This is a genomic window from Intestinimonas sp. MSJ-38 (assembly GCF_018917925.1).
Classification (GTDB): Bacteria; Bacillota; Clostridia; order Oscillospirales; family Butyricicoccaceae; genus Pseudobutyricicoccus.
Genome location: NZ_JAHLPO010000008.1, coordinates 57672 through 114605, shown reverse-complemented (window position 1 = coordinate 114605; position 56934 = coordinate 57672). Strand labels below are relative to the sequence as shown.

Sequence of the window (56934 nt, the reverse complement as noted above, 5' to 3'; positions counted from 1 at the left end):
AACTGTCTGGACAATGCTGTGATAGAAAACTTCTTTGGGCTGCTCAAAAGTGAGCTATTGTATCTGCAGGAATTTCAGTCCATGGAGCACTTCAAACAGGAGCTCATTGAGTATCTGGACTACTACAACAACCGCAGGATTAAGGCAAAGCTAAAGGGCTTGCCGCCTGCAATTCACAGACAGCAAGCCCTTTCGGCTGCTTGAACAATTTTTACTTCAGAATATTGTCTAACTTTTTGGGGTCACTTCAATTGGCCGGGGTTTTTGTTATTCTTCTTTTTCATCCAGAGAAATCGGGCCCTTTTCCCGCTCTACCTGCTGTAAATGTTGAATCAGAACAAACTCGATATAATTGGTCATGGAGCGATGCTCCCTTGTAGCCAGATATCCGATTTTATCAAAAACTTCATCGGATAAACGCAAGGTAAATACTCGCTTGTTGGTCATAACGCTCCCCTTCCCACATCTTGATATCACCTCCTTTATGATATAGCAACCTCTGTACTTTTTATACATTCACTTGACATTTAAGTGACATCACTTTATATTAAAATAAAGTGAGATGATGTACTGATGTTGTCAGAAAGCACCTGCTTCTTCTTAGGTAATCACAATTCGCCTGAGAGTGTATTCCCCATCTTGTCTGCCGCCATAGAACAACACATTCGTGAATTCAACATAACCTCTTTTGTGGTGGGACATTATGGACATTTTGACCGGATGGCAGCCCGGGCCGTATCAGAGTTAAAAAAAGCCTATCCGTTCATTACTTTAAGTGTGTTACTTCCTTATCATCCCGCAGAACGACCATTCACTCTTCCTCCCGACTTTGATGACAGCATTTATCCATTTGAACTGGAGCATATCCCTAAAATCTTGGCAATTCCTCGGGCCAATCGATATATGATAAAACATTGTGGTTTTTTCATTACCTATTGCGAAGATACCACCGGAAACACCTTCCGCTTCCTTCAATATGCTTATGGAAGAGCAAAACAAGGACTCCTCCATATTGAAGATTTGACCACCCCCGTACCCAATAAAACAGGCCCAGGACAATAGTTGTCCTGGGCCTAATATATCGAAAAAGTGGCAGAAGCCACTTTTTCGAGTTTTTAAAACTCCTTCTGGTGGAGCACTACGGCGCAGATCAGCCTGGCCCGCTGCGTGAGAGAGGGCACAGAGGCATATTCCCGTTTGGTGTGGTTCCATTCTCCCTGCACGCCAAAGGAGCAGATCACCGGTGTGCCCGCCAGGGAGATATAGGCGGCATCGGAAAATCCGCCCAGCACCTTCCGGCCAGGCACCGGAAAGCCCTCCTGCTCTGCTACCCGGCAGACATAGGAATAGAACTTTTCCACCTTCTCATCGGTTTCATAGATGGGGGCGTCCTTTTCAAAGACCACATGGCCCCGGGTGCCCTCCACCTGGCAGTGTTCCACGATCTGGGGAATGGCTGCTTTGACCCGCTGCCGTCCCACTTCCTGCAAAACCCGGATATCCACATCCATCTGGCAGCTTCCCGCCACAGCATTGGGCACCGTGCCGCCCTGGATGACGCCCACATTCACTGTGGTGCCTTCCTCCAGATCGGTGAGGGCCTGGATAGCCAGCACCTTGTGAGCGGCCTCCTCAATGGCGCTGCGGCCCGACTCAAAGTCGTTGCCCGCATGGGATTCCACCCCTTCCACCGTCACACGGCAGCCCAGATGGCCCTTGCGGCCCACGCACAGACAGCCGTCCATCAGGCCGGTCTCCATATTGAAGGCAAAGAGACAGTCCTTGCCTTCCTGCAAAAAGACTTCGGCCCCGGTGGAACCCTGGTGCCCCTTTTCCTCGTTGCCGGAGAAGATGATCTTGATGGGGCTCTCTTGATAACCCAGGTGCTTCAGAGCTTTGATGGCATAAAGAGAGATCACTGCGCCCCCCTTCATGTCCAGAGCACCCGGCCCAAAGGCCTTGTCCCCCTCGATGCGGAAAGGATTTTCTCCCCAGCTGCCTTTGGGGAACACGGTGTCCAGATGGCCGGAAAACAAAATGGGTTTGCCTCCGTTTTCCTCGCCCCAGATCCCCACCAGGGTACCGGCCCAACCACCGCCCACATCCTGGACGCGGCAGGAAAAGCCTTCTTTTTCAAATTCCTCTTTGAGACGCCAGAGCACCTTTTCCACATTCTCCGGCTCGCCCACATAGCTCTCCATGTTGACAAGCTCTTTCCAAAGCTCCAGCATGGCCGGACGGTGTCCTTCCAAAAATGCGCCGATTTGTTCCATCTGTGTCATGTTTCCCTTCCCCTTTCACTGCTTTATATGGCTTTTGAAGATTTTTCTTCCGGTGAAAATCCCATTTTCTTGATTCTCCGGCGCATCCATCCTCCCTGGAAATAGTAGATCAAAAAGAGGATGGAGGTGAGGATCCAGCTCACCGGATAGCTGAGCACCAGGTTGTGGAAAGTATGGTTCAGGGGCAGAACGGCATAAATCCAGACCACCCGAAGCACACAAACGCCGCTGGTGGTGATGAGCATGGGAATGAGGGAATCTCCAGTGCCCCGGATGGCACCGGAGAAAATTTCGATGCACACAAAAGCGATATACCAAGGGGCCAGAAACCGCATGATGTCCACCCCTTCGGCCAGAACCGCCTGATCGGTGCTGAACAGGCCAATGAGGGGGGATGCGGCAAAATAGAAGAGTACGCTAAACAAAATAGTGGTCAAAGCGGCCATGCCCATGCACACCCAGATGCTTTTGCGCACCCGATGATATTGCTGGGCCCCGAAGTTCTGGCCCACAAAGGTGGTGATGGACACGCCATAAGCGCCCAGCACCATCCAGAAGAAGCTGTCCACCTTGCCCTGGGCCGTCCAGGCGGCAATGGTGTTGGTGCCGAAGGAGTTGACGCTGGCCTGGATGAGAATGTTGGAGATGGAGTACATATCCGACTGAATACCGGCGGGCAGACCGATTTTCACGATATCCCGCAGCAGCCGGGAGGTGAAACGCACCTGTTTCAGATTCAGCTCATATACCGCCCCTTTCTTCCGCAGAGCCGCAAGGATCAGAGTGGCGGCCACTACCTGAGAGGTAACGGTGGCGATGCCCACACCGGCCACGCCCCAGCCCAGCACTACCACAAACAAAAGGTCCAGCACAATGTTGGTCAGGCAGGCGATGATAAGAAAATATAGGGGGCGGCGGGTGTCGCCCATGGCCCGGAGGATACCCGAGCCGATATTATACGCAAAACTGGGGATGGTGCCCACAAAATAGATCCGCAGATAGAGCTGGGCATAGTCCATGATATCCACAGGGGTGCCCATGGCGCTGAGGGCCCAATGGGAAAGCCCCAGTCCCAGCAGCATAATGGCAGCCCCTACCCACAGCACCAAAGCCATGGAGGTGTGCACTGCTTTTTTCACATCGTCAAAGCGGCGTGCGCCATAGGCCTGGGCAATGACCACCGTGGCGCCGGAAGAGATGCCCACAAACAGATTGACGAAGAAATTGATGAGCACACTGGTGGTGCCGCCCACGGCGGCCAAGGCCTCTTTACCCACAAAGTTGCCCACGATCATGGCGTCAGCCGTGTTATAGAGCTGCTGAAAAAAGGTGCCTAACAAAATGGGGAAAAAGAAGGCCAAAAGCTGCTTCCAGATCACGCCGTCAATGATAGGGTTTCCCGTTTTTTCCATGGTCTGTTTCATATTGGTTTCTCCTTTTCCCGGGGCGGATTTTTTCCTTCCCCTCCAACCCAATATAGCATCCCCTCAGCAGGAAAGTCAAGGCGGGAGAGCCCTCTTGCCCCTTTAAAATTTTACTCCTTCCGCTTTACCCTTTTTTGTCCTGTTTGCACAGACGGGGGCCGTCAGTTCCTGCCTCCCCTTTGTCCTCTTTGTCCCTTTCCCTATATTTTTTTGCCTCCCCTCTGCAAAGTGCCGAAAAAAGGCCGGAGAGCCTTTTTTTGCAGCTCTCCGGCAGAATACAACCTTCTTATTTTACCGCCCGGCGGACGCCCAGGAAATGCTGGATGTTCAGGTCTTCCGGAATGTCCAGGCCATGGTTGCCGTGGACATCCTCCTGCTGGTGGACGCCATGGTCCGGACAGAATGCCACAAGGCTGGTCTTGTCCTTCCAGCTTTCGGCGGCCTTACGGCACAGACGCTGGAAAATGCCGATCTGATTGCTCAGGGCCTGCATGGACAGCAGGGAATCCACCCCGGTGCGATGCATCACATCGTCATATTCCTGGGTATAGGCCACGATCACATCGTATTGATCCTTATCGATCAGCTCCAGGGCTTTTTCCTCCACCTCTTTGTCGTAGGGCAGATAGAAATAATCGATGGGCCGATTGTTATAGATTATGGCCATGCTGGAGCCTTCCACCGCCACCAGGGCCACCTTCTTTCCTGCACGAACCAGAGCATCAAACAGGGAATCGATGGCGATCACCGGCTTTTCATAGGCCTGGATGCCATGGACTTCCGGCTGGGCACCGGTGTACATGGTGCCGAAGCACACCGGGGTCACCGAAGGCATCACCGCCCGCAGAGGCAGCACCAGCTGGGTCTGCTCCAGCACTGGCTGGAACATCAGCCGGTTTTTGTGGAAGAGCCACTGGGCCACGGCATCAGGGTTATAGATCAGCGCCCGCTGAATGGGGCCGCCAGCCTGTTCCTTCAGCAGCTGCACTGCCCAATCCAACGGCGGCTCGGCCTTTTCCGGGGCGGGAACATCCAGTACCGCCGCCAGAGTGGAGCAAAGACGGGCAAGAGAAATGCTGTTTTTCGCTTCCATAAAAAGTTCCTCCTTCTGTGATGCTTTATTTCTATATTGATATTTGACAATGGATCATCCCGATTTTGCAATCTCCTGCAAACACCGCTCCATAGGGGTCTCCTCCGGGCCGATCTCAATATCCGGATGGGTGCCCTCTACATTCAAACAGGTGCCGTCCTCATTGATAAAATAGAAGGGGGGCATACCGCATCATCATCCCACGATTGGGCATGGCCGCCGTCATGTTGGCAGGCGGTGTCGGTGTCATCGTGCTGCTGGCTCCTCCCGTCTGGGTGCCCACCAAAGTACACAGCTCATTCCCTTTGGCAAAATGGACCAACCCTGATCTACACAAATTGCTTTGCATCCCCATCCCGCAAGTTGGAAATCATCTGCTGGTATTCCTGCTTGATCTGCTCCAGATCGATCCTTGTGGCCTGCTCAATCAAGCCAAATGCAACGCAGTTTTCCTCCAAAGTGGTCCAGAAAAAGTCATAGTCCTCCAGCATCATCTCCCGGGTGTAGGAAGCCGGGTCGAACACTTCCAACTCCTGCTTCTGCCCTGTTTCTGGCGCGCCCTCCCCTGGAGCCGGGCCGGTTTGTACACAGGCCAACAGAATCACCGCCGTGGCCAAAGCCAGAGCACACAGCCTCTTCGCTATGGCTTTCCCTCCTTTTTCCATCACCTGAATAATAAAAAGGCCCCCGGATGCGGGGGCTTTTTTGCGTTATTGTTATACATTGATTTCGGCTTTACCGGCATGGATATCCGCATGGCGATCCAGCACCGGCTGGACGCATTCACGCAGGAAGTCCTCGGTCTGCATGGCCGCGCAGCCGATGTATTTCTCCGGCTGGAGAATACCCTCCAGCTCCTGCTCGGTCACTCCGAAGATGGGGTCCTGAGCAATGCGGTGCAGCAGGTCGTTGCTCTTGCCTTCCAGCTTCACCTGACGGGCGGCATCCATGGAATGTTCCCGGATGTGCTCGTGCAGCTCCTGCCGGTCGCCGCCCCGGCGGACAGCATCCATCATGATATTCTCGGTGGCCATGAAGGGCAGCTCTTCCCGCAGATGCTTTTCGATCATCTTGGGATAGACCACCAGCCCTGCGGACACATTCTCATACAGGTTGAGCACGGCGTCGCAGCACAGGAAGGCCTCCGCAATGCTCAGGCGTTTGTTGGCGCTGTCGTCCAGAGTGCGCTCAAACCACTGGGTGGCGGCGGTGATGGCCGGGTTGAGAGAGTCGATCATCAGATACCGGGCCAGAGCAGCCATACGCTCGCAGCGCATGGGGTTGCGCTTATAGGCCATGGCAGAAGAGCCGATCTGGTTCTTCTCAAAGGGCTCTTCCATTTCCTTCATATGCTGCAAAAGGCGCATATCGTTGCTGAACTTGGCGGCGCTCTGAGCGATCAAGGACAGTACGCTGAGCACCTTGAAGTCCACTTTCCGGGTATAGGTCTGGCCGGACACCGGCACGCAGCTTTCAAAGCCCATTTTTTTGGCGATCAGCCCATCCAGCTGACGCACCTTGCTGTAATCTCCGTCGAACAGCTCCAGGAAGCTGGCCTGGGTACCGGTGGTGCCCTTGCTGCCCAGCAGCTTCAGCTCGCCCATCAGCTTTTCCACTTCCTCGATGTCCATGAGGATGTCGTTGGCCCACAAAGTGGCCCGCTTGCCCACAGTGGTGGGCTGGGCCGGCTGGTAATGGGTATAAGCCAGAGTGGGCATTCCCTTGTATTCCTCCGCAAAGGCCGAAAGGGAACGAAGCACTTCCAGCAGCTTGGACAGGAGGATCTTCAGGCCCTCCCGCATGATGATCACATCGGTGTTGTCTCCCACATAGCAGGAGGTAGCTCCCAGGTGGATGATTCCCCGGGCCTTGGGGCAGCACTCCCCATAGGTGTGCACATGGGCCATCACATCGTGGCGGAACTTCTTTTCATACTCCGCCGCCTTGTCAAAATCAATATCATCAATATGGGCCCGCATTTCGTTCAGCTGCTCATCGGTGATGGGCAGTCCCAGCTCCTGCTCGCTTTCGGCCAGGGCGATCCACAGCTTCCGCCAGGTGGAAAACTTGTACTGGGAGGAAAAGAGGTATTTCATCTCCTCGCTGGCATAGCGGGAATTGAGAGGTGTTTCATAAGAACGATAGTCCTTCATGGGCACAGCCGCCTTTCATCTATAAAATACTGCTTTCATTTTACACAAAATCCCCTCTTCTGACAAGGGGCGCTATTTCAAAAATCCGGCCACCAGCCGCTCCTCGGCCTCTTCCCGGGTCAGGCCCAGGGTCTGAAGCTTCCACAGCTGTTCCCCAGCGATCTTGCCGATGGCCGCTTCGTGGATGAGAGAGGCATCTTCACACCGGGCTGCCAAACGAGGCGCGGCGTCCACGGTGCCCTGGCCCATGAGCAGCGCATCACAGGCGGTGTGGCCGGTGCAGGGGGCAAAGCCCCGGATGAGAGAGGAAAAGTCCTGATGGGAGTGATCTTTGGCCACCGCCCGGGAGACCAGATCGCAGCCGCTGTTTTCTCCTTCCAGATCCACTTCAAACTGGCTGTCGGCCTGCTGGTCCTTTTCGGTGAGCAAGCGCTCTCGCACCAGCAGCCGGGCATCTTTGCCCACTTTGCCTTTTGTAATACGGCAGGTGCGGTCCACGCCTCCCAGCTGGGTGGTGTCCATCTCCAGAAGGGAGCCTTCTCCCAGTTCAAACCAGGTCTGGGGGTCCAGCACCTTCTTGCCTTCTCCCTGGCCCTCGCCGGCGTGCTTTTCGATATAATGGACTTTGGCTCCTTCGGCCAGGAAGAAGCGATGGATGCCGCTGTGGCGACTGCCCTCTTCCCCTTCCACATGAACACCGCAGCCAGCGTAAATGGTGATATCGGCGTTTTTACCGATGTGGAAATCGTTATAAACCACTTCATCCACGCCGCCGTGGGTGATGCAGGCCGGGATGTACGCCGTCTCTCCCTGGGTCCCCTCATCCACCGTGATGTCCAGGCCGCCCCCATCGGGTTTGGGGGTGATATGGGTGTGCTGGGTGGAGTGAATGGCGGCGCAGCCTCCATCCTCCCGCACGGAATAGGCGGATTTTTCCCACAGCTTCCCTTTGAAATCAGAGACCACTTCCAACAGTTTTTCGGTGACGGCTTTCATCAGTCATTTCCTCCATCCCAGGGGCACTGCCCCGATTTTTCCCCAAAGAGCCGGGGAAGTATCTGCTCTCTTGGCCCGATGTCGGCCAGTCTCCCCTGGCAAACAACGCCGATGGTATCGGCGATCTCCATCAGCCGCCGCTGGTGGGAGATGAGCACCAGGGCTCCCGGCCACCGGTCCCGGTCGCCGAACACCTGGATCAGCTTGTCAAAACTCCACAGGTCGATGCCGGCTTCCGGCTCGTCAAACACCGCCGCCCGGGGCTTGCGGGCCAGCACGGTGGCGATTTCCACCCGCTTGATCTCGCCGCCGGAAAGGCCATTTCCCACTTCTCTTCCCAGATAATCCCGGGCGCACAGCCCCACCTGGGACAGAAGATTGCACAGCTCTTCCCGGGAGCACTGTTCCCCTGCTGCCATCTGCATCAGTTCTTCCACCGTCACGCCTTTGAAGCGCACCGGCTGCTGAAAGGCATAGCCCAGCCCGGCCCGGGCTCTTCCGGTGATGTCCAGGCCGTCAATGCGCTGGCCATCCAGCCAGATCTCCCCCTCTGCCCCTTCCCGCAGCCCGGCAATCACTCGAGCCAGAGTGGTTTTGCCTCCGCCATTGGGACCGGTGAGCACCAGCCGTTCTCCCTTCTGCACCTTCAAATTGATGTCCCGCAGGATCCATTTGTTTTCCTCTTCCAGTTTCCAGGATACATTCTTCAGTTCCAGCAAGTTTTCATCATTCCTTTTTCCAAACTGCAATCTATACTGATTTTATCATCTTTTCTTCTGCCGTCAAGTGCATGGAAGCACAAGCCCCCGGGGATCTTCCCCGGGGGCAGAATATCAGGCGTGTTCCTTTTTATACAGCAGGCGCACAGCGTTGAGTACGCAGAGCATGGCAACACCGGTGTCGGCAAAGACCGCCGCCCACATATTGGCGTAGTGGAAGAGACCCAGAACCATCACCAAAGCCTTGATGGCCAAGGCGAAAATCACATTCTGCCAGGCGATGGAATTGGTCTGGCGGGCGATGGCCAGAGACTGGGGCACCGCTTCCATGGAGGAGGTCATAAAGACCACATCGGCGGCTTCGATGGCAGCATCGGCGCCGCTGCCCATGGCCGCGCCCACATCGGCGCCAGCCAGCACCGGAGCGTCGTTGATGCCGTCGCCTACGAACATCACCGCTCCCCGCTCTTTCCGCACCTGCTGGAGTTTATCCAGCTTCTCTTCGGGAAGCAGACGGGCAAAGACCTGATCCACTCCGGTCTTTTCTGCCACGGCCTGGGCGCTTTCCGGCCCGTCGCCGGTGAGCATCACGGTGGCGATGCCCTGGCTCTTGATCTTGCCGATGGCCGAGGGAGATTCCTCCTTCACGGTGTCGGCGATGAGCAGGCTGCCCAACATTTTTCCATCCAGAGCCACCAGTACCTGGGTGCCTTCCTTGTGGGAAGGCAGATCGGACACCTGCACCCCATGGTTTTCCAGCAGCTTCCGGTTGCCGCAGAGGACCAGACCCTGGGCGGTCTGGGCGGAAATACCCTGACCGGCCTGTTCGGTGACCTGCTGGGGCTTTTCCAGAGCAATGCCCTTTTCCTTGGCTGCGGCCAGGATGCTGACGCCGATGGGATGGGTGGAGTTCTGTTCACAGATGGCGGCCACTTCCAGCACCTTCTGGGAATCCACACCTTCCAGGGGATCGATCTGCTGCAAAACAAAGTTGCCCTTGGTGATGGTACCGGTTTTGTCCATCACCACAGCCTTGACATTTTTCATGGCTTCCAGAGAGACGCCGCCCTTGAAGAGGATGCCCTTTTTGGAACCGGCGCCGATACCGGCAAAGAAGGCCAGAGGCACACTGAGCACCAGGGCACAGGGACAGCTGATAACCAGGAAGGTCAGGGCGGTATAGATCCAGTAGCTCCAGTCGCCGGTGAAGAGGGATGGCAGAATGGCAGTGACCAGAGCCAATCCCACCACCACCGGGGTATAGACCCGGGCAAACCGGGTAATGAACCGGTCAATTTTGGGCTTGCTGGCGGCGGCATTTTCCACCGAATCCAGGATACGGGTAACCATGGACTCTTCCAGCACTTTTTCCGCCCGCACTTCCAGCAGGCCGGAGGTATTGACGCAGCCGGAGGTCACCGGGCTGCCTTCGGTCACCTTCACCGGCACAGGCTCACCGGTAACCGGAGAGGTATCAATGCGGCTTTCGCCCTTTGTGACAACGCCATCCAGAGGAATCCGGTCGCCGGGGCGTACCAGCAGGATGTCTCCCACCTGAGCCTGGGAAGCAGGGATGGTTTCGGTTTTGCCCTCACCCAGCACCCGCTCCACCACTTCGGGGCGCAGGTCCACCGCTTCCATGATCTGGCTGCGGCTCTTTTCCACAGCGCGGTGCTCGAAGTATTCACCGGCCCGATAGAACAGCATGACGCCCACCGCTTCGGGGAAGTTGCCGATGCACAGCGCACCCAGGGTGGCAATGCTCATCAGGAAGTTTTCATCAAACACATGGCCCCGGGGCAGGTTTTTCAAAGCGGTGAGCAGCACTTCGCCACCCAGAATCACATAAGAAACCAGGAAAACGCCCCGCAGCCACAGGGAATCTTCCGCCCCGCCCAGCGCATGGCCCAGCACTTCGCCGGCCACAAACAGGCAGGCGCCCAGCAGGATAAAGAGAAGATCCCGCCGCTCTTCCTTTTTTTCGTCCTTCTTTTCCTTCTCGATCTCCCGGCCATCCCCCCAGGGGGTGATGGCAGCAGTGCCCTCCACGCTGCGGGCGATCTCCACCATCCGGGGCAAAAGGGCATCCGGATCTTTGGCGGTGACTCTCAGCTGTTTTGTGGCGAAAGTCAGCGTAGCCTCCTCCACTTCCTCCAGCTGGTTGATCTTCCCTTCGATCTTGGCAGCGCAGTTGGCGCAGTCCAGACCGTCGATGCGGTAGGTCTTCCGGCGCATTCCCCGGGGTACACCCTCCCCCCGAGGGGTGATGGTGGCGGTGCCCTCCACACTGCGGGCGATCTCCAGCATCTGGGACAAAAGGGCGTCCGGATCTTTGGCGGTGACCCGCAGCTGTTTTGTGGCAAAGGTCAGGGTGGCCTCCTCCACTTCCTCCAGCTGGTTGATCTTCCGCTCGATTTTGGCGGCGCAGTTGGCGCAGTCTAAGCCATCGATGATATACACCTTCCGGCGGCTTCCGACCGACGGTGTGTGATGATGGTGGTGATGATGCTCATGACCATGATCGTGGCCGCAGCCGCAGCTTTCGTGCTCATGGTCATGGCCGTGGCCGTGGCCGTAGCCGCAGCCGCAGCTTTCGTGCTCATGGTCATGGCCGTGGTCGTGACCGCAGCCGCAGCTTTCGTGCTCGTGATCGTGGCCGTGGTCGTGACCGCAGCCGCAGCTTTCGTGCTCGTGATCGTGGCCGTGGTCGTGACCGCAGCCGCAGCTTTCGTGCTCATGGTCATGGCCGTGGTCGTGACCGCAGCCGCAGCTTTCGTGCTCATGGTCATGGCCGTGGTCGTGACCGCAGCCGCAGCTTTCGTGCTCGTGATCGTGGCCGTGGTCGTGACCGCAGCCGCAGCTTTCGTGCTCATGGTCATGGCCGTGGTCGTGGCCGCAGCCGCAGCTTTCGTGCTCGTGATCGTGGCCGTGGTCGTGACCGCAGCCGCAGCTTTCGTGCTCGTGATTGTGCCCGTGGTCGTGACCGCAGCCGCAGCTTTCGTGCTCGTGGTCATGGCCGTGGTCGTGACCGCAGCCGCAGCTTTCGTGCTCGTGGTCATGGCCGTGGTCGTGACCGCAGCCGCAGCTTTCGTGCTCGTGATTGTGCTCATGCGAATGCATGGTGTTCTCCTTGGGGTTGGGCATTGTCCTCTCCTCCTTTGGCCGGCACCTTACAGATATTTGTCCAGCACTTGATTGAACCGCTCCAGCACCTGGGTATCTCCCCGCTGGATGCCTTCCTTTACGCAATTATTCAGGTGATCCTTCAAAATGATCTTCCCCAGTTTCTCCAGGGAACCCTGAATGGCAGACAGCTGCAAAAGAATGTCTTCGCACTCTTTGTCCTCGGTGAGCATTTGGCGCACCGCCCGCACATGGCCCTCGATAGCGGCCAGCCGGTTGTCCAGGGATTTATCATAATGTCTCGACATGGGATTTCTCCTTTCCTATCCCCCACCCCCCTGGGAGGGGGTCTGACTGTATGGTAGCACGCTCATTCTTCTTTGTCAACCGTTTCTCCCCTGTAAATACTGGACTTTTTCTTTTCTGTTTTTCGCTTTTACCGTCATATTATCAGCCACCCCCCGGGGGGGGTATAATGAAGAACAAAAAGGTCCCGAGCCGAAGCCCGGGACCTTTTTGTTCTTTTATAAAAATCAGTCGGCGTTGACTTCCACCTCAATGACCCGGCGCTCATCGGCCTTGGTCACCTTGGCGGTGAGCTTGTCATACTGGAACACTTCCCCTTCCTTGGGGATGCGGCCCAGCACGCCCAGCACCCAGCCGTTGACGGTGCTCACATCCAGCTCCGGATCTTCTTCCATGCCGAACAGTTCCAGCATTTCCTCCAGATCAGCGCTGCCTTCCACACGGTAACGGCGCTCGGCGATCTTCTCGAAATCCTCTTCTTCCACTGCGTCATGTTCATCCCAAATGTCGCCCACCAGTTCTTCGATCACATCTTCCAGTGTGACGATACCGGCGGTGCCGCCGTATTCATCGGTGACCACGGCCATGTGGGCCTTGTTCTGCTGAAGCAGATGGAGCAGACGGGAAATCTTCATGGAGTCGGTGATAAAGAGCACCGAGCTGACCACTTCCTTCACAGGAGCTTTCCAATCTTTCCGGCCGTAGAAATCCTTCTGATTGATAACGCCCAGGATATTGTCAATGGTGTCCTCATAATAGGGCAGACGGGAGAAACCGGTGGAGCGGAACAGCTCCGCCACTTCCTCAGGAGTATCCTTATCAGAAACAGCCACCACATCCACCCGGGGAGTGAGGATATCGGACACATCCAACTCATGGAACTCAATGGCCGAACGCAGCAGCTCGCCCTCCTGCTCGCCGATGCCGCCGTCATTCTGGGCTTCGTCCACAATGGTCAGCAGCTCTTCTTCGGTGATGCCTTTGTCCTCCTGGGCTTTAAACACCATGGAAAGAAGTTTTTTCCACTGCATAAAGATCCAGTTCACCGGAGCAAGCACCCACAAAAGCAGGCGCATGATGGGAGAGGAGAACATGGCAAAACGCTCGGGGGATTCCTTGGCCAGGCTCTTGGGGGAGATTTCACCGAAGATCAGCACCAGAACGGTCATCACCACAGTAGAAAGGGTGATGCCGGCATTGCCGAAATACTTGGTGAAGATGACGGTGGCCAGGGAAGCCGAAGAAATGTTGACGATGTTGTTGCCGATGAGAATGGTGGAAAGTAGCTTATCGTAGTTCTCCGAAAGGTTCAGAGCCAACTGAGCCTTTTTGCTTCCCGCCTGGGCCATGTTCTTCAGCCGGATGCGGTTGAAGGATGTAAAGGCCGTTTCGGTGGCGGAAAAATAAGCCGACATGGCGATCAGAACCACCAGAACTCCGATAAGCAGCATACTGTGACTGTCCATGATTGAATGATCTTCCTCCTAAAAAATAAATATGGGTATTCCGCAAAAAAGCGCCGTTCGGACAAAACCAAAAGCCGCAGCAAACACAGACCCCGCCATCAGGCGGCGCCAAAGCAAGCTGCGGCAAAATCCTTCTTTCGTTTTCGTCCCGGCTCGGTGCCGGTTAAAGGCGGCTCATCCAAGAGTCGTCGCTCCTTCGCTATAAAATAAATTAGCTACATAATACCAAAATTCCCGCTCCATTGCAAGGTTTTTTTTGACTTTTGCCCACCCCTTTTATTTGACAAGGCAGATCGGCTTTTATATAATAAGGTATTGGACTGGGGCTGAATGTTCCCGGCCTGAAACAACCAAACGCGGTGAAGGTCCCCTTGGGGCCAAGAGGGAAGCCGGGTGCAAATCCCGCGCAATCCCGTTGCTGTAAACGCCGAGTGTCCGCCCTGGCCACTGGTTTTCCGGGAAGGCGGCGGTGCGCCATGACGCAAAGCCAGAACACCTGCCTTCACCGTCGCCCTTCATTTTTTGCGCGGATACGGAAAATGAGCGGTCTGATCTCCCTGGGGGAGGTCTGCTCCGGCCTGTTTTCCGCCGGGGCTTTTCTTTTGCCTTTTATCCTCACATGAGACAGGAGATGTGTTTTTTTGAATATTTCCATGGCCGGCATCGACCATTCCATGGCCGGTATCGACATCCGCCAGCGGTTTTCCCTGGCCAAAAGCCGCCAGCAGCAGATCCTCCAGGCCTTGTTCCACATGGAGATGGTGGAGGGAGCGGTGCTGCTTTCCACCTGCAACCGCACCGAGATCTACCTTTCCTGCCGGGAAGGCTTCTCCCCCGATCCCTTTGCCCTGTTCTGCCAGGCGGCCAATCTGCCCTTTGAAGACTGCCAGGGCCTTTACAAAGTGCGCCAGGGCGAAGAGTGCTTTGACCATCTGTGCCTTCTGGGCAGCGGCGCCCTCTCCCAGATCTGGGGAGAGGATCAGATCATCACCCAGGTGAAAAACGCCATCACCCTGGCCCGGGAAGAGCATTGCGCCGACTCCCTGCTGGAGGTGTTTTTCCGCACCGCTGTCACGGCCGCCAAAAAGATCAAAACCACCCTGCGCTTCACCCGCTCGGAAGCATCGGTTGCCACCAAAACGCTGGAGATCCTGCAAAACGCTCCGGATGCTCCCCGCAATGTGCTGGTCATCGGCAACGGGGAGATCGGCCGCCTGGTGTGCTCCCGGCTGCTGGAACAAGGTTTTTCGGTGAGCATGACCCTGCGTCAGTATAAGCACGGCCAGATCCAGGTGCCGGAAGGGGCGGCGAGTTTTGACTACGCCCTGCGCTACCAGGAGATGCCCCGTTTTGACGCTTTGGTCAGCGCCACCTCCAGCCCTCACTATACTGTGGACTGGGCGGAGTTCTCCCGCCTTGCAAAGGCCCCCCGGTATCTCATCGACCTGGCAGTGCCCCGGGATATCGATCCCGCCTGCGGCGAAAAGGCCGCCCTCTATGACATCGACACCCTGGGCCGGGAGGAATTTACCCGGGAGCGGGCAGTGCTGCTTCAACAGGCCCAGCAGATCGTGGAAAAATACCGGCAGGATCTGCACAAATGGGAACGCTATCGGGCCCAGCGGGTCTCCGGGTGCTGAACATGGAGCAGAAAAAACACTTTCCCCTTTTTTGTGATATCCAAGGAAAAAAAGCGGTGGTCATCGGCGGCGGCGCCATTGCCGCCCGCCGGTGCCGCACCCTTTCCCGCTTTGCTTTTGCCCTTCACATTATCGCCCCCACCCTCCACCCGGATATTCTGGAGCTGGAAAAGCAGGGGCTTGCCACCGTCTCCCGCCGCACTTTTGCCCCGGGGGACGAAAAGGGAGCCTTTCTTCTGGTGGCCGCCACCGACGAGCGGCAGGTCAATGCCCTGGCGGGACAACTGGCAAAACAGGCCGGGGCCTTTGTCAGCGTGGCCGACCGGCGGGAGGAATGCACCTTTTATTTTCCCGCCCTCATCGAGGACGGGCCCATCACCATCGGCGTTGCCGGCGACGGCCAGGATCACGCCGCAGTCGCCCAGCGGGCTGGGCAGATCAGGAGGCTGTTGGAACAATGAAAAAACTGCTTGTGGGAAGCCGGGAAAGCCGGCTGGCGGTGCTCCAGACCCAGATCGTCACCGATCTCATCCAAAAGCACCACCCGGACTATCAGGTGGAGCTGGTTACCATGAAAACTACCGGGGACAAGATCCTGGACCGCACTCTGGACAAAATCGGCGGCAAGGGCCTTTTTGTCCGTGAACTGGACCAGGCCCTTCTGGACAGGCGGGCGGACATCACCGTCCACAGCCTGAAGGATATGCCCATGGAAACAGCCCCCCGCCTTCCCATCCTGGCCTATTCCCGGCGGGAAGATCCTCGGGATGCTCTGGTGCTGCCCCAGGGACAAACAGAGCTGGATCTGGCCAAGCCCATCGGCTGCGCCAGCGCCCGGCGACGCATCCAGCTGGAAAAGCTCTTCCCCGGCTGCCGGGTGGAACCGGTGCGGGGCAATGTGCTCACCCGCCTGGAAAAGCTGGACCGGGGGGACTACGGCGCTTTGGTGCTGGCCTCTGCCGGACTGCGCCGCCTGGGGCTGGAAGGGCGGATCAGCCGCCTGTTTTCCCCGGAGGAAATGCTGCCCGCCGCCGGTCAGGGCATCCTGGCTGTCCAGGGCCGGGAGGATTTTGACCGTTCCCTGCTCCGGGAAGTGGAGGACAAGGATGCCACCGCCTGCGCTTTGTGCGAGCGTGCCTTTGTCCGGTTTCTGGACGGGGGCTGCTCCTCTCCGGTGGCGGCCTACGCCCAGGTGGATGGAGAAACCATCCGTCTGCGGGGCCTATACTGGGACGAAACGGGCTGGGAGATCGATGAGATTCGCGGCTCTGTGACCGACGCAGAAGAACTGGGGATTACACTGGCCCGGACAATGGCTGCAAGGAGGGGCAAATGACAAAAGGAAAAGTAACTTTGGTGGGCGCCGGACCGGGAGATGCGGGTCTGCTCACCTGCAAGGGACGGGAAGCCCTGGAAAAAGCCGATGTGGTGGTTTATGACCGTCTGGTGGGCGAAGGGGTCCTGAACCTCATTCCCCCGGGGTGCAAAAAAATCGATGTGGGCAAGCGGTCGGGAGAGCATCCCGTGCCCCAGTGGCGGATCAACCAGATCCTGGCGGAGGAAGCCAAGAAGGGACAGGATGTGGTGCGGCTCAAAGGAGGCGACTGCTTCCTCTTTGGCCGTGGTGGCGAAGAGCTGGAAGAGCTGGTAAAAGAGCAGGTTCCCTTCCAGGTCATCCCCGGCATCACCTCGGCCCTGGCCGCCCCGGCTTACGGCGGCATTCCGGTGACCCACCGGGATTTCTGCTCCTCCCTGCACATCATCACCGGCCACAAAAAGAAGGACGGAGAGCTGACGCTGGATTATCCCGCCCTGGTACGGCTCCAGGGCACTCTGGTTTTCCTCATGTCGGTGTCCACCGCCCCTCAGATCGCCCAGGGCCTGCTGGATGCAGGCATGGAAAAAGAGATGCCGGCAGCCATCATCGAAAAGGGCACCCGGCCGGATCAGCGCACCATCCTCACCACCCTTTCCCGCCTGGGAGAAACGGTACAGGAAAAAAAGGTCACTTCCCCCGCCATTTTGCTGGTGGGCAAGGTGGCGTCCCTGTCCCCTCAGTTTGACTGGTTCGATGCCCTGCCTCTCAAGGGGAAGCACATCCTGGTGACCCGTCCCCGGCAAGAGGGCTCCCTCCTGCAAAACCGCCTGGAAGAGCTGGGGGCCCGGGCCGACCTGCTCCCGGCGATTGCACGGGAAAAGCTGCCCTTCTTCCTGCCCGATCTGAAGGATTACACCGCCCTGCTCTTCACCAGCCCCCACAGTGTGGCCTGTTTCTTTGAAGGGCTGTGGGAAGCAGGCCTGGACAGCCGGGTTCTTTTTGGCAAAAAACTGGCCGCTGTGGGCAGTCAGACCGCTCGGGCTTTACAAAAGCAGGGGCTGCGGGCCGATTTTGTGCCCCGGGAATACAGCGGCAAAGCCCTGGGAGCGGAAATGAAGGCCGCAGGCTTCCTCACACCGGAGGACCGTGCCCTCATCCCCCGGGCCAAGAAGGCCGGCCCCCATCTGGAAGAGGCCCTGAACGAAATGCAGGTCCCCTACACCGTCCTGCCTGTGTATGAAACTTTGCTGCAAAAAGGTGAAGAGCACATCGACCCCCGGGTCTATGACGCCCTGACCTTTACCAGCGCCAGCGCAGTAGAGGGTTTTCTGCTCAGCTGTCCCGGCGCCGATCTTTCCCATCTTCCTGCCCTGTGCATCGGGCCGGAAACCGGCAAAAAGGCGGCGGAAATGGGGATGGATGTTACTCTGTCCCCGGAAGCCACCATCGATTCCATGATAGATACATTGATAGGAGGTTTTTTCCATGATTGATCGTTCCCGCCGTCTCCGCACCACTCCCCTGCTCCGTGGCATGGTGCGGGAGACCCGCATGAGTCCCCAGAGCCTGATTCTGCCTCTGTTTTTGCAGGAAGGGGAAAAGATCTGCTCCCCCATCCCCAGTCTGCCCGGCCACTTCCATTACAGCCCCGATGAAGTCTCCCGGGGCATTGAGGAAGCCCTGAGCCACGGGATCAACAAATTCCTGCTCTTCGGCCTGCCCGCCAGCAAAGACCCGGAAGGCAGCGGCGCTTATGCAGAGGACGGCATTGTTCAGCAGGGACTGCGGGCCATCCGGCAGAAATACGGCAAAGAGGTCTATCTCATCACCGATGTGTGTATGTGCGAATACACCTCTCACGGCCATTGCGGCATCCTCTGTGGGGAAACGGTGGACAACGACAAGACTCTCCCCTATCTCAGCCGCACCGCCCTGTCCCATGTGCAGGCGGGCGCCGATATGGTGGCCCCCTCTGACATGATGGACGGCCGGGTGGCCGCCATCCGCCAGGCCCTGGATGAAAACGGCTTTGAAAACACCCCCATCTTGTCCTATGCCGTCAAATATGCCTCCTCCTTCTATGGCCCCTTCCGGGATGCCGCCGGCAGCGCTCCCTCCTTCGGAGACCGGAAGAGCTACCAGATGGACTGCCACAATGTGCGGGAAGCCCTGAAAGAAGCCATGCAGGACACCCGGGAAGGGGCCGATATGCTGATGGTCAAGCCCGCCCTTTCCTACCTGGATGTGATCCGGGCGGTAAAGGAAAACACCCACCTGCCCCTGGCGGCTTACAGCGTCAGCGGCGAATACGCCATGATCAAAGCAGCGGCCCAGGCCGGACTCATCGACGAATACGGCGTCATGTGTGAAAGCGCCGTCTCCATCTTCCGGGCCGGAGCGGATATTTTGATCACCTACTATGCCAACGAACTGGCAGATGCCATCATGAAAGGGGATATCGGCTGATATGGGACGATCGGAAGAACTGTTTGAACAGGCAAAACAAGTGATGCCCGGCGGCGTCAACAGCCCAGTGCGGGCCTTCAACGCCGTGGGCGGTGCGCCCCGGTTTATCAAAAGCGGCCGCGGGGCCCGCATCACCGACGAAGACAATGTAACCTACATCGACTTTGTGGGCTCCTGGGGTCCCATGATCCTGGGCCACCGGGACCCGGATGTGGAACAGGCCGTCATGGAAGCGGTGCAGGAAGGGCTGAGCTTTGGAGCTGCCACCCGCCGGGAAGTGGAGATGGCCCAGCTGATCTGCCGCCTGGTGCCGGGAATGGAAATGGTGCGCATGGTCAACAGCGGCACCGAGGCCGTAATGAGCGCCCTGCGCCTGGCCCGGGGCTATACCGGCCGGGAAAAGCTCATCAAGTTCGCTGGCTGCTACCACGGCCACAGCGACAGCATGCTGGTGAAGGCCGGCAGCGGCGCTTTGACCAACGGCAAACCGGACAGCGCCGGTGTCACCCGGGGCGCTGCCCAGGATACCTTGCTGGCCCAGTACAATGACCTCTCTTCGGTGGAGCAGCTGTTCCGGGAAAATCCCGGCGAGATCGCCGCCCTCATTGTGGAGCCGGTGGGCGCCAACATGGGCGTTGTGCCCCCTGCTCCCGGCTTTCTCCAGGGACTGCGGAAGCTGTGCGACGAAAACGGCGCACTGCTGATTTTTGACGAAGTGATCACCGGCTTCCGCCTGGCTCTGGGCGGCGCTCAGGAATACTACGGTGTGCAGGCCGACCTGGTCACCTATGGCAAGATCATCGGCGCCGGGATGCCGGTGGGCGCTTACGGCGGCAAAAAGGCCATCATGAGCCAGGTGTCTCCCCTGGGCAGTGTTTACCAGGCCGGCACTCTGTCGGGCAACCCGGTGGCCATGGCGGCCGGACTTTGCAATCTGCGGAAGCTGGAAAGCGATCCGTCTCTCTATGAGCGGCTGGAAAAGATGGGCGCTCATCTGGCCGATGGCCTGCGTCAGGCCCTGCCCGGATGCGCCGTCAATCAGGTGGGAAGCCTGGTGTGCGCCTTCTTTACCGAAGGCCCTGTCACCGATTTTGCTTCGGCTCAGACAAGCGACACCCACCGCTATGCCGCCTACTTCAGCCATATGCTGAAAAACGGCATCTACCTGGCTCCGGCTCAGTTCGAGGCCATGTTTGTCAGCGGTGCTCACACCATGGAAGATCTAGACCGGGCCATTGCAGCGGCCCGCACCTTCCAGGGCTAAAGCAAAAACAATAAAAAAAGAGACCCGATCGGGTCTCTTTTTTTATTCACTTTATCCCCCTAAGGGGAGGATGGCGTCACCGTGGTTCCCGGGTCCTGATTGTCATCGGGATCGGGAGGCTCCTCCGGATCGGGTGTCGTTTCCCCTCCTCCATCCGGATCAGGATCATCCGGATCGGTGGGATTGTTGGGATCATCCGGGTCCGTGGGATTATTGGGGTCATTGGGATCGGTAGGATTGTTGGGATCATTGGGATCGGGCTCCACCGGGGCATTGCCGTCATTTTCTGCATTGTGCAGAGTACAGGTGTGATTGGGCGAATCCGCTCCGCTGGCGGCGGGATAGCCGCTGGAATCACTGCCGGGAAGCACATAACCTCCGTCCGAAACCCGCACGCCGGAAACAGGGAAGCTGCGGTCCACACGAAGCATACCCACTGTCTTCACATCGGCCACCGGGCAATAGTCATTGGCCAGCTGGCCGGTCTGACTGTCGATCTGGGCGGCCACATGCATATCGCAGCTGGCGGTGGGCACATCCTCTGCCGCCACACGGGCCGAAATCACCCGACTGCCCCGGATATCGCTGCTGCAATATTCGGTGGGTTTGAGACCGCTGTCGGCGCAGACATACACCGTTTTCATGGCCGTCTTCCGGTCAAACTCAGCATTGGGCAGATCGGCGTGCACATCCTCCATCACATCTTTCCAGATGGCCAGGGCCGGGTTGGATTTCACGCCCTTGACCGCCTGGGGAGTATCGTAACCGAACCACACAGCGGCGGTGTAATAGGGGGTCATGCCCACAAACCAACGGTCGTAATCATCGTCGGTGGTACCGGTTTTGCCTGCGGTTTCGATGCCCTGGATCTTGGCCCGGGCACCGGTGCCCTGCGGACCGGTGACCACATTCACCAGCAGATCCAGCATATAGTCGGCGGTTTTCTGGCTCATGGCCTCCACCGTCTCGCCGGTGTTGTCCAGAATCACATTGCCCTGGGAGTCATAAACCTTGGTATAGACCTTGGGCTCGTTGTAATAGCCATAGTTGCCGAAAGCGGCATAGGCGGCGGTCATATCCAGCACGGAAACGCCGTCAGTCAGGCCGCCCAGAGCCAGAGGCGCCAGGCCCTTGTCGGACACGGTACGGGTGTTGCCCTTTTTATCGGTGACGGTGCGTCCCTCCTCCAAGGGCAGGCCCAGCTTCTCTGTGGCAAAATCAAAGGAAGCATCCGCACCCATCTGCTGGATCAGATCCACAGGGATGGTGTTGTTGGAAACCTCGATGGCCTTTTTCACCGTCATGCGGCCTTGCCATACGCCGCCGTTGGTGGAGTTTTTGGGCCAGCCGGAACTCTTGATAGAGAAGTCCTGGGGCACATCGTCCAGCACAGAGGCCGGGGTGATGAGCCCCATCTCCAGGGCCGGGGCATAAACGCTCACCGGTTTGATGGAAGAACCGGGAGAACGGGTGGTTCGGGTGGCCCGGTTGAGCACCAGGTTACCCTCCTTCTCGCCTCGTCCACCATAAAGGGCTTTTACTTCGCCGGTGTGCTGATCCATGATCACCATGGCGCATTGAGGCATGGTGCCGTCCTTGCCCAGCACGCCGGGTAAGTTGTCCTCATTCTGGAACACAGCATCCATCTTGGCCTGGATCGCTGGGTCGATGGTGCTGACAATGCGCAAGCCGCCGGTGTAGACCATCTGACGGGCCACCGTCTGGCTGTAGCCCTTTTTCTCCATCAGATCCTCCACCACACTAGTGAAGACCTCGTCCACAAAGTAGGACCAGACTTCCTCGTCTTCCTCTTCCTCTGTGGGCTCATAGAGCACCAGCTCCTGGGCCTGGGCCTCTTCCATCTCAGCCTTTGAGATGGAGCCGTATTTGTACATCTGCTCCAGCACCAGGTCCCGCCGCTCCTTGTTGAATTCGGGAAAGCGCACCGGGTCATACTTATAGGGGTTTTTGGTGATGCCCGCAATGGCGGCACATTCCACCAGCGTCAGCTGGGAGGGCTCCTTGCCAAAATAGGTCTGGGCCGCTGCTTTGACGCCATAGGCGTTCTGCCCCAGGTAGATGGTGTTGAGGTAAAACTCCAGGATATCATCCTTTTCGTATTTATCCTCCAGCTCCAGAGCCCGCATGATTTCTGTGATCTTCCGCTTCACCGAAGTCTCGTCGTCGCCGGTGATGTTTTTGATCAGCTGCTGGGTGATGGTGGAGCCGCCGCCGAAGTTGTCCCGGAAGGGCACAATGTAGTTGAGGGCCGCGCCGATGGAGCGTTTCCAGTCCACGCCGCCATGCTCATAAAAGCGGTTGTCCTCAATGGCCACGAAGGCCTGCTGGAGTTGGGGTGATATCTCATCCATATCGGCCCAGATCCGGTTTTCGCTGCCGTGGAGTTCCTCCAGCACCTGCTCGTTGCCCTCACTGTCGATATAGGTGACGAAACTGGTGAAATTCAGCCGGAAATCGTCCAGATTGATATCGATGGTGGGGTTGATATACTTGTTCACATACAGGGCGAAGGCCATGCCGCAGATGGCCACGGTGGTAATGGCAATGAGCACCGTGGACAGCAGCACAAAGGGAATGGGACGCATGCCGAACAAACGGCGCTTTTTCCGTTTTTTCCGCTTTTTGCGCTGATTTTCCTGGGGTGCGCCTTCATTGGGGGTGAGTTGCTTATCCAAAGATCCGTTCTCCTTTCGCCGGGGTGTGGGAGAAAGGCCCTGAGGCCTTCCCGGGTATCTTTCTGATTGAGACGAATGCGCAGGGGCATTTGTTCCCTGCCCCAAGTACAATAATCGGTTTACATTATAACATAGATTCGGGAAAAAATCCAAAACTTTTGTATAAAGGCCCCCATTCATGGAAAAAATAAGCAGCAGACAAACCGGAAAGGTGGAATCACGATGACCGCTGCCAAAAGCCGTTTTTTTATCCTGGGGGGTCTGGTCTCGGTCTCCCTGGCCATGGGGATGGCCGCCCTCGTTTCTTCCCGTCCCGAAGAGGCTTCCCCCCTCCAGACCGTCTCCCATCAAAGCCAGAAAGTGGAGGTACAGCCGGTGGAAAAGGCCCTGTATCAATATGTGGTGCGGGATTATCAGGGAAAAATCGCCGTCTATTCTTCTATGGAAGCCCAGACGCCTCAGTATGTCACCGATTTTGACACAGCCGTTCTTCCCCAGCAGGACCGGGAAATGCTGAAAGAGGGCATCGGCCTGCGCAACGAAGAAGAACTCCAGATGCTGCTGGAGGACTACGGCAGCTGAAGCCGGCATTTTTCGATAAAAGCCCCTGTTTTTATCGCCCTTTTCGATAGAACCCTCCCTTTGATTGACGGGGAAAAACCCGGCTGTTATAATGAAACCAGGAGACAGGGTCTTTGTCCCTGTCCGGATTTTTTTGAAACTGGAGGGTTCCCCAATGTATAAAGTCGATGCCCGGGGCGAAGCCTGCCCCAAGCCCGTCCTCATGACCAAGGCCGCCGTGCAGAACGGTGAAGAAGAGATCCAGACCCTGGTGGACAACCCCACCGCCGTGCAGAACCTGAGCCGTTTTGCCGCCAGTGTGGGCTATACCCATGAGAGCCAGGAGGACAACGGTGTTTATACCGTCACCCTGAAAAAGGACCCCAATGCCGATGTGCAGAAAGCTGAGGCCTATGAAGACCGTTCCTGGTCCATTTTCTGCACCGAAAACCGCATCGGTTCCGCCGACAATGAGCTGGGCCGCAACCTGATCAATATGTATTTCTACACCCTGACCCAGATGGACACCCCTCCCTCTGTCATTGCCTTTATGAACGAAGGCGTCATGCTGCCCTGTGAAAACGAGCAGATCGTGGAGAGCCTGAAAACACTGATGGAGAAGGGCACCCGGGTGCTGGTCTGCGGCACCTGCCTGAACTTCTTCGGCATCACCGACAAGCTCCAGTGCGGCACAGTGAGCAATATGTATGAAATTCTGGAAGCCGTCACCGCTTGCGGCAAGATGATGCGTGTCTGATGGAACGGACAGAATTTTATGTGATCTCCTTTGAAAACACCCATTCGGCCATGGAGGCCCAGAAGATCCTCCGGCCCCGCTATTCCATCACCGTCATCCCCACTCTGCGGGAAGTGTCCCAAAGCTGCGGCATCTCGGTGATGCTGCCCCCAATGGACCAGCAGGAGGCCATCGCCGCGGCCAACAGTCTGGGAATGGAAAAAGGGATGTTTCAGCTATATTTTGCCAAAGGAGACAAAAACCACCGCCAGGTGGAAGCCATTCAGATCTGACATAAAAAAGTCCTTGGGAAGCCAGACTTCCCAAGGACTTTTTTCGTCGATACCTTGCCAGGGCGCCATTTTTGATTTATGATAAATGAGGTTTGCTTTCATTTGAAAAAGAGAGGATTTTGGTTATGGATTTCAGTCTGCACGCACTGCTCATCGTCTGCCCATTGGTGTTCTTGTCCGGATTTGTGGATTCGGTGGCCGGAGGGGGCGGACTGATCTCCATCCCCGCCTATGTTTTCGCCGGCCTGCCCATGATCAATGCCTATGGCTGCAACAAGTTTTCCGCCGCTCTGGGCACTTGCGTCTCCTCCTTCAAATATTTCAAAAGCGGCAATGTGCATTTGAAAACCGCCTTATACAGCGCCGTGGGCGCCCTGATCGGCGCCTGGATGGGCTCTCAGCTGGCCATGGTGCTGGAAGACCGGGTGCTGCGGATGTGCCTGATGGTGATCCTGCCGGTGGCCGGCATCTTTATCCTCATCAACCGGAAGTTCGGGGAAAACGAGGACGAACACGACCAGGTAAAACTGCTCTATCCCAAGGCCTTTGTCATCGGCCTGTTTCTGGGGGCCTATGACGGCTTCTTCGGCCCTGGTACCGGCACCTTCCTTATCATCCTATTCTGCATGGTGCTGCGGCTTCCCATCGTCACAGCTTCCGGCAATGCCAAGCTGACCAACCTGGCTTCCAACATCGCCTCGGCGGTGGCCTACCTTCTGGGAGGCAAGGTGCTTTTCTGGCTGGCCGTACCCGCGGCCTGCTGCACCATCGCCGGAAATTACCTGGGTGCTCATCTGGCCATCAAAAATGGCGCCAAGTTCATCCGTCCCATCATTGCTTTGGTCATCGTGCTGCTGATGATCAAAGTGGTGAGCGAACTGTTTTAAGCCATGCTCATTTCCTATTCTCCCCAGCAGGCGGAGGCCCTCTCCTCCCTGCCCTGCCTATTCCAGCAGCTCCCTTGGGATCGCTGCCGGGGCATCGTTCACTGGGAGGGTGGCCTTCCCCGAGCCGCGGCTCTCTTTCCCTTTGTCCCCTTTCAGAAGCGAACGGCTCTTTGCCTCTTTGGTGAGGAAGGGGAACATTTTGCTCCCCTCATCGCCGCCGCTTTGGAACAGGCCAGAAGCTTGGGGCTGCGCCTGGTCACCACCGATCTGCCCTATGGCTCCCATCCTTTTGCCGAAAAAGGGGGACTTGTCCCCTGGTTCACCATCCGGCATATGGTTTACGAAGGGGAGCCTTTGCCTGAGCCTCTTTCCCCCATTCCCTATGAGGACCCATGGTACCGGGCCTATCAGGATCTGATCGCCCAGGCCTTTCTCCCCCTGCGCCGGGCCATGGATGTGCCGCCCCACCGGATGCTCCCTTCGGTGGAAGACCGGTTTTCCTGCGCCCAGCATCGCCGGGATATTTTCCTCTCCCTGAAAAACCGGCAGCTCATGGGAGCGGTCTCCCTGGATGAAAGCGGTCTGCTGAACAATCTGGCGGTATCTCCCGCCTTTCAGGGACAAGGGGTGGGGAAAGGCATTCTAGCTTTTGCCGTAAATCGTCTTTTGGCTCAAGGCCAGACCCCCACCCTGGAAGTGCTGGATTGGAACGAAAAAGCCGTCCGGCTCTATGAAAGCCAGGGGTTTGTCACCCGATCCCGCCGCAGCCTGTACCGGCGGGATCTGCCCCCCAAAAACTGATATATTGCAAAAGGCCCTGGACATTGCCCAGGGCCTTTGTTATTACGCAAAATCAAATCCCAGATACCATTCTTCCCCTGCGGGCACCGGCCGACCGGACACCATGGCAAAGGGCTCTTTCTCTCCGCCCAGGGCCTGGCTCCAGGGAGGCAGGCGCACCTGGGCCCTTTGACAGCCCAACATATCCATCAGACCGGCAAGGCAGCCTTCCAGCGCCTCCTCCGGTCCCAGCAGCTCCCGCACCTGCAGCCGGCCTTCTTCGTCGATTTCCGCCGCAGCACAGCACTGGGGAGCCTGAGGAAAGGAAAACAATCCCCCGCCCTCTCCTTGGGAGATCTGGCGCTGAAACTCCACCAGCCGCCCTCCCCACTCCATAAAGTTCCGGCCTTTCAAGGCCCTTCGTCGCAAGTCGACATAGCCATCGGCCCCGATGGGACGGGGAAACATATGGGCTTTTGGCAAACTCTTCCGTTCTTTTTCGGCAAAACGGATATAAAAGGCGGTCTCCGCCCCCAAGGCCTTGGCATAAAAGGGGTACAGCTCCGAAGTGTCCGGCACCACGGCCACGCAGTTCAGTTCCCCGTCTTTCAGCCGTTCCACCGCCCGTTTCAGCAAAGCGGTGGCCGCCCCCCGCCCCTGATAATGGGGCAGAGTGGCCAGGCCGTAAATACAGGCGGCTTTTTTTGTCGTTCCCGCCTGGGTATGCAATGTACCGGGAAGCAGGGTCATCATAGCGCACAGTGTTTCTTCCCAAAAACCCAGCTCCACTTGCTGCGGGGAAAAGGCAAAGGTTTCGTAGACCTCCCAAAAGTCCTTGGAATCCCCAAAACACTCCTGCCACAAAGGCCGCAGACGCGGCCCTTCCCCGGCCCGGGCCGGGCGGAAACGGAGATCATCCATTGTGGCGCTTCTCCTTCTTCCGATCCCGCAGAGTGAACAAGACAAAGAGCAGAAGCAATACGCCCACGCCCAACCCCAGGGTCATGACGCCTTTCTCCACTCCAAGCAGCAGCACGGCGGCAAAGATCATGGGGCCCACCGTCTGGGCAATGCTTTCCACAGCACTGTTGATGCCCATGGCTTTGCCCGAACCGTAAACCCGCACCTCCGGCAGGGCGCTGAAATACACCGCCTGCATGGAAAGGCCGAAGCTATCGGCCACCGCCAGAAGGAGGATAATGACAAAGCAGAACTCCACGGTGGGATACAGAGCAAAGAGCAGGAAAGCGGCCACATAAATCCCGGTGGCCAAGATCAAACCGCCCCGGGCTCCCAGCTTCTCGGTGACGACCTTTGTGAGAGTGGGTCCCAAGTAGATGGCCACCACGCCGGAGATCAGGAAGGCCTGGGCCACAAAGGAGGCACTGAGCCCGTTTTCATCTCCGAAAATGGGGAAGAAATAGCTGAGGAAGGAAGCGCAGATCAGATAGGGTGTGAGCATGAACAGGAAGAAGAAGAACACCCGGGGTTTGAACAGGAAAGCCCATGTGGATATTCCTTTTTCTTCCTCTTCCGTCTCGCCGCCCACGGACTGCTTGTGCAGGCAGAAAATAGCCAGCAGCAGAGCCACCGCCGTAACCACCACGGCGATATAGAACACATTCCGGTAGCCGAACTGTTCGGCCGCCAGGGAGCCCACCACCGTACCGCAGTTGACGCCGGAGAGATAGGCGGCGTTATAGCCGGAGAAACCCCGGTTCCGCTGCTCTTCTTCCCCATAGTTGCTGATAAAGGTGTTGAGGGCCACCAGCACCAGGCCTTCGCCCACGCCCAGCACCACGCTGGCCCCGATGAGGAAGCGCAGATCAGGAGCGGCGCCGCACAGTCCCAAGCCGCCCATAAAGAGCACGCTGCCCACGGCGATCAGGGGCTTTGTTCCTATTTTGTCCACCAAAAATCCGCCCAGGAAGGAAAAGATCGCGGTGACCAGAACTTCGGCCGACAAGGGGATGGCCGAAGCCACCACCTTCTGGATGCCCATGGAGCTATCCCACAGCCCCATGCCATACACCGGCAAAAAGGCGGTGGACATATTTCCTGCAAAGAAGATCAGGAAGGCGATGGGGCGTACAATGCCCACATCCCGCAGCAGATGCTGCCGTTTTTCCTGCCGGTTGCGGCGCAGGGCCGAGAAAAACACCGTGCTTTCGGAAAAGAGCAGCACACAGGTGACCACCACCATGAGCACGGTGAGCAAAGTCTCCCGGATCAGGGCCTGATTGCTGGCGGTAAAGGCATACAGGTCGGTGCCCACCTCAATGAGTCCCACCACTTCGCCGTTCTCATCGGTGATGGGGGCCAGGGTAAAGGCATAGTGTCCATCGGCACTGGAAAAAGCCGAGAACTGCTTCAGCTGGCCTGTTTCATAGATCTCCGCTTCGTGAGAACCTTCAAACACACCGCTCATGGGATAGAGCACATTGTTCAGGCCTTCGTCGGAATAGACGATGCAGATCACTCCATCCTTTTCCCGATAGAGGGTGCAGTAAGCTCCATCCTCGTTGATATCGCTGTCCATGATCTCCTGCACCGACTCGTCGATGCGCTGGTACGCCGGAGAGTCATAGGTCTGGGGCGAATCCAGGCTGGCAATGTCTTCGGCATCCAGATCCCGGGCCATGAGCACCGCCATGTTGGTCATCTTGCTGATTCGCTCCTGGATATAACGGTCATTCAGGTTCCCCACCACCACTGTGGCGGTGACGGCCGCGCCCAGCACAGCCGCCACGATAACCGCCAGATGGATGCGGCTTTTGGGCGTGATCCGGCTCAGCCAGCCGGCCCGCAGAACATAGGCCAGGCATAGAACGGCCAGCACCACCAGCAACACAATGGCCCCGCAGGCTGCATAGCCCCACAGTCGTACAGGAAGGGCTTTGGATGCCTCTGCCGTGTTGAGCAGCACCTGTCCTTCTGCATCCTTCACATAGATGTAATAGTCATAGGTGTAGTCATCGATGGTCTCATCGAAATAGTACTCGCAATAAATAGCAGCCAGATTTTCTTCCGGCGTCAGGGTGACAAAGGAATAGATGGGCAGTTTGTTGAAAGCCTCCGGCTTTTCCGCCATAGGCTCTCCCTGTCCCACGGCAGTCTCCACTTGTCCCTCCGGGGTAATACGGCGGATCTCCCGTTTTCCTAGGTCGTTGAAATAGATGCTGCCGTCTGCGGCACACACCAGGTTTGATGCGATGCTGCTTTCTTCCCCGCTGGCCACAGGATCGTACAAAAGGGTGTGACTCCCCTCTTCCGAGGCCTGGTACAAAGCACCGTATTTGTCGGTGAAATACACCGTTCCCTCCGGGGAAACGGCGGCATACATCACCTTCCGCCAGGCATCTTCACAGGGATAAAACCCCGCTTCTGTCTGCTCGCCGGTGTCCTTATCCAAGGTGCACAGTCTCAGGCCTCCTTGCTCTATCTGGACAAACCAAAGCTTTCCATCCCGCCACCGCAGGTCCTGAATGCGCACCCGGTTGTCTCCCTGGGTGCTCTCCCGAGGCAGTTCATACAGATAATCCACAAAGCCCCCGTTTTTATCATAAACGGCGATGCGTTCGCTTTGGATGTCTTTTCCGTTTTCCCCCAGGATCTTGTCGCTGATGTACAGGTTCCCCTCTTCATCGGCGGCCAGGCTCTGGGCATAGTAAAACCCCTGGCTCTGCTGGCCTCCGGAAAGAGTGCGGAGATACTGGTCCTCCTCATTGAGCACCAGAATACTGGTGCTGCCTTCGGCGATGATATACTTTTTCCCATCCGGGCCGAACAACACCGCCGTAGGATCGCTGATATAGACCGAATCCGTCCGGGGATCGGCCTGGAGCGCGCTCCACCCCGCCGCCAGCACCAGCAGGCACACAAGGGCCAGCAGTCCCAGAAAAAGCAGTCGATGTTTTTTCCACAATGCTTTCATATTTTCACTCCTTCGGCGGCCTTCTCAGGGCCTTATGGTCACGGTGTATTTATCCACCAGCCTGCTGGGACGGTAATGAAGTTTGTTTTCCCGCAGGCCTGCAAGGCCCATGTCCTCACACCAGTTGAGCTGCGGCGGATGGCCGGGCAAAAGGACACAGCGATAGCTGATATAATAAGTAAGCCCCCGCAGATTGACGGCATTTTTCTGGAAGGAATAGCAAGCGCAGTTCCCCAAAGTTTCCCCCAGGGCAAAGGCCATGGGTTCCTCTTCTATGTACACCAGTCCGCCATAATAGCGGCCTTCTTCCCAGATGTTTTCCAGCCGTGCAAAGGCCTGGCGCTCGCAGCCAAAAAAGCAGCTTTTGCAGTCTCTATCCTGGCACCACCGGTCAAAAACCTGGAGCATTGGATGAAAAAGCTCCTGACGCAGCGGTTCAAAGTGGACACCGTCGATTCCTTCCACCAGTTTCAGTTCCCGGCGGCGGGACTTGTTCGCCCCTCCTTCCAGAAGGGTGAAGTCCGCCACATCGTACACATAATCGCTCCAATCCCGATGGGTGGATACTTCTGTGGGCACACCAAGCCCTTTATAGAGCGGCAGCCATTCCTCGGGGATGTATTCGCAGATCAGGGAGTAGCCCCATCGCCCGAACAGCTCACGCAGCACATGGACGGCCGCCTCCAGCCTGCGGGAAGGCCCGGGCATCAAGATAACGGCAGGCACCTGTTCCAGAGTGATGTATACTACCGCCAGAGTGTCGCCTACCATTTTCCAGTAATAGTGGAACACCTCCTCCCAGGCCCAGAAGTTGGTGAAGGACAGGTCAAAAAAGACGCTCTCCCTGCTGTACTGGTCCACCATGGCCCGGTCTTCCAGCCGAAAAGGACGGAAGCCCTGCTTTTCTTTCATCCACTGGAGAAAGTCTTTCACCTTCCGGGGAAGGGACATTTCGTTTTTCTCCTCTTCCCATGGTTTTTTGCCGTCCAGTATCCATGCCGTTTCCAAAATATGCTCGCTCCTTACCCGATTTGTTTTTCATCCACAGGGATGAGCCGGCCTTCTTCCAGCCGATAGATCCGCTGGCATCCCCGCAAATCCTCCATCCGGGGAGACAGCACCACAAAGGTGCGGCCATCCGCTTGGGAGGGCAGAGTGCTTCCCAGCACAATGTCCCGGCCTGTTTCCCAGGCCACCCGGCTGCGCAGCGCAGCGCCGTTATATCGTCCCAGTTCTACGCCGCCATAGTAGATATTGCCACCGGTGGGCCGCTGCAATCCGGCGGCCAGACGGCAGAAGGTGGTTTTTCCCGCACCGGTACCGCCATAGATCCCCACCCGATCCCCAGGGTTCAGCCGCAGAGAAACTCCCTGCAGCACCGGCTGCGCCGAATCCGGATAGGAAAAGGTTACATCCTTCCACTCCATCACGCTGCCCAGAGAGGGAAGTGTCGCCTGACCGCCCGGTTTCTTTTTCGCCCGGGGCAGCAGAGACCGCAGCTCGCCTGCGGCCCGTCCGGCTCCCGTGGCCGACAACACCTGCTGCAAAGGCAGCGCGGCAAAGGGCAGATACAGCAACAGATTTTGCATCAGACGACCAGCCGAACGGCCATCCGATACCATCCAGGCCACCACCGGCAAAGCCAGCAGCAGCGCGATCCAGAACAATCCGCCGATGTGGTTCCATTTTTCCACAGGTTTCTTTTCCCCTGGGAACGGACGGCAAACGCCCAAGCGCCGATCATCGGCCCGGTGAAGGACCCATTGCCGCCGCTGCCGCTCTTCCTTGGCTCCCTTTTTCCGATTCCGGGCCAGGAAAAACACCAGAATGGCCACCAGGAACAGTGCCGCCATAGTCAGAAGGCTCCAGCCCCGTGTTTTCCCGTGGAAAAAGGGCAGGACCCACGCCAGCACACACAGGCTCCAAATTCCGGAGAAGATCCAACCGATCAGGTGACGGCTACTGTCCCGGAAATGGGCCAGACTTTCCGCCGTCTCTTCTCCGCCGCCGTCCCCTTCGTACAGACGCCGCAGCAGGGCCGGCAAAGCCAGAATGGCGCCTTTGTCCGCCGCCCGTTCTATGATGCGGCGAGTGGTGAACACCAGCAGCACCAAAAGGAGAAACACCCCTGTGAGCAAAAACCACAGTGCACCCAGATCGCCTCCATCGGCCAGCAGCATGACGCTGGACAAAGTCTGGCGGGTCAGATAGGCAAACAGCGCCCACAAAGCACCGCCCAAAAATCCCAGCAGCACCAGAAGCACCCCGGCCCGCAGGCTGAGGCCCTTGGCCAGCCGAAAAATCAAGCTGGCAAAAGACAGTTTTGCCTTGGGAAAATCCGCCGTGGCGCTATACACTCTTTGAAAGTTTCCCGGGTTCTTTTTCCCCAGATAGATCCGCTTCCCGGTGGCTTCGTCTTTGAAATAATACCGGCCCCAGCCATCGGGAAGCACGGCCCGGCTGATTCCCCCTTCATCCTCTACCAGGAAAGGCCCCACCGAAGTGCGGTACCAGTCCCCTTCCAGCAAAGTGGGGGTAAACAGCAGCTTTCCCTCCTGGTTCAGCTGTTCCACCGCCTGTTCCAGATCCTCTGCATCCTGGGAGAGGCTAGGAGTCGGCAGACGGAAATAATCAAGCAAACGGCAGATGCCGGGAAAATTCTCCACAGCCACCCGTTTTTCATCCCTTTGGCTCATTTCCATAGGCGTCCTCTTCCTCCTCCACAAATTCTCCCCGCTCCCGCAGGGTCATCCGGCCCTTTTCAATGCGGCAGGCGATGTCGCATTGACGCAGCAGCCCCCGGTCCTGTGTCAGCAGCACAATCCCGATTCCCTGCCGCCGCAGGCTGGAAAGCAGCTCTCCTTCGGTCTCCCGGGAAAGCCCACGGGTCAGGCCGGGGCAGATCAAAAAGGGCGTGCCCCGCACAAAAGCCCGCGCAAACTCCAGCAGCACCCGCTCTCCCCGGGACAGCTCCTGCACCGGCGTGTCGTACCCGTCCTTATGGCGGAGAATGCTCTCATGGAGCAAGGCCTGGGAAGCCGCTTCTGCCACCGCCTGGTCGGACACATCTTCTTTTTGTGCTGCAATATTTTCCCGCACGGTTCCCTGGGGAAAGGGCAAACTTTCCCCCAGCATCATCACATTCTGAAACACATCCTGGCTGTTTTCCTTGGCCATGTCCCGGCTGTCCAGGTACACCTCTCCCTGCACGGGAGACCCCAGTCCGGCCATCACCCGGGCCAGAGCCTGGCCCACCGGTTCCTGGGCCAGTACGCCCAGGGCCTCTCCCCGGCGGAGCGTGAAGGTCACTCCCCGCACCGGTGTATCCCAGCCCTCCGGCTGCACCGCAACATTCTGCAAGGTGAGAGACTGGGCCCGCCGGTCCTGATAGGCCCCTTCCAGGGGATTTTCCCGCGGAAAAGCCAAATGAATGGCCTCCCCGGCGGCTTTTTCCTCCATCCGGGCCGACAGGAGCTCGGGCAAAGCGCCCATGGCATTGGCTGCTCCGGCCGCCATGACCATGCACCCCAGCAGATCGGCTGTGTCACTGTGCCCCATGAGCATTCCCACAAGGCTGGCCCCAAAAACGAACAGCAGCAGCAAAGCCGCACTGAAATACCATCCTTCTCCCTTGATCACGCTCATTTTAAGAGCGGGAGAAGCCGCCGCCCGGCTCAGCCACCGGTGGCCCAGGGAGATATTTTCTCCCCGCAGCTTGGCTTCCTCCAGATGGGACAGATCTTCCTGGGCCAATGCCTGAACGGCAAATCCGTAGAGACAGCTTTTCTGTATTTCCCCATAGGCGCTGCGTACGCAGGCCACGCACACATCACTATACACCGCCGTCACCACAACGGCCGCTCCAAAAGCGCCCGCATCCTGTACGGCCATCCACAGAAGACAAAAACCACCAGCCAACAGCCGTGTCCAGGCCAGAATCTGCCGGGCCTGTGCCTGGGGAATGCCTTCATACCCCCGCACCCCTTGGAGCAGCCGGAAGGGATGCACCGGACGCAAACGGGCCGGGTCGATTTCTTCCATCTTCTCCTCCAGAATCAGGCGGCTCTCCCGTCTCTTTTTCTCCTGGCCCCGATGAACAAGCCAGGTCTGGAAGATCTCCGCTCCGCCCAGCGCCAGCAGCAGCCCTGCGATGAACAGGCACAATCCCACTCCGTGAACCTGCTGAGGCGCAGAAAGGCCCATAGCCAGACGACGGCACAAAATCGCCAGCAGACCATACCCTGCGGCGATAAACAACTGAATCACTCCCAGCAGCGCCCATGCCGCCGGAGGCAGCATCCCTTTAAGGCCGCCTTCCTCTTTTTCTGCCTTTTTCCGGGCAGGCCTCTGAACAGCTGAGGGCTTTTTGTCTTTTTCCCCGTCGCTGTCGCCGCCAGAGGATTCCGGCGTTCCTTCCCCAGGCAGAGCAAAACACAGGGCCACACCGGTGAAGCCCTGCTGAAATTCCTTCCGGGACAGGGTGAGGAAGCCCTCCTCCGGGCTGGAGATCCACACCCTGTTCCCTTTCACTTTGGTCACCACCACAAAGGCGCGGAAACGCCAATGGGCAATAAGGGGCAGAGGAGCTTTTTCCACCTCCTCCACCGTCATGCGCAATCCCCGGGCCGCCAGGCCCTGCTCCTGAGCGGCGGACACCAATTCCGCAGCGTTGTGGATGGGGCCACCCAGCTCCTCCATGGTGACTGTTTTCCCAAAGCAGGCCAGGATCATGGCCAGGGCCGCTTTTCCGTTTTCCTCTGGGGAGGTCTGGAGCACCAGCTCCTCCTGCCCCATCAGCCGGCTGTTTTTCACCACATCACCTTCCTTCTCAGGATCTGAGGAACTGCCAGGGGGTCATCTCTTCCACCACCACATCCATCTCGCAGAGCATCCCCGTGTCGATGGCAATGCTGCCGCCTTCGGCCCGGGCCCAGGCTCCTGTGCTGCCTTCGGTCCCGCCTACCAGCGTGATGCGCACTTCCACAATGTTCTCATTCTGGGGAATGATCTGGCTGGTGTAAAACCGGCCCAGGGTCTGGCTGATATCGGTTTCGGTGATGGGGTAATCGTAGATATTGCTCACCATGCCCTGGACATAGCCATAGCTTTCGGTATCCGAAGTGTTGGGGTAGACCCGCACTTCCATGCCCTTCTGAATGGACTGGGCCACGGTGGAGGGAACATACGCCCGGATCTCGGTTTCATTGGTGGTGGAATCGGCATTGGTGACCCCCACGATCAGGTCTCCCGCCTCCACAGCGCTTCCCTCCTGCACCAGATCCACCACCCGGCCGGACACCGGGGTATAGATCATGGAAGCCGTCTGATATTCTTCATACAAAGTGTCCAGCCGGGCCTGATCCCCCTGCTGACGGGCCTGCTCTATCCGCTCCAGCAGTTCCTGCTGGGGGATGATGGCAATCAGGTCTCCGGCCTTCACCTCTTCTCCCACTTCCACCTGGAGATAGGACACAATACCGGAAACCTGACTGTTCACCTGTTTGATGCCATAATGGGGAAAAACGATGCCGGTGACCTCAACGCTACGGGTGACCGTACCAAAAAAGCACCAGACCACCGCACCCACTGCGGCGATGAGCAGGCAAAGCCCTGCCAGAAAAGCCGCCGGCGGCGCCACGGAAAAACGGCCTGCCGCCGGAGCACGGTCTTCCCGGCGGGGAGAACGGATGAAAATTTGCTGACGATCCATGGCGCTCACTCCTCTATATAACTGAACATACCGTCTTTGGACACCATGATCCGGGGCGTACGGCCGGTGAGCCGTCCCTGATCATCAAAGGTGATGGTGCCGCCGATGCCTTCATAGCCATCATTGCGCAAGGCCTGAGCAATATCCTCCGGATCGGTGCTGCCGATCCGCACAGCGGTATCCCCGATCATGCGCACCGAATCATACAGCTGAATGGCCCATTGTGTGGGCTCAGTGCCGTACTTTTCCCGGTAACGGGTGTGAAAATCGTCCACCTTTTCACTGGGCTCCAAGGGAATGGGCGTGGCGATGTAGATATCGTCGCTCACATCGGCATCGGTCAGCAGAAAGTCGGTGTAGTCAAAGGAAAAGTCACCCAGTATATTGATGTCGGGATTCATATGCCGCACCCGGCGGAGGATCTCAAAGGCATCTTCACCGATATACTGGCTGACAAACACCGTGTCCACCCCCAGGGCCTGCCACTTTTCCACCATGGCGGTCAGTTCGTCCTCCACAGGGGTGGTGATGGCCACATCCACCACCTGGGTGTTGGTGCCCTCCAAGCCCCGGAGAAATCCCCGCACCATGTTCCGTTCATAGCTGGTGTCGCTGTGATAGACGGCCACCCAGCGGATATCCTCCTGCTCAGCAGCATAGGAGGCAATGGCCTCCCCCAGGTCGCTTTCTCCGAAACAGTTGCGGAACACCGAAGTGTAGCCGTTTTCAAACAGACTGTCAGGGGCGCTGTAATAGGTGACCAGCAGCTTTCCGGCGCTGTCCAGCACATCGGCGGCCACATCCAGGATATTCAACGAGGAAGTGCCCACCACCGCCGTAATGGACGAATCGGCGCTGATCTGGTTCAAGGCCTCCATGCCCGTCTGGAACACCGAACCATCCTCGTAAAACTCATAGCTGATGGTGTAGCCTTCGTCTCCATAAAGCTCATTGAGATCCTCAATGGCCATGGTAATGCCGTTGATATAGCTGTCATCCGCCTCAAATACCACTTCGGTGTCCAAAATGGCGATCTTGATGTTTTTGTCTCCGCCGTCTGTGGCGGCCTCGGAGCTGCCGCACCCCGTCACCCCCATAAGGGTCAGAGCGCACAGTATCAGTGCCAAAAACCGTTTCATTTCTTCACCCAATTCCTTGCGCCCTCCGGCGCGGTCTGCTATAATTTTTCTTGAAAGGAGGCATCACTATGGCCCTTCCCGATCAGGAACTCAACACGGTGTTGGACCGTTTCAACCAAAAATGCCTGGAAGACCCGGACTTTGCCCGCCTGGCCCAAGAAGATCCCATCTCGGCCTTTGACGCTCTGGCCAAGGCCCATGAGGCTCAGCTTACAGCCCAGGACGAAGCCGCCTTCCCTTTGGCGGTGCCCGGCCAGAAGCTCTCCATGGAGGAGCTTTCCCAGGTTCTATGTCAGTAGTTCGCAAGCGCCCCGCAAGGGGTGCTTTTTTTCTGCCGGGGGAGAAAATTCCCCCGGCTTTTTCTTTGCATCACTGCGCCATAGCGGTGTATGTATCTTCCAGGCTCTGCCTTACGGTGCGCGCGTTGCCCTGTTCATCTTTGCCGCCAAAGTTTCCTTTGTGAATGGCATAGAGGAAATCCACCATATTCACATTGGCCGCTTCCAGAGAAGCAAATACAGCGGCATACTGTTCGGCTGCAATCATGGTCTCTTCCGACATATTCAGCTTATTTTTGGCCGCCGCTTGCAGCGCCCCGAAGGACAGAGGCGGCAGCATGGCCATCTGCTGAATGGCTCCCTTGAATACAAATACCTGATTCTCCCGCTGCTGCTTCTCCTTTTCCTCCGCTGTACTGCCTTCCCCTCGTATGGTTTTGACAGTATCCCGCATGGACCCTACTGCCCCGATCACATTGGCCACTAATCCCACAATGGCGCCGCCCAGCTTTTTCCCGGCCATGCGGGTGATGCTGGCCGCCAGGCTTGTCAGACTGCCTATCGTGCCCAGCACATCAAAAGCCGTATCCCACCGGCTTTCCGATGCAGCGGCCTTGCTGTTCCTCCGGCCCATTTCCAGCATCTTCAGACTGAGCAACAGTGTTTTTTGTTTGGATTCCAGCTCCGGTTTGGTGTAATCCACCGGGGGTGTATTTTGCTGCTGGGTACCTTGCTGATTCCCTTGGCTCGCATTTTGCTGCTGGTTTCCCTGCTGGCTGCTTTGGTTCGCAGCTGGCTCGGGATTCCGCCCCTCCAAAGCGTCATCGATGAGCGTCATCATCTCATTGCCCGATTTCCCGTTCAGTTTTTTCCCTTGCAGGCGCGCACATATCATGTTCAGCGTCTTGTTGCGTCCGGTATTGCTCCCGTTGATGGTATTTTTCAGCTGGAGACCCAGATTTCTCATATTCTCCTTGGCCCGGATATCCTGCTGATGCTGCACTTGGGCCGTCCGGCTGTTGGCGGCCAGTCCCAGCACATCCCCGGTGACCGACAAACTGTCGCCCACCACGCTGGCCACATTGCCCTTTTTCTCATCGTATTTCTCGCCTGTGGCCAGCTCGCCGATGGAATTGCCGGCGCTGACATAATCGGCAGCATTTCCAATCCAACTGCTGGCATTGGCAGTGTTGGCTACATGATCCCAGGATGACAATTTTCCGGCCGCAGCACTGTTTTTTTTCATTTCCTCAATATGCTGCTTTCGCAGCTTCTGCTGATCGCTCAGCTGCTTGGACTCGACAACTCCTTCCACACTTCCAGCCAGCGCTCCCGCGGTGTCCATAACTGCGCCGATATAGCTGGAAACATCTGAAGCTGTTTTCGATTCCTGGCTTACATTGTTTTCCCCTTTTTTAGCCTCGTCTATTTCCGTTCCACCGGAAACAAAGCTATTGAGGTCCCCTATATCTCCCGCAACCAAGCCAAAATATCCTGCAACTTTTCCCGCCGTATCCCAGCCGCTGTCTTCCGTCTCCAGCAATTTCTGGCCGATTGCGCTGCCAGCCACTGCCTCGTTCTCCTGCTGGATGCTCTGGCCGCCGGCGGCTTTGTTCATCTGGGCTGCTGCCTGCATGAACAACTCTCCGGCATCGCTGTTCAGCATATGGAGCACCGGCTGAGAAAAAGCTTTGCCCTGCTGGTTCTGATCCTTCATTTTGCTCTGCTCCAGACCGAAATCCAAGGCCTGGGCAGCCTGATCCAGATCACTATTGGCCTTCCCCAGCTGATCTTTCACCTGCTGTGCCTGCTGCACAGCTGTTTTCTGTTCTTCACTCTGCTCTCCCAAAGAGCTCTGAGCAGTGTTAAAAGCTTCTATTTTCTGCTGAACCTGGGTGCTTTTTTCCGCTATCGTGCCCTTGAGAGCCGCCAGATCGGTTTTTTTCTGATTGAGGTTTCCCGTGTTCAGGCCCCTGGCTTTGGCAGCCACCGCAATGCTCTGAAAGGTTCCTACTTCCGTGATCGTCCGGTTGGCCCGCTGGAAAGTGGCGGTTCCCTGCGTCGTGGCATCCTTCATCTCCTGGAAAGCCTGATTCCGGCGCTCTTCTTCGGGAGATGGCTGATTCCCTTGCTGATTTCCCTGATTCCCCTGGCTGCCTTGGTTTCCCTGGCCGCTCTGGTTACCCTGGTTCCCTTGATTTCCTTGGTTCCCGGTGGGGTCCCGGTGGATGCCTCCGTCTCCGGCGGCCACATGAGCCAGCTCATGGGCGATCAGATGCTGGCCCGCCTGGCTGTGGGGGTCATAATTTCCCTGGTTAAAATACAGATCTTTCCCCCGAGTGAATGCCCGGGCCGAAATCTGTTTGCTGGCCCGGGCTGCTCCGGCGCCGGTGTGCACCCGCACCTGGGAAAAATCGGCGCCCATGGCCTGCTCCATCTGCCCCTGCAGCCCTGCGGGCAGGCTCTCTCCCGCCCCGGCCAGATCCAGATTGGACAACTGTGCCTCGCCACCCGGGGAAAAACTGCCGCTTCCTTCCCGAAAAATGCCGCCGCCCATCACACTGTCGGCCGTCTGCCGGGCATTTACTTCCGCCCCGTCCCGGCTGTCGGACACCTGAAACAAGGTGGTTCCTCCTTGGGGATTCTGGGGCGCAGGGAATGTGTTCCTTTCTTTCCGCTCGTCCTGTGCGAACATGGCTGTCACCTCCTGTTACTGGGCGCTTTCACCCAGGGCCTGCTCCAAAGTGATCTCTCCCCGGCACAGAGCCTGGGCCTTTTTGCCGATCTCCTCTGCCTGCTGCAAGAAGGCGAACACCGCCGCCTGGAAATGGGCCCCTTCCAGGGCGATGGTGGGCTCCAAGGCGGTGACATATTTCATGCTCAGGCAATCCTGGTACACAAAAAGGGTGCCCAGCAAAAACCGGCTGTTGCATTCTTTGGCAAATCGCTCCATCTCCTCCAGCTTTTCCGGGCAGGGCTCTGTGAGAGGGAGAAAGAGCTGAACAAAGGTGGTGGACACCTGGTCTTTGTGAGTGGGCAGCACATGACAGGTAACGGAGAAAGAAGGGTTTTCCCCTGTGGGGACGATCAATCCCACGGGCAACCCCTGGGTCTCCTCCGCATCCAGTTTGCGCACAGTGAGGCCGATGGGCTCCAGGGCTCCGTTGATCTCATCCAACACATCCATACCGTACATCAAAGAATCCTTATCCATAAAAGGTGCTCCTTTCCCATGCTTGTTTATCCGTTCAACGCTCTACGGCAGGAGATAGCCATATTCGCCATAATCCTCCCGGAGCATGATCTTTCCCTGTTTAGCCATTTCAAATTGGGTGGCCCTGAGAATGTGTTCCATCCCCACCGGCACATCCTTCCGGGCGGCCATAAAGGCGGCCACCAAAGCGATGTTTTTGATGCTGCCGCCGGTGATGGAAAACTGCCGGGCCAGATAATCCAGATCCACATCCTCTCCCAGCGGGGTCTCCTGAGGGAAGATCCCCTTCCAGATGGCCCGGCGGGCCTTTTCATCGGGGAAGGAAAAATGGATCACATAGCTGATGCGCCGGAAAAAGGCGCTGTCGATGTTTTCCTTATAGTTCGTCGTCATGACGGTAATGCCGTCGTATTCCTCCATTTTCTGGAGCAGATAAGCGGTTTCCAGGTTGGCGTTTTTGTCGTGGGAATCCTTCACCTCGGTGCGCTTGCCCAGGATGGCATCGGTCTCATCGAAAAACAGAATCACATTGGATTTTTTGGCTTCGTTGAACACCTGGTTCAGATTCTTCTCGGTCTCGCCGATGTATTTGCTCACCACCTGGGACAGATCCACCTTGTACATCTCGATGCCCAGGTCGCTGGCCACCACCTGGGCCGCCATGGTCTTGCCGGTGCCCGGCGGTCCGGCAAAGAGCATACTCACCCCTTTGCCATAGGCCAGGCGCTTGTCAAAGCCCCATTTGTCATAGACCACATGCTGATACCGCACTTGGTCGCAGGCCATGCGCAGCATTTCCTTTTCCTGCTGCCCCAGCACCAGTTGGTCCCAGGTATGACGGGCATAGATCAGGGTGGCGTGTTCTCCCAGCTTGTGGCTCACCTGGTGATAGGCGGCCCGGGTCACATCCCGCCGCCCCAGGGGACCATGAAGCCGGGCCTCCCCAGCCGCCCGTTGGCCGGTGCCTACGATCTGGGCAGGGGTAAAGGTGAATTTGTTGGCCATCTCCGCCCCGTCCACCGGCTCTTTTAGCGGCAGAGCAGAAAGCTCTCTTTGCCACAGGGCGATGCTGGCCTTTTTGTCCGGCAGGGCAATGGGCACTTCCAGCCACCGCCGCCCCTGGGACAGCTCCAGAAGGTTTCCCTCCTCTCCGCAGAGAAGAAGCACCGCACCGGAGAACATCCCCGCCATATCCAGCACCTGACGGGCGGTGTCCGGCTCTTCCAGCAACGCGTCCAGTTGGCGCAGCACCAGCAGCCCCTGCACCAGGATGGTCTCCCGGCCGGCGGTGCGCAGAGCGTCGAAGAAATCTTCCCGGCGCATCTGTGGAGACGGAACACAGGAAAAGATCACCGCCGGGATGCCCAGCAGCTGGGCCACCCGTTTGGCTCTGGTGGTGCGCCCCACGCCGCTGGGGCCGCGGAGACACAAAAGCAAGGGTTCTTTTTCCTCCCCGTCTCCGGCGATGGTCTCTGCCAGGTGCTGAGCCTCTTCCTCGCCCCACAAAAGGGCCTGCCCATTCTGAGGGAGGAAGGTTTCCGCCACTTCCCGTTCCAAAGGCTCCCGACCATTCTGGAGCAAAAAGTCTGCCATGCGTTTGTCCAATGTGCCGTCTTTTTGCAAAAAAGCATAGAAGGCTTTTTTCTCCAGCTGATGCCGCTGCCGGTGATAGCCGGGCACATCCTCCGGCCCCCGGGCCAGGTGGAACAGTTTGAGGGCCATATCCAGGCTGGGGCCGGTTTGTCTTCCCTCGCCCCGCCATTTACCCAACAGAGGGCCAAAGGTCTCTTCGTACCGGGGCAGCAGATAAAGGATCAAAGTGAACAGTTCCAGATCGGTGAGGCGGAACAGCTCCCGTACATACTGGACGGCCAGAAAATCCCCACGCTTCACGCTGGCCGAAACCCGGGCATCCATATGAAACAGACTTTTGTCCAGATCCTGCACCCATTTTTCCCGCCCCGCTTCCGGCATGGGCTGGTTTTTCCTCTGCCCATAGAGCCTGTTCCAGCCGTCCAGCGCTTCCCGGACCCAATACACCAGGTCCAGAAGATGCTCTTCCGGCTCTTCATAGGGTGCAGCAAAGCAATCCGGGTCAAAATACCGACGAAAAAGGGATTCCATAGCCATGCCTCCTTTCGGGAAAAATCAGGGATTCTGCCATCAGGGCACCTGGTGCTTCATCTGCCCCGGCATATTGATGCTGATGACGCCCCCCCAGGCACAGGTGAGCTTGGAGGAGTCATTGAGAGCGGGTTTGTTGGCAATGAGCACTGTGGGACAGCCCGGAGCCCAGGGAGCCGGGATCACCGGCACACAGGGCATGGGAGTGAGCACGCCCATGGCTGCCGCTGTGGCCGAGGCCACCGTGGGGTTGGACATGGAGGTGCACATGCCAAAGGGCATGATGTTCTTCATGGGCACATTGTCCATGATGGTGGCCGCTGGCATATTGGAAGTCAGGGTCTTGTTTTCCGGTGTGACCACTAGGCTGGAGGGAGCCATGCCGAAGGAACACTGGCACATAGCGCCCATGCACACTTGATTTCCCATGCTACTGTTCCTCCTTCAACGGAATGGTACAGGACAGGCTGGGAGAGGGGGCTGCCGTTTGCAGCGTGGCCTTTTTACTCCCCAGCGCAAAGTGGAGCTCCCCATCCTCCTTGGGAAGAAAGGCTCCGATGGCCGGCAAAACGACCTTGCCGTCTCCATCGGTCTGGAGACGCCACAAGGGGCACAGCAGTTCGCCCTTGTCCAGCTCCTGCTCCAACGGTTTCCACAGCTGAAACAGCCCTTCCCCCTCGTCGTAACCGGTGAACAGCACTTCTTCTCCTGTTTTCTTCCCCCGGTAGTGCTGAAACAGCAGGCCTTTCCCTTTGGCGGCCACCTTCACCTGCCAGGCTCCCCGAGGGGCCTTTTCCAAAAGCCGCAGGCCGCCTGCGGGATTGCCCAGCATCACTTCCACGGTTTCCCGCTGCACCGGCTCTTCTTCCACCAGAAACCGCAGATGAAAACAGGCGATTCTTTGCAGCAAAGGCCCTTCCGGGCTGTGCTGCAAAATAACCACTTCGGGGAAAAATTCCGGCCGGGCCGGGAGAGTGCGCTGCACCGGCAGATACCCGGGCACAGTCATCTGATAGGTATGGGACAGAATGGGCAGATTGGAAAACACATAGGTGCCGTCGGGCTTTGCCACAAAAGGAACTGAAGCCCCATCCACCAAAAAAGAAGCCCCTTTCACTCCCTCTTTGCTGTAACCGTCTACCAGCTGAAAGGCCGCCGACAGCCGGGCGATGGTCCTCATTTCCGTTCCTCCTTCTGTCGGGTGCCCAGACGCACTTCCCGCACTCTGGGCGCAGGCATGGTGGTCACAGCCGATTCCAGCTGCACCGGGCCCACTTTGTAAAAGACACTCAGCTTGTAAGACTCATTGAACATGGTCCAGATCTTGGTCTTTTCCTCCAGCTGCATGGGCACATTGCTGATGCGGATGGCCTCTCCGGCGGCCCGGAGAGCCGGGGGCATATATTCTTCCGGCAGGCGTTTGTTGTCCTCCAGCACCTGGATCACCCGGCCCATGATCATCTGCTCGTCCATGGTGCGGGTCTCTTTTTCCGCCTTACTGGCCACCGAGATCATCATGGACAGATTGAGGGACACCGGAGGATTGGTCATGGTGCCGTCGGGGCGCATCACCGGCCCCACGCCCCGGGCCTCCCCCGATTCCGAAATGTCATACAAATGGACTCCCACCACAAAATTTCCCCGGTCGTGGGGGTCGCACACTCCGATCTGCTCCCGCTGCTGCACCAGTTCGGGCACCAGCTCGGCCTGAAGCAATTCCACAATGGTGCGGCTCACATCGGAGATCACCGAATATTTCGCCATGTGTTTCTTCCTTTCCCTCGATTCACTAGGCTGCGTAGATCAGCTGAACAGATCCCACCTGCATCCGGGCCATGCCCCGGCAGGACAGCAGCGCATCCAAGGGGATGTACTGCTCATTATCAAAGACGATGGCCGGCACTTCCAGCTTTAAAAGCCGGTCGTTCCAATAGGCATCCCCCAGTCCCAGGGTCACTTCCAGCACCCCATAGGGACTCTGGATGGCCAAAGTGCAGCCGTCGGCCATTTTCACCACCTGTCCTCCCAGAAAGGAGGCGGCGTCTGTCAAAGAAATCATAATACAGCCGTTATAGGTGAATATCGGCTTTGTCAAAGCCAGTGTTCCTCCGGCCACCACCAGTGCTCCCGGGTCCATGGCCTGGGCCAGGTTGGCCTTCTGGGCAATGGCCTGGGACTGAGTTTGCAGGGTTTCCCGGTTTTGGGAAGAAAGGCCCTGATAGCTTCTGGCAATGGAGGATGCATGGGAAGAGATGGCCTTCTGGGCCTGCTCCACTCCCTCTTCCTCCAGGAATTCCCCATCAATCAATCCCTGGTACAAAAGAATGGCCGCCATGTGACCGCTCTGGGTCCCGGCCTTCCCCCCGTCCAAATAGGTGATGGCGGCGTTGGCCAGCTCAAACAGCTCTCCGGTGCCGTCATAGCCCAGGTCTTTCAGCATCTGGGCCGCCCCAGCGTCCACCTCGCTCTCCAGACAGCGGAGGACTTCATCCGAATTCATGCCGCTGTCCACCGCTTCTCCCAGGGCACTGAGCCCTTCGTTCATCCCTTCCAGCTGGGTGAGGGAATTTTCCAGCTCCTGCTGCTCGCTTTGCAGCTGATACAGGCGGATGGTCTGCTCCAGATAGGTGCGCAGTGTGCCCTCCGGGTCACCCAGGGCAATGAGCCGGTCGATGGAGGTTTTGACGCTCTCCCGGTTTTCCGCCTCACCCATGATGGCCAGCAACTCATCCCGCAGCTCTTCCAATGTGGGCTCCGGCTCCTGAGAGGAGGCAGGGTCTCCATTCAGGCCCTCCTGGGCGCTTGTGTTCTCATCCGGGCTGGTTTCCTCCCCTTCCAAAGCAAAGACCAGGGCGGGAAACAGCAGTCCACTGAGCAGCACACCCGAAAGAAGCAGACTGCCGCCTCGGGCCAAAAGCCCCTGTGCTTTTTTTCTGTTCATCCCCGCACCTCCTTTAATAGCCGCCGCATTCCACAGCGGCGATCTGATCCTGGGCGCTATAGTACACTTTGATGTAGTAATTGCTCATCAGGTATTTGTCCACCCGTCCCTTCTCCGGCACAGAGAGGGACAACTGGGATACGGCCTGGATGCGCTCTTGGGTCAGGTTTCCCGTCAGGGTGGTAAACCGTGTCCCCAGCAGTTCTTCCAGCTCTTCCTCTGTGGAAGCCGGGGTAATGCCCAAAAATCCCTGGTTTGCGTCCATGAGCACGAAACGGCAGACCAATGTGCCGTCACCGCCGTCAGCGCAGAGGAAACTGGCCCCCAGATTCAGATAAGACAGCAGAGTATATCCTCCGGCCTGGGTCTGATACCCCGGCGCCCCAAAGGCGGCGGTGATCTCTTCGGTTCCTTTGCCCAGGTAGCTCATATAGTTGACCCCGTCGTCCACAAACTGCCCGGAGTACACCGCAGAGCCAACCTGGTCATAAACGGTACCCGCTCCCTGGCGGGAGCCCTGGACAAACTGGCCCTGGTAAAGGACACTGCCGTTTTCGTCATACAAGGTGCCTTCTCCCTCGTAAAATCCCTGGGAGAAATTCCCCTGGTAGACCAGCACGCCCTCTTCGTAGGCGCTGCCCTGGCCCTCAAAGACCCCGGCGGCAAACTGGCCCCGGTAGGCCACCGTCTCTCCATCTTCTTCATAGAGAACACCGCTGCCCTCCCGGACACCTCCGGCAAAATCCCCCTGATAGACCATTTTGTGGGTTTCCGGGCTGTATTCCATGCCGGTGCCTTCAAAAAGGCCCTGGAGAAAATCCCCTTGATAGATCAGGTTTCCCCCTTCGTCATACAGCCGCCCTTCCCCTTCATAGAGGTTCTGGGCAAAGCCCCCTTCGTAGCGGAGGACATCGTCCGCATAGAGCTTGCCGGAGCCTTCATAGGCCCCCGACTGGAAATCCCCTTCATAAACCAACTGGCCCTGGTTGTCATACTGGAGGGCGCAGCCGGTGAGCTGGCCCTGCTCCACATCCCCCTGATAGATCAACTGACCCACCTGGTTTTCGATCTTGGCCTTGCCGGTATAACCGGCCATTTTGTTGCTGTTCAGCGTCATCGTAGGCGTCCACAGCCGCCCTTCCATCCAGGGATACACAAAGGCGGTAAACACCGTGCAGATGGCCACGATGCCCATGACGCTCAGCCCCAAAAACCGCTTGGAGAGGTAGATGCTGCCAAAGCGCACATAGTCGTCTTTGCTGGCCGGCGGGCGCGTCATGGCCTTCACCTGGGAGCGCACATAGGTATTGAGATAGACCATGGGCTTGGAAGCCAGCTTCAGAAGCCGGGTGATCTTTTTGGAGATGTTGTTGATCTGCCGGCCCACGATCTTGGATATTTGGCTGAAAAAGTTGAAGTTCATCTGCCGTCTCCTCTTGTGTCACACCCCTGGTCAGTTCTGCCGGGCCATGCCCTCCTGGCTGTGGGTGTCGCAAAGCATCAGGTAATACATGGCCACCTGATCCCGCTGGTTTGTCTGCAAAACACTGGCAAAGTGTTTCCGTGCTTCAAAATACCGCTTCTGCTGGTAATCGTGGATCCCCTTTTCAAATTCCTCCCTGGTGATGAGATGAAGTTTCTTTTCGTAGGTATCCATGCCGTCCAGGAACTCATACAGGCTATCCCGGCCCCAGTCTCCGGCGCCGATCTCCCGGCAGCTGAAATAGGAATCTTCTCCGATGCCCTCCACGCCCCGGCGGGTGATGATATACCGGGTACCGATCTCATCCATCAGGCTGTTGAGGGCGTAGATATCCATAATAGTTTTGGAAATGGCGGTGATGGTCTGGCGCTTTTGATTGCCGGCCACGCCCACCAGGGTCTTATCCCGGGAAATGAGAATCTTCAGCTCCACCGGCCGCTCTTCCCGGGCCATGATCTCCTTGAGAGAAATGGCGGTGTTCAGAGCGTCCCGTGTCTGGCCAGGGAACAAGGCCAGCATCCCGGCCCCGTCAAACCGCTGGATGATGCCGCGGTTGATGTCCACCACATCAAAGATCCGATCGTAATTTTCGTTCATCAGGGCAAAGTAATCCTCATTGCCCATCTGCTCCCCCGGTGTGCCGAAGGTGACATAGAGCAGACTCATGTCCTGTACCTGCTGGTCCCGCAGCTGCAAGTCGGTGACCTTGGTCTTACCCAGCAGCTGGAACAGCTCCCGAGGGGTGAATTTGATGTATTCGTTGTTGAGCAGCACCATGTTGGAAATGTACTGACTCAGCTTTTCGGTCATCTGGTTGAAGCTGATGCCGATCTGGGCCAGTTCATCCCGGGAGGTGATTTTGGCCTTGACCCGCCAGTTGCCCCCGCCGATGGCGGCGATGCACCGGCTCAGCTCCTTGAGAGGCCGGAAGGCCCCGATGAGCACCGCCAGCAGCCACAGCAGGCAGCAGAGCACGGCGCCAGCCAGCACGAGAACGGCCGGCAGATTGCTTCCGGCCCACAGAGGAAGTGCGGAATCCTTTTCCGCCCGGGCCTCTACCAGACCCCAGACCTCCCCGTCGTCCCCCCGCAGAGGGATGACATAACTTTCATAGCTTTGGGCGCCTTGAGTGGTCTCCACAGAGCCGCCGTCTTTCTCCGCCAGCTTCTCCACCTGCTTCAAATCCGATCCGGTCAGTTCCTTGTCCAAAGGAGCCAGGTAACTGGCCGAGGAAAAGCCCTCTGTTCCCAAGGAGAACAGGCCATAGAAACTGTCGTCCTCCAGGCCGTAAAGCCGCAGGCCCATTTTTTGGAGGCCGGAAACAATTTGTGCTCCCTGAAATGCCGCTTCCAGATTTTCTTCCAAAGAAGCTCTTTGAAGGGTATTCAAGCGGGAAGGCAAGGTCTCCGGCGCTGCTCCCTCCAGGCTCTGGACAGCAAAGCGGGCCGCCGCCCCCAGACTGTCCTGCAGGTTTTCCCGGCATTGCTGCCGGTAAAGGGTGAGCATCCCACCCAGAAGCAGGGCTGTGACCAGCACCAGCGCCGGAAGGAACTGAAGCAGAATCCGGCAGACCAGCCGGGAAGCTCCCAGCAGCCGGGAAATGCCCCACCAGATTGCCGCGGCCAAGGCCCCGGCCACCAGTGCGCACAGCAGGGTCTTTCCAACCCGCAGCAGATCCCAGCCCTGGTGGATGCCCTCCACCGCCACCGCTTCTTTGCCAAAGCGCAGCCACACCGGATCTTTCCCATCGATAGTGACACCACAGAAATCCCCTGCTCCCACATACTGGGTTTGCTGAAGCTGGTCAAAAGTGATGTCCAGCCGGGCATTTACCGTGTCCTCGCCGCTGTAAAGCCGCTGCGCGGTAAGGGACTGAGGGTCCAGTTGATAGAGGGCACCGGTGCTGCGGCTGACATAATAGACCATGTCCTCCTCATCGGCTGACACCTGGCCAGCCAGAAGAGTGCTTTCCGCCAGGACCCGGGGCTCTTCTTCCTGGGGAGCAATGGCATAAAGCCCGCCCTCCTGGGTGGTATAGACCAGCGTGCCGTCGGAAAGGGCGGCAAAATCCTCCGGTATCAGAGCCTGCTCCTCTTCCCCATCTTCCTCTGTCTCCAAAAAGAAGCTGGACAGGGTCTCCGGGGACGCATCCCCATAGGGCTGGACTTTCAGGATGTCATAACGGCCCTGATCTTCGCAAATGGCCAGAAGGGTGTCCCCCTGCATCTGGAGTTTGCGGAAATAGCTCTGGGTGCTCAGGCCAGAGAGGGCGGTTTTGTCCACCGTCACCACCGCCGCCTGGATGGTTCCGTCGCTTCCGCAGGAAACCACCTCTTCCAAAGAGATCACTTCCTGCCGTTTTCCTTCGCCATCCACCAGCACCTCACAGTGTTCCCTTGTGAGATACAGGGTTCCGCTGTCGTCTGCCACCATATCTCCATAGCGGATGGAAAGGCCCTCCTCATCCTGTTGAGGCAACTGGGTCTCTCCCAGCAGCTCCCCGGAAGAGGAGACCCGCCACAGCTTGCCGTCCTCCCTCAGCAGGGAGAGCTGGCCCTTACCGTCAATGGCATAAGCATCCCAGGATATTTGAGGAACCTTGCCGCTTTCCAAGGCAAACAGAACCCCGGCCAGGATGGCCAAAACCAGGATCACACTTCTTTTCATCCATTTCATAACGCTCTTCTCCTACCGCCGGGCCGTTAATCTTCCAGGTACTGGGCCAGCTGATCCTTCATGGGCAACCGCAGAACGGTGCCGGCCTGGGGCTCCCTCCCGGTGTCCAGGCCGTTATAACTGGCGGCTGCAGGGGCATATCCGGCAGCGCCATAATAGCTTTCACAGATGGAATCCCAGGTGTCCCCAGGCTCCACAATATAGTCCTCCGAGGTCAGCAGTTCCTCCGGCTGGGGCAGGGAAGCAAAGGCCACCTCTTCCTCCTCCGGCGGCCGGGTGGGGTCCTGAAGCTGAATGCTCCCCTCTTCCTCCTGGCCCTCTCCATAGGAGACCAGGCCGATCTGGGTGATGGGTTCCCCAGCCGCTTTTTCCCCTCCTGTGAGGGAGGTGATGAGATAGACCACCAGGCACAAAAACAGCACCACGATCCCCAGCCAGGAAACCTGGGCCAGCCGCTTTTTGTTCTCCTGGAAAAAAGCCTTGGCCTTGGGAATGAATCCGCTTTGCCCAAAACTGTCCCGGGCCTTCTCCAGATCCCGGATCAAGGGAGGCAGGCTGTCATACAGCCCGGCCTGACACATTTTGTAGATGTCCCGCAGCGCCTTGTGATAGGGGTTTTTCAGCTCCCGGCGGAGCATGAATTCCATCAGGGCCGCTGTCTCCTTCCAGCGGGAGCACCCCACATTCCCGGTGAAAAACTCCGGGTGGAACTGGTAGAGCAAGCGCACATTCTCCTCCTGGTCCAGCAGAATGTTCTCCGGTTGGAGCAAGGCACACTGCACGCTTTCCGGCAAATCGGTGCCGCCGGTGTGAACCCGGAACAGAGCCCTGATCAGAATGGTCAGCCGCTTTTCGGTGTTTCCCGGGCAGTCCCGGAAACTCTCAGCCAGGGACCGGCCCTCATAATAGCGGAAGATGGCATAAAAGTCCTGTCCCGCGCTGAACAGATCCACAAAATCCGACCGTTCCTCCCGGCGGGTGAAGGCGGCATAAAGCTGGCTGAAAAAGGCTCGGGTCTCTTCCCCATGGGGCACCCGGTTGGAGAGCAAAAGCTCCTTTTCCCCCGGGCGGCTGACCACCTGGGCCGTCAGATACAGGGTATCGGTGAGCGTGCCCAGTGTCTGATACAAAGCGGTCTGGGTGTTTGTTTGTCTTTCCTCTGCCATTGTGCCGCCTCCTCATTCCGCAGCCTTCCTCAGCCTCTCAGTCCCCCTTCCGGGAGTTGGGCTTTTTACAGTTTGCGCACCACCACATAGGCGCTGGCCTGGTGCTGGCCATACTTGGCGCTCTGGGCCCTGATCTCAAAGACCCCTTCGGTGGCCGGTGCGGTATAAAGACCATTGCGGTCGATGCTGCCGCCGTTCTTCTCGGCCACCGACCAGGTCACCTCCTGGCTGGCGCTGCCTTCCACCATGGCAGTGAAGCGCACCTGCTGCAAAGGCTCCACATCCACCGTATTGGGTGTGATGCTCACCTGCACATCGCCCACCAGGTCTTCTTTCTCCTGGTTTTCTTCTTCGTCTTTCCAGGCCCACCAACGCAGGCGGATGTTCTGCTGGCTGGTCTTTTCCATCAGCCGCAGCCCCAGCTGCAAGGTGCCCTTTTTCACATTGACCATGGCCCCCAGAGCACAGGCCGGAGCTCCCAGGGAAAATTCCTCCCCGCCGAAGACCCCATCACCAAAGATCAGGTTGTCTCCCTTGCTCCCCTGGCTGCCGGTTTCCACGGCCACCATGGCCCGCACCCGTCCGGCTCCCAGGCCGTGGATGAACTCATAGGAATAATAGGTGCGTCCCGCCTTGGGCGCCACGCCCAAAGCCACATTTTCCACACCCTGGGCCATTTTTTTGGCAGGCGCCTGGGGCTTTTCGGTCTTTTCCCCGGCGGAATCCTGCTGGGCCTTTCTCTCGCCATTATGGTCTTCCCGATGGCCTCCCAGCTTTTGCAAAAGGCTCATCAGCTGGGTGTTGGGCAAATGCTGGGAGAAGGGGTTCTGCACCACTTTCTCGATGAAAAAGGCGCTTTGCCCGGCCACGATGTGGAACTTGGCCAGGTAAATCTCCTGATCCTCCCGGGGCGTGAGCAGTTCGTCAAAATGGCGGGTGTAGTAATTTTCCATCACCACTTCCCCCAGATCCCGGCGGGTGACTTCCACCGGCTGGCTCAGATCCTGGGAAAGCCCCGGCGCTTCCTTGCTGCCCAGGCGGAGAGAAAAGCTCTCCTTCAGCACTTTCACCGAAGTGTAGTCATCTTTCACCGAGCCGCAGTCCATGATATAGGGCAGGGTCACTTCCTTGTGGGTGGTCACCTCGGTCTCGGTGTACTCCACCCGCACCCGATTCTCTCCCTTGGGAGAGCGGAACAGGTCGCTTTCGATGTCAAAGGAAAAATGCACCGGCGCCGACACATCCCGCTTTTCAAAGAGCACCCGCAAAGCAAACTGATGGTCGGTATTGGCATAGCGGGGCACCTCCAACCGGATGCGCACGCCGTCTTCGTCATACAGGGTGATCAGGTCATAGAGCACACTGTCCACACCCAGCATCTGCCGGTTGGGTTCCTTTGTGGTGAGGAACAGCTCATAGCCCTCCCGCACCCGGTTATACTGCCGGCCGGCCTCCGCATTTTCCCCGCTGCCCGCCACCGAGAAGGTGCCTTCGCATTCTTCTTCCTGGTAGCGGATGCCCAGGTACACATCCCCGCTTTGCTGGATCTGATCAAAACCCTGGATGGCACTGATGCGCTTGACGCAGGGGTCCTGCACCAGGATCTCCCGGCCCAGATAGTCCAGAGCCATGCCCGCCTCCAGGGAAAAGGTCTGGTTGTCCACCAGCAGCACCCCCAGCCCGGCCACAATACCAGCCCCATGGAGCAGGCGGTTGCCCAGGCGGCGCTTGTTGTTCATATAGGTCTGCTCGTCCTGAAAATCCCGGACGGTCATCAGCTTGCCGTAAAAATAATGGTTGCGCTCGCCGGAGCTATATTGCAGATTGTTCATTCGTCCTTCCTCCCGTCGCCGATTGAGCCAGATAAGGTGCGCTGGGCACAGCGCCGCCGTCCAGCACCAGGCCTCTGCTTCTGCCCAGGATGGAATTCATCCCCAGATAGCAGTGCTGGCCAAGAATCAATTCATCGTTCATAAACACCAGGTTGCACACAGCATCCACCGGTTTGAAGCTCTGGATGATCTGATAGAGCCTGGCATATTCCTCCGGGCCGCCGGCCTTGCCGGGCATGAGCACCGTGAAGGTCTGCCGCCTTTTGCCGTAAAGCCGCTCCAGAGCCTCCTGGTCCTGCCGCCAGATGGGCTGGGACGCCGGTTCAAATTGTTCCACGATCCGTGGGGCATAACCGGTATAAAGCTCCACCACCTGCTCCAATGCCCGCCGGGTGCCCTTGATCCGGTAGAGCCCCGCCGCCTGTTTGAGAAGGCTGCGCAGCTTTTCCTCCGGCCACAGCCCCTGCTGAGGCACCGCCAGCATCTCCCCCAAAAACCGAAGGAACTCCGGTGAAGTGACCGCCGGATCGCATCGGGCGGGCATCTGGTCGATGTCCTCTTCCAAGTCCACATAGATGGACTGGAACAGACTGAGAAACCGGGCCAGAAAGGAATCCCGGCTGTCCGCTCCCCGGTAGACCTGGGGCAGATAGTCGATAAAAGCAATGCGAGGAAACTCCAGCTTGATGCTGTGCACCTGCATGGCCTCCCCATCGTAACTGTGGAAAAAAAGGCAGAACCACAGGTAACGGCCTTGCAGTCCATAGAGTGTCAGATCCATGGGATCGTCCCAGTTTTTTTGCCCATAGCGGCGGAAAAACTCTTCCCGGGTCTTTCCATCCGCCTTTTCCAGCCAGTCATCCAGCTTTTCCCGGCTCCCGCCCAGGAAAGGGACGGTATCCTCATCGCTGCAATAGACAAACAGCTCCAGCCGGGCGTTGTCCGGCAATGTGCTTTCCAGCCGCAGCCGGTGCCACACCGTGCCTTTTTCCAGGGTGTCCAGGCTGCGGGATATGTAGGTTCCTTCCCGTGCGTTTCCCAGATACAAACCTCCATCTCCGGCGGAAAGGCCTTGGATAAAGCCCATGTCCTCCCAGTCCTCCCGACGGTTATAGAGAAAATGTTTGGTTCCCGATGCCACGCTCCCACCTCCTTTTCCCCCTTACAAGCTGCCGGTGAAGCTCAGCTCGAAGCGGGTGATATGATAAATGCTGTTGGGGGGCGCCAGAATGTCGTCGGCGGTGGTCTTCTGGATGTATTCTCCCACCGGCTCCACGCTCAGGCTTTCGATCCGCTCCACACAGTCCAGCAGATCCACGGCACAATACAGCTCCCCAAAGCTGAATACGCTGCCAAAATTCTGATTGAGATCCCGGACGAATTGCTCGATCCGGCGGCGCACCTGTCCGGGAGCGTCCTGGCCATAAGGTGCGGCGGCCAGACGGCCCCGCACCACCAGCTCCACCCGCCGGGGCCACACCACATGGATCTGGGTGGTGAGCAGCCGGTGCCGGTCCATCACCTGGCGGATGTTCTCTTCGTAGGAGGGAAGGGCCTGTTCCCGGGCCCGACCTGCCCCCTGCACCACCAAAGTAATCCGCCGGTCCTCCGGCCCTGCAAAGCCGGTGAGCACCCGGCTGTTTTCCACGATCAGACCAGGGATCTTGCGGAGAAGGGCCTGGTAGTCTGCCGCCGTCACCGCCCGCTCTCCTGAGCGGAGAGCTTCCTCGGCCCGCGCCAGAGTCTCTTCCAGTTTTTCTCCGTCCTCTCCCCGGGAAGCGGGGAGGATCTGACGCACCGTCAGCGCAGCCAGCGCAGGAGAAAGGGCATCCAGCTTCCGGATCTGCCCGGCCTTGATGTTTCCTTCCTTGCCCCGGCTCACCCGGCACTGTCCCAGCAGGATGTTACCTTCTCCCTTGGGAGGCATGACTCCTTGGACATGATCGCCAAACTGAAGAATCCCTTCTTCTGCATCCATGACGAAATGCCGATCCCGGGGGCCGGAGGAATAAAAGTCCTCCCGCTTTTCCCACTGGGTAAAGGTGGTTTTTTCTCCCCTTCCCCGGCCGATGAGCAGATTTAAATCCAAAATGCCCTTTTTCACCAGGGGAAACTCCAGCCGCTGATGGGAAAACCCGGTGCCGCTTCCCAGCGTCACCCCTTGGGGCTCATCCAGGCCGTAGGAGATCACCATGGTCTCCCCGCCGCTTTCCCGCTGGGGCAAAATCACTTGCTTTCCATCCTGCTCCTCCAAAGAGAAGCCGGTTTCCTGCCAGCCTTCTTCTCCTTTGACAAAGACCCGATGACGGCCAAACAGCCCCAAATGGCTCTCCATCACCGCCGGGCCCCGGAACACATCCTGGCGCACCAGGGTGTCCTGCTGAAAAACCTCCACCACATTGAAGCGGATGTCCCGCACTTGGGGCGGCAAGTCATAGCCATCCTGCAAAAGCCGCACCCGCACAGCAAAGCCCTGGTCTTCCAGGGGAGCCATCTCCCCCTCATAGCGCAGGCTCAGAAAGCCGGAAAAGAGGAAGCCATGGGTATCATCCCGCACCACTTCCGCCTCTTTCCACCCGTCCCTGGTATAAACCTCCCAGGAGAGCCGGGCCAGAGGCACAAAGGCGTCCCCTTCCCGCACCGGCGTACGGCGGGGGTCCTCCTGAAGGGAAACATACAGGGAAAACACCCATTCCGAAGGAATGGGATCTGTGAAAAACAGCCTCATTTCCTCCCGGGGCTCCCGGACTGGTTCGGCCCCTAGGCCGGGGAAAACGGGAAACAGTCGCCCCTGCCCCAGTTGTCCGGCTTCCACTTGCTCCGCCCGCTCTCCGCTGCGGAAAACCACGCTTTTCAGCCGACTGGCCAAGGCGGCGGCAGGGGTTCTGTTTTCAAACACCAGCTCCCCGGCCCGCCACTTGCTTTCCTCTGGGATACGGAGGTCGGTTTCGGCCCCGGAGACCTCCACCAGCGTGCGGGCGCATTGCACCGGGCGGGATTCCATGCCCAGAAGCTCCAGAAAACGCCGTTTGCTTTCGGGGAAGATCACCGACATATACTGGTGCTGCATGGCCTTGAGCCAGGCCAGCAGATCCACCAGGGTCATGCCCGGGTCGGCAGCCTGGAGGTTGTTCCAGGAGGTGTCGTGACGGGCGATCTCTTTGACGGCGGACTCTACAATGTCCTCAAAGGTCTCACTGTTGAGTTTTTCCAGTTTGAGCACGCCCTCACCTCCCCTGTTCTGCGGTCAGATTGATTTCCGCTTCACCACACACCGGCACAGTAAAACCATCCCGGCGCAGACAGTCAAATTCCACCGCCTGCCGCCCGTCCTGGGTGACCATATAAGTAAACAGATGCAATCCCCGAATCCATTTGATATTGGGAATGGTCTTGATGCTGTTATAAATCAGCTCCCGGCTGGGGATCTGGCCGATCTCCCAGCCCTGGCCCCCGAAATTGCCGGTGATGGGATTGAGAAATTCCTCCAGCCTGCGGCGAATGGCCTGATGGGTCTCGTGGTAACAGTCGTAGTCGGGAATGACGGCATCCACCGTCACATAAACCTCCACATACCGCACCTCGAAGAAATCCGCCTGACCGCCTCCGGCCAGCAGCAAAGAGGCCTTTTCCTCCAGCATCTGCCGGGCCCGGCGCACCAGGGCATCGAAGAACTCCCCGCCCCGGTCAAAGGTCCGGGGCAGCACTGCCACCGCCAGCCTTCCTTCTGCCGGTCTGCCATACCGGTCCACATGAGCGGCACATTTCACCCGGAAAATATTCCGGTTGCTGGCCAGCACGGCCCGCTCCAGATCTTCCAGCGTCACCAGCCGGTCCATTTCCAGCACCTCGCCGGTTCGGCGATGGGCGGCCTGGCCAATGGTCTCCATGGGAGAGCCGCCGCTGATGGGCTTGTGGTTGGTCACCCCAGCCACTCCCGCCGGGCGGGACAAAAAGCCCAAGATGGCCCCTTGCGGGATGTTGCCGTGGTGGCCGTCGCAACGGGTGTGCTCCACCAGGATGCTCTCCTCTGGGCTTTCCGGCGGAATCCGGCCATGGCGTCCGTCCCCAAAGACCACATCCCCCTGGGAATAATCCACCATGTAGACCCGCTCTTCCCCGGCACACCCTTCCAAACGGTCCACTTCCCGCCAGGGCACCCAGATCTGTTCCACCGTGCCTTCGGCGCTGCGCTGCACCAGCACATCCGGGTTTTGCAGCAGCTGTTCTTCTT

At 58.0% G+C, this 56934-nt stretch carries 48 protein-coding genes and 1 riboswitch (1 of these 49 cut by a window edge); of the genes, 14 read left to right on the top strand and 34 right to left on the bottom strand.

Annotated elements, in window-relative coordinates:
- Nucleotides 1-204, top strand: a 204-nt coding sequence (locus KQI26_RS07005; RefSeq protein ID WP_216503868.1) for an IS3 family transposase, incomplete at its 5' end; no start/stop codon positions are given.
- 63 nt (nt 205-267) lie between these two features.
- Here the strand turns inward: KQI26_RS07005 and KQI26_RS07000 are convergent.
- Complete coding sequence (locus KQI26_RS07000; RefSeq protein ID WP_118426397.1) at nt 268-447, bottom strand: hypothetical protein; 180 nt, start codon at nt 445-447, stop codon at nt 268-270.
- Nucleotides 448-573: 126 nt separating this feature from the next.
- Between KQI26_RS07000 and KQI26_RS06995 the strand changes: the two genes are divergently transcribed.
- On the top strand, nt 574-1062 hold the full coding sequence (locus tag KQI26_RS06995) for a hypothetical protein (RefSeq protein WP_216503867.1): 489 nt from the start codon (nt 574-576) through the stop codon (nt 1060-1062).
- A 53-nt stretch (nt 1063-1115) separates the two neighbouring features.
- On the opposite strand, the gene KQI26_RS06990 is transcribed toward KQI26_RS06995, so the two are convergent.
- The 11 genes from KQI26_RS06990 to KQI26_RS06945 form a co-directional block, all read right to left on the bottom strand.
- The gene (locus tag KQI26_RS06990; protein ID WP_216503866.1) at nt 1116-2282 is read right to left on the bottom strand and encodes a M20 family metallopeptidase; all 1167 of its coding nucleotides are present in this window, start codon (nt 2280-2282) and stop codon (nt 1116-1118) included.
- Between the two features lie 23 nt (nt 2283-2305).
- Complete coding sequence (locus KQI26_RS06985) at nt 2306-3706, bottom strand: MATE family efflux transporter (RefSeq protein WP_216503865.1); 1401 nt, start codon at nt 3704-3706, stop codon at nt 2306-2308.
- Between the two features lie 286 nt (nt 3707-3992).
- Complete coding sequence (locus tag KQI26_RS06980; protein WP_216503864.1) at nt 3993-4799, bottom strand: alkaline phosphatase family protein; 807 nt, start codon at nt 4797-4799, stop codon at nt 3993-3995.
- Nucleotides 4800-4853: 54 nt separating this feature from the next.
- Nucleotides 4854-4985 carry a hypothetical protein gene (locus KQI26_RS15525; RefSeq protein WP_256447861.1) on the bottom strand — a complete coding sequence of 44 codons (132 nt, stop codon included), beginning with the start codon at nt 4983-4985 and terminating at the stop codon, nt 4854-4856.
- Nucleotides 4986-5128: 143 nt separating this feature from the next.
- On the bottom strand, nt 5129-5395 hold the full coding sequence (locus tag KQI26_RS06975) for a hypothetical protein (RefSeq protein WP_216503863.1): 267 nt from the start codon (nt 5393-5395) through the stop codon (nt 5129-5131).
- A 120-nt stretch (nt 5396-5515) separates the two neighbouring features.
- A complete protein-coding gene (gene purB / locus KQI26_RS06970; RefSeq protein WP_216503862.1) occupies nt 5516-6952 on the bottom strand; it encodes an adenylosuccinate lyase in 1437 nt (478 codons plus the stop codon).
- A gap of 72 nt (nt 6953-7024) precedes the next feature.
- On the bottom strand, nt 7025-7948 hold the full coding sequence (locus tag KQI26_RS06965) for a SufD family Fe-S cluster assembly protein (RefSeq protein WP_216503861.1): 924 nt from the start codon (nt 7946-7948) through the stop codon (nt 7025-7027).
- The gene (locus KQI26_RS06960) at nt 7948-8667 is read right to left on the bottom strand and encodes an ATP-binding cassette domain-containing protein (protein ID WP_216503860.1); all 720 of its coding nucleotides are present in this window, start codon (nt 8665-8667) and stop codon (nt 7948-7950) included. Before KQI26_RS06960 ends, KQI26_RS06965 begins: the two co-directional genes overlap by 1 nt.
- 114 nt (nt 8668-8781) lie before the next feature.
- Entirely contained in the window at nt 8782-11811 is a 3030-nt protein-coding gene (locus KQI26_RS06955) for a heavy metal translocating P-type ATPase (RefSeq protein ID WP_253292715.1), read from the bottom strand.
- Between the two features lie 26 nt (nt 11812-11837).
- Nucleotides 11838-12098, bottom strand: a complete 261-nt coding sequence (locus KQI26_RS06950; protein ID WP_118426389.1) for a metal-sensing transcriptional repressor — start codon at nt 12096-12098, stop codon at nt 11838-11840.
- A gap of 225 nt (nt 12099-12323) precedes the next feature.
- Complete coding sequence (locus KQI26_RS06945) at nt 12324-13562, bottom strand: HlyC/CorC family transporter (RefSeq protein WP_216503859.1); 1239 nt, start codon at nt 13560-13562, stop codon at nt 12324-12326.
- Between the two features lie 346 nt (nt 13563-13908).
- Nucleotides 13909-14081: riboswitch (cobalamin riboswitch) on the top strand.
- 122 nt (nt 14082-14203) lie between these two features.
- Between KQI26_RS06945 and KQI26_RS06940 the strand changes: the two genes are divergently transcribed.
- From KQI26_RS06940 to hemL, 6 genes are read left to right on the top strand one after another with little or no spacing between them, the layout of a single operon-like run.
- Complete coding sequence (locus KQI26_RS06940) at nt 14204-15202, top strand: glutamyl-tRNA reductase (protein WP_216503858.1); 999 nt, start codon at nt 14204-14206, stop codon at nt 15200-15202.
- Nucleotides 15203-15204: 2 nt separating this feature from the next.
- Nucleotides 15205-15663, top strand: a complete 459-nt coding sequence (locus KQI26_RS06935; protein WP_216503857.1) for a bifunctional precorrin-2 dehydrogenase/sirohydrochlorin ferrochelatase — start codon at nt 15205-15207, stop codon at nt 15661-15663.
- A complete protein-coding gene (gene hemC / locus KQI26_RS06930; RefSeq protein ID WP_216503856.1) occupies nt 15660-16538 on the top strand; it encodes a hydroxymethylbilane synthase in 879 nt (292 codons plus the stop codon). Before KQI26_RS06935 ends, hemC begins: the two co-directional genes overlap by 4 nt.
- Nucleotides 16535-18013, top strand: a complete 1479-nt coding sequence (gene cobA / locus KQI26_RS06925) for a uroporphyrinogen-III C-methyltransferase (RefSeq protein WP_118747453.1) — start codon at nt 16535-16537, stop codon at nt 18011-18013. Before hemC ends, cobA begins: the two co-directional genes overlap by 4 nt.
- Nucleotides 18006-18986 (top strand): porphobilinogen synthase, encoded by a 981-nt coding sequence (hemB, locus tag KQI26_RS06920; RefSeq protein ID WP_216503855.1) that lies wholly within the window; start codon nt 18006-18008, stop codon nt 18984-18986. The genes cobA and hemB overlap by 8 nt, the downstream gene beginning before the upstream one ends.
- A gap of 1 nt (nt 18987) precedes the next feature.
- The gene (hemL, locus tag KQI26_RS06915) at nt 18988-20250 is read left to right on the top strand and encodes a glutamate-1-semialdehyde 2,1-aminomutase (protein ID WP_216503854.1); all 1263 of its coding nucleotides are present in this window, start codon (nt 18988-18990) and stop codon (nt 20248-20250) included.
- A gap of 59 nt (nt 20251-20309) precedes the next feature.
- Here the strand turns inward: hemL and KQI26_RS06910 are convergent, their stop codons facing one another.
- Entirely contained in the window at nt 20310-22946 is a 2637-nt protein-coding gene (locus tag KQI26_RS06910) for a transglycosylase domain-containing protein (protein ID WP_216503853.1), read from the bottom strand.
- Nucleotides 22947-23168: 222 nt separating this feature from the next.
- On the opposite strand from KQI26_RS06910, the gene KQI26_RS06905 reads away from it, so the two are divergent.
- The 5 genes from KQI26_RS06905 (at nt 23169) to KQI26_RS06885 (ending at nt 26224) form a co-directional block, all read left to right on the top strand.
- Nucleotides 23169-23528 (top strand): hypothetical protein, encoded by a 360-nt coding sequence (locus KQI26_RS06905; RefSeq protein ID WP_216503852.1) that lies wholly within the window; start codon nt 23169-23171, stop codon nt 23526-23528.
- Between the two features lie 154 nt (nt 23529-23682).
- A complete protein-coding gene (gene yedF, locus KQI26_RS06900) occupies nt 23683-24264 on the top strand; it encodes a sulfurtransferase-like selenium metabolism protein YedF (RefSeq protein WP_216503851.1) in 582 nt (193 codons plus the stop codon).
- A complete protein-coding gene (locus KQI26_RS06895) occupies nt 24264-24536 on the top strand; it encodes a DUF3343 domain-containing protein (protein WP_216503850.1) in 273 nt (90 codons plus the stop codon). Before yedF ends, KQI26_RS06895 begins: the two co-directional genes overlap by 1 nt.
- Nucleotides 24537-24661: 125 nt before the next feature.
- Nucleotides 24662-25423: a TSUP family transporter gene (locus tag KQI26_RS06890; protein ID WP_216503849.1), complete on the top strand. Its 762-nt coding sequence runs from the start codon at nt 24662-24664 to the stop codon at nt 25421-25423.
- Nucleotides 25424-25426: 3 nt separating this feature from the next.
- Nucleotides 25427-26224 carry an N-acetyltransferase gene (locus tag KQI26_RS06885; protein ID WP_216503848.1) on the top strand — a complete coding sequence of 266 codons (798 nt, stop codon included), beginning with the start codon at nt 25427-25429 and terminating at the stop codon, nt 26222-26224.
- Nucleotides 26225-26266: 42 nt separating this feature from the next.
- Here KQI26_RS06885 and KQI26_RS06880 read toward each other — a convergent pair whose 3' ends face one another.
- Genes KQI26_RS06880 through KQI26_RS06850 form a run of 7 tightly spaced genes read right to left on the bottom strand, consistent with a single transcriptional unit; the run spans nt 26267 to nt 36986 of the window.
- Complete coding sequence (locus KQI26_RS06880; RefSeq protein ID WP_216503847.1) at nt 26267-27124, bottom strand: GNAT family N-acetyltransferase; 858 nt, start codon at nt 27122-27124, stop codon at nt 26267-26269.
- Nucleotides 27117-30137, bottom strand: coding sequence for an MFS transporter (locus KQI26_RS06875; protein WP_216503846.1), 3021 nt, complete (start codon nt 30135-30137; stop codon nt 27117-27119). Before KQI26_RS06875 ends, KQI26_RS06880 begins: the two co-directional genes overlap by 8 nt.
- Before the next feature lie 24 nt (nt 30138-30161).
- Nucleotides 30162-31145, bottom strand: coding sequence for a phosphatidylglycerol lysyltransferase domain-containing protein (locus KQI26_RS06870; RefSeq protein ID WP_216503845.1), 984 nt, complete (start codon nt 31143-31145; stop codon nt 30162-30164).
- A 14-nt stretch (nt 31146-31159) separates the two neighbouring features.
- Nucleotides 31160-32839, bottom strand: a complete 1680-nt coding sequence (locus KQI26_RS06865) for an ABC transporter ATP-binding protein/permease (protein ID WP_216503844.1) — start codon at nt 32837-32839, stop codon at nt 31160-31162.
- Nucleotides 32817-34952, bottom strand: a complete 2136-nt coding sequence (locus tag KQI26_RS06860; RefSeq protein WP_216503843.1) for a cysteine peptidase family C39 domain-containing protein — start codon at nt 34950-34952, stop codon at nt 32817-32819. Before KQI26_RS06860 ends, KQI26_RS06865 begins: the two co-directional genes overlap by 23 nt.
- Before the next feature lie 13 nt (nt 34953-34965).
- Complete coding sequence (locus KQI26_RS06855; protein WP_216503842.1) at nt 34966-35847, bottom strand: biotin/lipoyl-binding protein; 882 nt, start codon at nt 35845-35847, stop codon at nt 34966-34968.
- Nucleotides 35848-35852: 5 nt separating this feature from the next.
- The gene (locus KQI26_RS06850) at nt 35853-36986 is read right to left on the bottom strand and encodes an ABC transporter substrate-binding protein (RefSeq protein ID WP_216503841.1); all 1134 of its coding nucleotides are present in this window, start codon (nt 36984-36986) and stop codon (nt 35853-35855) included.
- Between the two features lie 68 nt (nt 36987-37054).
- Between KQI26_RS06850 and KQI26_RS06845 the strand changes: the two genes are divergently transcribed.
- The gene (locus KQI26_RS06845) at nt 37055-37285 is read left to right on the top strand and encodes a hypothetical protein (RefSeq protein ID WP_118426368.1); all 231 of its coding nucleotides are present in this window, start codon (nt 37055-37057) and stop codon (nt 37283-37285) included.
- Between the two features lie 70 nt (nt 37286-37355).
- Here the strand turns inward: KQI26_RS06845 and KQI26_RS06840 are convergent, their stop codons facing one another.
- From KQI26_RS06840 to KQI26_RS06775, 14 genes are all read right to left on the bottom strand, one after another.
- Nucleotides 37356-39959: a DUF4157 domain-containing protein gene (locus KQI26_RS06840; RefSeq protein WP_216503840.1), complete on the bottom strand. Its 2604-nt coding sequence runs from the start codon at nt 39957-39959 to the stop codon at nt 37356-37358.
- A gap of 15 nt (nt 39960-39974) precedes the next feature.
- Nucleotides 39975-40478 (bottom strand): hypothetical protein, encoded by a 504-nt coding sequence (locus KQI26_RS06835; RefSeq protein WP_216503839.1) that lies wholly within the window; start codon nt 40476-40478, stop codon nt 39975-39977.
- Between the two features lie 42 nt (nt 40479-40520).
- Nucleotides 40521-42602 carry an ATP-binding protein gene (locus KQI26_RS06830; RefSeq protein WP_216503838.1) on the bottom strand — a complete coding sequence of 694 codons (2082 nt, stop codon included), beginning with the start codon at nt 42600-42602 and terminating at the stop codon, nt 40521-40523.
- 39 nt (nt 42603-42641) lie between these two features.
- Entirely contained in the window at nt 42642-43031 is a 390-nt protein-coding gene (locus KQI26_RS06825) for a DUF4280 domain-containing protein (RefSeq protein WP_118426364.1), read from the bottom strand.
- Nucleotide 43032: 1 nt separating this feature from the next.
- A complete protein-coding gene (locus KQI26_RS06820) occupies nt 43033-43782 on the bottom strand; it encodes a hypothetical protein (RefSeq protein WP_216503837.1) in 750 nt (249 codons plus the stop codon).
- Nucleotides 43779-44366: a DUF4255 domain-containing protein gene (locus tag KQI26_RS06815; protein WP_118426362.1), complete on the bottom strand. Its 588-nt coding sequence runs from the start codon at nt 44364-44366 to the stop codon at nt 43779-43781. Before KQI26_RS06815 ends, KQI26_RS06820 begins: the two co-directional genes overlap by 4 nt.
- Before the next feature lie 25 nt (nt 44367-44391).
- Complete coding sequence (locus KQI26_RS06810; RefSeq protein WP_216503836.1) at nt 44392-45543, bottom strand: copper amine oxidase N-terminal domain-containing protein; 1152 nt, start codon at nt 45541-45543, stop codon at nt 44392-44394.
- Between the two features lie 13 nt (nt 45544-45556).
- Nucleotides 45557-46966, bottom strand: a complete 1410-nt coding sequence (locus KQI26_RS06805) for a hypothetical protein (protein WP_216503835.1) — start codon at nt 46964-46966, stop codon at nt 45557-45559.
- A 30-nt stretch (nt 46967-46996) separates the two neighbouring features.
- Nucleotides 46997-49702 carry a HAMP domain-containing protein gene (locus KQI26_RS06800; RefSeq protein WP_216503834.1) on the bottom strand — a complete coding sequence of 902 codons (2706 nt, stop codon included), beginning with the start codon at nt 49700-49702 and terminating at the stop codon, nt 46997-46999.
- 26 nt (nt 49703-49728) lie between these two features.
- On the bottom strand, nt 49729-50868 hold the full coding sequence (locus tag KQI26_RS06795; protein ID WP_118747431.1) for a hypothetical protein: 1140 nt from the start codon (nt 50866-50868) through the stop codon (nt 49729-49731).
- A 65-nt stretch (nt 50869-50933) separates the two neighbouring features.
- The gene (locus KQI26_RS06790) at nt 50934-52700 is read right to left on the bottom strand and encodes an Ig-like domain-containing protein (protein ID WP_216503833.1); all 1767 of its coding nucleotides are present in this window, start codon (nt 52698-52700) and stop codon (nt 50934-50936) included.
- Nucleotides 52681-53841 (bottom strand): phage tail protein, encoded by a 1161-nt coding sequence (locus KQI26_RS15730; RefSeq protein ID WP_216503832.1) that lies wholly within the window; start codon nt 53839-53841, stop codon nt 52681-52683. Before KQI26_RS15730 ends, KQI26_RS06790 begins: the two co-directional genes overlap by 20 nt.
- Nucleotides 53842-53862: 21 nt before the next feature.
- Nucleotides 53863-55923, bottom strand: a complete 2061-nt coding sequence (locus KQI26_RS06780) for a baseplate J/gp47 family protein (RefSeq protein ID WP_216503831.1) — start codon at nt 55921-55923, stop codon at nt 53863-53865.
- Between the two features lie 4 nt (nt 55924-55927).
- Nucleotides 55928-56934, bottom strand: partial view of a hypothetical protein gene (locus KQI26_RS06775; protein ID WP_216503830.1) — the 3' portion only. It continues 1993 nt past the right edge of the window; 1007 of the gene's 3000 nt are visible here — the last part of the coding sequence; its start codon lies beyond the right edge, outside the window; its stop codon occupies nt 55928-55930.

Coding starts and splice junctions, on each gene's coding strand:
- KQI26_RS06820 (WP_216503837.1), bottom strand. CDS start 43,782: ATGAGGACCATCGCCCGGCTGTCGGCGGCCTTTCAGCTGGTAGACGGT.
- KQI26_RS06830 (WP_216503838.1), bottom strand. CDS start 42,602: ATGGAATCCCTTTTTCGTCGGTATTTTGACCCGGATTGCTTTGCTGCA.
- hemL (WP_216503854.1), top strand. CDS start 18,988: ATGGGACGATCGGAAGAACTGTTTGAACAGGCAAAACAAGTGATGCCC.
- KQI26_RS06805 (WP_216503835.1), bottom strand. CDS start 46,966: ATGAACTTCAACTTTTTCAGCCAAATATCCAAGATCGTGGGCCGGCAG.
- KQI26_RS06980 (WP_216503864.1), bottom strand. CDS start 4,799: ATGGAAGCGAAAAACAGCATTTCTCTTGCCCGTCTTTGCTCCACTCTG.
- KQI26_RS06945 (WP_216503859.1), bottom strand. CDS start 13,562: ATGGACAGTCACAGTATGCTGCTTATCGGAGTTCTGGTGGTTCTGATC.
- KQI26_RS06905 (WP_216503852.1), top strand. CDS start 23,169: ATGACCGCTGCCAAAAGCCGTTTTTTTATCCTGGGGGGTCTGGTCTCG.
- KQI26_RS06825 (WP_118426364.1), bottom strand. CDS start 43,031: ATGGGAAATCAAGTGTGCATGGGCGCTATGTGCCAGTGTTCCTTCGGC.
- KQI26_RS06845 (WP_118426368.1), top strand. CDS start 37,055: ATGGCCCTTCCCGATCAGGAACTCAACACGGTGTTGGACCGTTTCAAC.
- cobA (WP_118747453.1), top strand. CDS start 16,535: ATGACAAAAGGAAAAGTAACTTTGGTGGGCGCCGGACCGGGAGATGCG.
- KQI26_RS06955 (WP_253292715.1), bottom strand. CDS start 11,811: ATGCCCAACCCCAAGGAGAACACCATGCATTCGCATGAGCACAATCAC.
- KQI26_RS06890 (WP_216503849.1), top strand. CDS start 24,662: ATGGATTTCAGTCTGCACGCACTGCTCATCGTCTGCCCATTGGTGTTC.
- KQI26_RS06810 (WP_216503836.1), bottom strand. CDS start 45,543: ATGAACAGAAAAAAAGCACAGGGGCTTTTGGCCCGAGGCGGCAGTCTG.
- KQI26_RS06935 (WP_216503857.1), top strand. CDS start 15,205: ATGGAGCAGAAAAAACACTTTCCCCTTTTTTGTGATATCCAAGGAAAA.
- KQI26_RS06815 (WP_118426362.1), bottom strand. CDS start 44,366: ATGGCGAAATATTCGGTGATCTCCGATGTGAGCCGCACCATTGTGGAA.
- KQI26_RS06950 (WP_118426389.1), bottom strand. CDS start 12,098: ATGTCGAGACATTATGATAAATCCCTGGACAACCGGCTGGCCGCTATC.
- KQI26_RS06865 (WP_216503844.1), bottom strand. CDS start 32,839: ATGGAAATGAGCCAAAGGGATGAAAAACGGGTGGCTGTGGAGAATTTT.
- KQI26_RS06800 (WP_216503834.1), bottom strand. CDS start 49,702: ATGAAATGGATGAAAAGAAGTGTGATCCTGGTTTTGGCCATCCTGGCC.
- KQI26_RS15525 (WP_256447861.1), bottom strand. CDS start 4,985: ATGCCCCCCTTCTATTTTATCAATGAGGACGGCACCTGTTTGAATGTA.
- KQI26_RS06985 (WP_216503865.1), bottom strand. CDS start 3,706: ATGAAACAGACCATGGAAAAAACGGGAAACCCTATCATTGACGGCGTG.
- KQI26_RS06855 (WP_216503842.1), bottom strand. CDS start 35,847: ATGGATCGTCAGCAAATTTTCATCCGTTCTCCCCGCCGGGAAGACCGT.
- KQI26_RS06850 (WP_216503841.1), bottom strand. CDS start 36,986: ATGAAACGGTTTTTGGCACTGATACTGTGCGCTCTGACCCTTATGGGG.
- purB (WP_216503862.1), bottom strand. CDS start 6,952: ATGAAGGACTATCGTTCTTATGAAACACCTCTCAATTCCCGCTATGCC.
- KQI26_RS06965 (WP_216503861.1), bottom strand. CDS start 7,948: ATGAAAGCCGTCACCGAAAAACTGTTGGAAGTGGTCTCTGATTTCAAA.
- KQI26_RS06840 (WP_216503840.1), bottom strand. CDS start 39,959: ATGTTCGCACAGGACGAGCGGAAAGAAAGGAACACATTCCCTGCGCCC.
- KQI26_RS06875 (WP_216503846.1), bottom strand. CDS start 30,137: ATGAAAGCATTGTGGAAAAAACATCGACTGCTTTTTCTGGGACTGCTG.
- hemC (WP_216503856.1), top strand. CDS start 15,660: ATGAAAAAACTGCTTGTGGGAAGCCGGGAAAGCCGGCTGGCGGTGCTC.
- yedF (WP_216503851.1), top strand. CDS start 23,683: ATGTATAAAGTCGATGCCCGGGGCGAAGCCTGCCCCAAGCCCGTCCTC.
- KQI26_RS06790 (WP_216503833.1), bottom strand. CDS start 52,700: ATGAACAATCTGCAATATAGCTCCGGCGAGCGCAACCATTATTTTTAC.
- KQI26_RS06885 (WP_216503848.1), top strand. CDS start 25,427: ATGCTCATTTCCTATTCTCCCCAGCAGGCGGAGGCCCTCTCCTCCCTG.
- KQI26_RS06995 (WP_216503867.1), top strand. CDS start 574: ATGTTGTCAGAAAGCACCTGCTTCTTCTTAGGTAATCACAATTCGCCT.
- KQI26_RS07000 (WP_118426397.1), bottom strand. CDS start 447: ATGACCAACAAGCGAGTATTTACCTTGCGTTTATCCGATGAAGTTTTT.
- KQI26_RS06895 (WP_216503850.1), top strand. CDS start 24,264: ATGGAACGGACAGAATTTTATGTGATCTCCTTTGAAAACACCCATTCG.
- KQI26_RS06880 (WP_216503847.1), bottom strand. CDS start 27,124: ATGGATGATCTCCGTTTCCGCCCGGCCCGGGCCGGGGAAGGGCCGCGT.
- hemB (WP_216503855.1), top strand. CDS start 18,006: ATGATTGATCGTTCCCGCCGTCTCCGCACCACTCCCCTGCTCCGTGGC.
- KQI26_RS06990 (WP_216503866.1), bottom strand. CDS start 2,282: ATGACACAGATGGAACAAATCGGCGCATTTTTGGAAGGACACCGTCCG.
- KQI26_RS06795 (WP_118747431.1), bottom strand. CDS start 50,868: ATGGCAGAGGAAAGACAAACAAACACCCAGACCGCTTTGTATCAGACA.
- KQI26_RS06835 (WP_216503839.1), bottom strand. CDS start 40,478: ATGGATAAGGATTCTTTGATGTACGGTATGGATGTGTTGGATGAGATC.